Origin of the sequence: Streptomyces sp. NPDC021224 (assembly GCF_044332905.1) — a bacterium.
GTDB lineage: Bacteria > Actinomycetota > Actinomycetes > Streptomycetales > Streptomycetaceae > Actinacidiphila.
Genome location: NZ_JBIRPW010000005.1, coordinates 1 through 57,671, shown reverse-complemented (window position 1 = coordinate 57,671; position 57,671 = coordinate 1). Strand labels below are relative to the sequence as shown.

General features: G+C 73.7%; 38 protein-coding genes, 1 rRNA gene and 1 pseudogene (1 of these 40 running past the window's edge). 19 read left to right on the top strand and 21 right to left on the bottom strand.

The annotated features are described in order from the left end of the window. The 3 genes from ACH4PY_RS14515 to ftsE all read right to left on the bottom strand — a co-directional run. A protein-coding gene (locus ACH4PY_RS14515) for a S41 family peptidase (protein ID WP_398181008.1) crosses the window boundary here: on the bottom strand, window positions 1–267 show its beginning. 1,005 nt of this gene lie to the left of the window's left edge; only the first 267 of its 1,272 coding nucleotides appear in the window; the start codon lies at window positions 265–267; the stop codon falls past the left edge of the window. Between the two features lie 99 nt (window positions 268–366). Continuing rightward, window positions 367–1,284, bottom strand: a complete 918-nt coding sequence (gene ftsX, locus ACH4PY_RS14510; protein ID WP_398181005.1) for a permease-like cell division protein FtsX — start codon at window positions 1,282–1,284, stop codon at window positions 367–369. A gap of 117 nt (window positions 1,285–1,401) precedes the next feature. Continuing rightward, window positions 1,402–2,091, bottom strand: a complete 690-nt coding sequence (gene ftsE, locus ACH4PY_RS14505; protein ID WP_031525191.1) for a cell division ATP-binding protein FtsE — start codon at window positions 2,089–2,091, stop codon at window positions 1,402–1,404. Between the two features lie 332 nt (window positions 2,092–2,423). On the opposite strand from ftsE, the gene ACH4PY_RS14500 reads away from it, so the two are divergent. After that, window positions 2,424–2,615, top strand: coding sequence for a hypothetical protein (locus ACH4PY_RS14500; protein ID WP_073493555.1), 192 nt, complete (start codon window positions 2,424–2,426; stop codon window positions 2,613–2,615). Between the two features lie 133 nt (window positions 2,616–2,748). Here ACH4PY_RS14500 and ACH4PY_RS14495 read toward each other — a convergent pair whose 3' ends face one another. The 4 genes and pseudogenes from ACH4PY_RS14495 to ACH4PY_RS14480 all read right to left on the bottom strand — a co-directional run bounded on the left by ACH4PY_RS14495 (window position 2,749) and on the right by ACH4PY_RS14480 (window position 8,186). Continuing rightward, window positions 2,749–3,456, bottom strand: coding sequence for a hypothetical protein (locus ACH4PY_RS14495; protein WP_398180999.1), 708 nt, complete (start codon window positions 3,454–3,456; stop codon window positions 2,749–2,751). Window positions 3,457–3,694: 238 nt separating this feature from the next. Next, complete coding sequence (gene prfB / locus ACH4PY_RS14490) at window positions 3,695–4,813, bottom strand: peptide chain release factor 2 (protein ID WP_398180996.1); 1,119 nt, start codon at window positions 4,811–4,813, stop codon at window positions 3,695–3,697. Window positions 4,814–5,844: 1,031 nt separating this feature from the next. Then, window positions 5,845–7,128 (bottom strand): annotated as a pseudogene (locus ACH4PY_RS14485) (serine/threonine-protein kinase); the annotation flags it as partial. 167 nt (window positions 7,129–7,295) lie between these two features. Continuing rightward, a complete protein-coding gene (locus ACH4PY_RS14480; protein WP_398180994.1) occupies window positions 7,296–8,186 on the bottom strand; it encodes a LysR family transcriptional regulator in 891 nt (296 codons plus the stop codon). 104 nt (window positions 8,187–8,290) lie between these two features. On the opposite strand from ACH4PY_RS14480, the gene ACH4PY_RS14475 reads away from it, so the two are divergent. Next, entirely contained in the window at window positions 8,291–8,854 is a 564-nt protein-coding gene (locus ACH4PY_RS14475) for an NADPH-dependent FMN reductase (protein ID WP_398180991.1), read from the top strand. Here the strand turns inward: ACH4PY_RS14475 and ACH4PY_RS14470 are convergent. Further along, complete coding sequence (locus tag ACH4PY_RS14470) at window positions 8,841–10,676, bottom strand: serine/threonine-protein kinase (RefSeq protein WP_398180989.1); 1,836 nt, start codon at window positions 10,674–10,676, stop codon at window positions 8,841–8,843. The genes ACH4PY_RS14475 and ACH4PY_RS14470 overlap by 14 nt on opposite strands. Before the next feature lie 956 nt (window positions 10,677–11,632). On the opposite strand from ACH4PY_RS14470, the gene ACH4PY_RS14465 reads away from it, so the two are divergent. The 6 genes from ACH4PY_RS14465 (at window position 11,633) to ACH4PY_RS14440 (ending at window position 22,073) form a co-directional block, all read left to right on the top strand. Then, a complete protein-coding gene (locus tag ACH4PY_RS14465; protein WP_398180986.1) occupies window positions 11,633–14,641 on the top strand; it encodes an FtsK/SpoIIIE domain-containing protein in 3,009 nt (1,002 codons plus the stop codon). Window positions 14,642–14,936: 295 nt separating this feature from the next. Then, window positions 14,937–16,349, top strand: coding sequence for an ABC transporter substrate-binding protein (locus ACH4PY_RS14460; RefSeq protein ID WP_398180983.1), 1,413 nt, complete (start codon window positions 14,937–14,939; stop codon window positions 16,347–16,349). A gap of 107 nt (window positions 16,350–16,456) precedes the next feature. Further along, complete coding sequence (locus ACH4PY_RS14455) at window positions 16,457–17,737, top strand: carbohydrate ABC transporter permease (RefSeq protein ID WP_398182097.1); 1,281 nt, start codon at window positions 16,457–16,459, stop codon at window positions 17,735–17,737. Continuing rightward, window positions 17,734–18,663: a carbohydrate ABC transporter permease gene (locus tag ACH4PY_RS14450; RefSeq protein ID WP_398180980.1), complete on the top strand. Its 930-nt coding sequence runs from the start codon at window positions 17,734–17,736 to the stop codon at window positions 18,661–18,663. Before ACH4PY_RS14455 ends, ACH4PY_RS14450 begins: the two co-directional genes overlap by 4 nt. 111 nt (window positions 18,664–18,774) lie before the next feature. Continuing rightward, window positions 18,775–19,725, top strand: coding sequence for a class I SAM-dependent methyltransferase (locus tag ACH4PY_RS14445; RefSeq protein WP_398180977.1), 951 nt, complete (start codon window positions 18,775–18,777; stop codon window positions 19,723–19,725). A 107-nt stretch (window positions 19,726–19,832) separates the two neighbouring features. Continuing rightward, entirely contained in the window at window positions 19,833–22,073 is a 2,241-nt protein-coding gene (locus ACH4PY_RS14440; protein WP_398180974.1) for a CDP-glycerol glycerophosphotransferase family protein, read from the top strand. Between the two features lie 243 nt (window positions 22,074–22,316). Here the strand turns inward: ACH4PY_RS14440 and ACH4PY_RS14435 are convergent, their stop codons facing one another. Further along, window positions 22,317–24,563: a CDP-glycerol glycerophosphotransferase family protein gene (locus tag ACH4PY_RS14435; protein WP_398180971.1), complete on the bottom strand. Its 2,247-nt coding sequence runs from the start codon at window positions 24,561–24,563 to the stop codon at window positions 22,317–22,319. Between the two features lie 187 nt (window positions 24,564–24,750). Here ACH4PY_RS14435 and ACH4PY_RS14430 point away from each other — a divergent pair, with 187 nt between their 5' ends. From ACH4PY_RS14430 to ACH4PY_RS14400, 7 genes are all read left to right on the top strand, one after another. Then, entirely contained in the window at window positions 24,751–28,707 is a 3,957-nt protein-coding gene (locus ACH4PY_RS14430) for a CDP-glycerol glycerophosphotransferase family protein (protein WP_398180969.1), read from the top strand. Between the two features lie 127 nt (window positions 28,708–28,834). Beyond that, on the top strand, window positions 28,835–29,236 hold the full coding sequence (locus tag ACH4PY_RS14425; protein WP_398180966.1) for a DUF2304 domain-containing protein: 402 nt from the start codon (window positions 28,835–28,837) through the stop codon (window positions 29,234–29,236). Then, window positions 29,233–30,147 (top strand): glycosyltransferase family 2 protein, encoded by a 915-nt coding sequence (locus ACH4PY_RS14420; RefSeq protein WP_398180963.1) that lies wholly within the window; start codon window positions 29,233–29,235, stop codon window positions 30,145–30,147. Before ACH4PY_RS14425 ends, ACH4PY_RS14420 begins: the two co-directional genes overlap by 4 nt. Next, window positions 30,144–31,211: a glycosyltransferase family 2 protein gene (locus ACH4PY_RS14415; protein WP_398180960.1), complete on the top strand. Its 1,068-nt coding sequence runs from the start codon at window positions 30,144–30,146 to the stop codon at window positions 31,209–31,211. The genes ACH4PY_RS14420 and ACH4PY_RS14415 overlap by 4 nt, the downstream gene beginning before the upstream one ends. A 24-nt stretch (window positions 31,212–31,235) precedes the next feature. Further along, the gene (locus ACH4PY_RS14410) at window positions 31,236–31,838 is read left to right on the top strand and encodes a class I SAM-dependent methyltransferase (RefSeq protein ID WP_398180957.1); all 603 of its coding nucleotides are present in this window, start codon (window positions 31,236–31,238) and stop codon (window positions 31,836–31,838) included. Further along, complete coding sequence (locus ACH4PY_RS14405) at window positions 31,835–33,370, top strand: hypothetical protein (RefSeq protein WP_398180954.1); 1,536 nt, start codon at window positions 31,835–31,837, stop codon at window positions 33,368–33,370. The genes ACH4PY_RS14410 and ACH4PY_RS14405 overlap by 4 nt, the downstream gene beginning before the upstream one ends. A gap of 129 nt (window positions 33,371–33,499) precedes the next feature. Next, entirely contained in the window at window positions 33,500–35,002 is a 1,503-nt protein-coding gene (locus ACH4PY_RS14400; protein WP_398180951.1) for a hypothetical protein, read from the top strand. A 66-nt stretch (window positions 35,003–35,068) separates the two neighbouring features. Here ACH4PY_RS14400 and ACH4PY_RS14395 read toward each other — a convergent pair whose 3' ends face one another. From ACH4PY_RS14395 to ACH4PY_RS14385, 3 genes are all read right to left on the bottom strand, one after another. After that, on the bottom strand, window positions 35,069–40,039 hold the full coding sequence (locus ACH4PY_RS14395) for an NAD-glutamate dehydrogenase (RefSeq protein ID WP_398180948.1): 4,971 nt from the start codon (window positions 40,037–40,039) through the stop codon (window positions 35,069–35,071). 285 nt (window positions 40,040–40,324) lie between these two features. Continuing rightward, window positions 40,325–40,978, bottom strand: a complete 654-nt coding sequence (locus tag ACH4PY_RS14390; protein WP_398180944.1) for an HAD family hydrolase — start codon at window positions 40,976–40,978, stop codon at window positions 40,325–40,327. A gap of 146 nt (window positions 40,979–41,124) precedes the next feature. Continuing rightward, complete coding sequence (locus ACH4PY_RS14385) at window positions 41,125–41,631, bottom strand: DUF6912 family protein (RefSeq protein ID WP_398180941.1); 507 nt, start codon at window positions 41,629–41,631, stop codon at window positions 41,125–41,127. 138 nt (window positions 41,632–41,769) lie between these two features. Here ACH4PY_RS14385 and ACH4PY_RS14380 point away from each other — a divergent pair, with 138 nt between their 5' ends. Next, the gene (locus ACH4PY_RS14380) at window positions 41,770–42,285 is read left to right on the top strand and encodes an Rv3235 family protein (RefSeq protein WP_398180939.1); all 516 of its coding nucleotides are present in this window, start codon (window positions 41,770–41,772) and stop codon (window positions 42,283–42,285) included. Between the two features lie 145 nt (window positions 42,286–42,430). Here the strand turns inward: ACH4PY_RS14380 and secA are convergent, their stop codons facing one another. Continuing rightward, window positions 42,431–45,238 carry a preprotein translocase subunit SecA gene (gene secA, locus ACH4PY_RS14375; RefSeq protein ID WP_398180935.1) on the bottom strand — a complete coding sequence of 936 codons (2,808 nt, stop codon included), beginning with the start codon at window positions 45,236–45,238 and terminating at the stop codon, window positions 42,431–42,433. Between the two features lie 269 nt (window positions 45,239–45,507). On the opposite strand from secA, the gene ACH4PY_RS14370 reads away from it, so the two are divergent. After that, window positions 45,508–46,110: a GNAT family N-acetyltransferase gene (locus tag ACH4PY_RS14370; RefSeq protein WP_398180932.1), complete on the top strand. Its 603-nt coding sequence runs from the start codon at window positions 45,508–45,510 to the stop codon at window positions 46,108–46,110. A gap of 94 nt (window positions 46,111–46,204) precedes the next feature. Next, the gene (locus tag ACH4PY_RS14365) at window positions 46,205–47,392 is read left to right on the top strand and encodes a winged helix-turn-helix domain-containing protein (protein WP_398180929.1); all 1,188 of its coding nucleotides are present in this window, start codon (window positions 46,205–46,207) and stop codon (window positions 47,390–47,392) included. A 45-nt stretch (window positions 47,393–47,437) separates the two neighbouring features. Here ACH4PY_RS14365 and ACH4PY_RS14360 read toward each other — a convergent pair whose 3' ends face one another. The 7 genes from ACH4PY_RS14360 to mtnA all read right to left on the bottom strand — a co-directional run bounded on the left by ACH4PY_RS14360 (window position 47,438) and on the right by mtnA (window position 55,823). Continuing rightward, window positions 47,438–48,169 (bottom strand): response regulator, encoded by a 732-nt coding sequence (locus ACH4PY_RS14360; RefSeq protein ID WP_398180926.1) that lies wholly within the window; start codon window positions 48,167–48,169, stop codon window positions 47,438–47,440. A 147-nt stretch (window positions 48,170–48,316) separates the two neighbouring features. Beyond that, window positions 48,317–49,003, bottom strand: a complete 687-nt coding sequence (gene hpf / locus ACH4PY_RS14355; RefSeq protein WP_398180923.1) for a ribosome hibernation-promoting factor, HPF/YfiA family — start codon at window positions 49,001–49,003, stop codon at window positions 48,317–48,319. 307 nt (window positions 49,004–49,310) lie between these two features. Then, a complete protein-coding gene (locus ACH4PY_RS14350; protein ID WP_398180920.1) occupies window positions 49,311–49,988 on the bottom strand; it encodes a ComF family protein in 678 nt (225 codons plus the stop codon). 168 nt (window positions 49,989–50,156) lie between these two features. Further along, window positions 50,157–51,989 carry an LpqB family beta-propeller domain-containing protein gene (locus ACH4PY_RS14345; RefSeq protein ID WP_398180916.1) on the bottom strand — a complete coding sequence of 611 codons (1,833 nt, stop codon included), beginning with the start codon at window positions 51,987–51,989 and terminating at the stop codon, window positions 50,157–50,159. Continuing rightward, on the bottom strand, window positions 51,989–53,920 hold the full coding sequence (mtrB, locus tag ACH4PY_RS14340; RefSeq protein WP_398180912.1) for an MtrAB system histidine kinase MtrB: 1,932 nt from the start codon (window positions 53,918–53,920) through the stop codon (window positions 51,989–51,991). Before mtrB ends, ACH4PY_RS14345 begins: the two co-directional genes overlap by 1 nt. A 1-nt stretch (window position 53,921) precedes the next feature. Next, the gene (gene mtrA / locus ACH4PY_RS14335) at window positions 53,922–54,611 is read right to left on the bottom strand and encodes an MtrAB system response regulator MtrA (RefSeq protein ID WP_106966605.1); all 690 of its coding nucleotides are present in this window, start codon (window positions 54,609–54,611) and stop codon (window positions 53,922–53,924) included. 147 nt (window positions 54,612–54,758) lie between these two features. Next, the gene (gene mtnA, locus ACH4PY_RS14330; RefSeq protein ID WP_398180909.1) at window positions 54,759–55,823 is read right to left on the bottom strand and encodes an S-methyl-5-thioribose-1-phosphate isomerase; all 1,065 of its coding nucleotides are present in this window, start codon (window positions 55,821–55,823) and stop codon (window positions 54,759–54,761) included. Window positions 55,824–55,934: 111 nt separating this feature from the next. Between mtnA and ACH4PY_RS14325 the strand changes: the two genes are divergently transcribed. After that, window positions 55,935–57,413 (top strand): hypothetical protein, encoded by a 1,479-nt coding sequence (locus ACH4PY_RS14325; RefSeq protein ID WP_398180906.1) that lies wholly within the window; start codon window positions 55,935–55,937, stop codon window positions 57,411–57,413. A gap of 171 nt (window positions 57,414–57,584) precedes the next feature. Here ACH4PY_RS14325 and rrf read toward each other — a convergent pair. Next, window positions 57,585–57,671, bottom strand: a 5S ribosomal RNA gene (gene rrf, locus ACH4PY_RS14320); the annotation flags it as partial.

Below are 57,671 nucleotides of genomic sequence, written 5' to 3'. Positions count from 1 at the left end.
CTCCCGGCCGGCCGCCGCGAAGCGGTCCTTGCCGCCGCCCGCGCCGTCGCCCGTCGTGCCGTCCGCCTGGGCGGAGTTGGCGCCGCCGAGGGCGGCGGGCGAGGGGGACGTGGCCGCGGCCACCCGGGTCCGCTCCCGGGGTTGCGGCTGCGGCTCGGCGAAGCTGCCCGCGGCGGCGCCGGTGGCGAGCATGGTGCCGAAGACCAACGTCAGGGTGGCCCCGCGGCGGATGCGGCGGGGCGTCCCGAAGAGCAACGGGCCGGACATGGCCGGAAGTCTAGGCGAGAAACGGGCGTCGTACGGAAAGATACGACGTCCGCCGGTAGGTGCTGTGGACACCGTCCGCGCGCCCCCCTCCGCCGTCCGTCATACCTTCAGATAGCGGCGCAGTGCGATGAACGCGGCGAGCGCGGGCATCAGTACGCCGATCAGCAGCACCAGCGGCAGCACCTTGACGACGGAGTCCCAGCCCAGGAAGGACACCAGCGGGATCTTCTCCTGGAGCTTCAGACCCGCGTCGATCATGAAGTACCGCCCGCCGAGCAGCATCACGCACGCCACGCCCGCGCCGACCAGCCCGGCGAAGGCCGCCTCCATGATGAACGGCATCTGGATGTAGAAGCTGGAGGCGCCGACCAGCCGCATGATGCCGGTCTCGCGGCGGCGGCTGAAGGCCGACACGCGCACGGTGTTGATGATCAGCAGCATCGCGACGGTGAGCATGAACGCCAGCGCCACGTACGCCGCCTTGGTCATACCGCCGAGCAGCGCGAAGAGGTTGCGCAGCGTGTCGCGCTGGTCCTCGACCGACTGGACGCCGGGCCGCTGGTTGAACGCGCTCGCGACGACGGCGAACTTCTTCGGGTCCTTGAGCTTGATCCGGTAGTTCTCCGGCATCTGGTCGGGCGTGATGGAGCTGGCCATCGGGGAGTTCTTGAACTGCTTCTCGTAGTTCTTGTAGGCGTTCTCGGAACTCTCGTAGTAGACCTTCTCCACCACCGGGAGCGCCTTGATGTCCTGGAGGATCTGGCTCTTCTGGTCGTCGGTGACCGCGCCCTTGGCGCAGCTCGGCGTGGTCGTCGCGTCGGCCTTGTTGCACAGGTAGACGGTGACCTGGACCTTGTCGTACCAGTAGCCCTTCATCGAGTCGACCTGCTTGTTGGCGAGCAGGGCGGCACCGGCGAGGGCGAGCGAGAGCGCCACGGAGATGATCACGGCGAAGGTCATCGTGAGGTTGCGCCGGAGGCCGACGCCGATCTCCGACAGGAAGAACTGGAGGCGCATGGGGGGTCGGGGTCCTTTCGGAAGAGGGCTGCTGTCGTACGGCCGCTCCGCCGGGCCGCGGCCCGTAGGGGCCTGCGAGGCTTCCGGCGGGGGCCAGCGGGGGCGCCGCCGCGGGCGCTAGTGCTGGTAGCCGTAGACACCGCGCGACTGGTCGCGCACCAGTCGCCCCTTTTCCAGTTCGATGACGCGCTTGCGCATCTGGTCGACGATGTTCTGGTCGTGCGTGGCCATCACCACGGTCGTGCCGGTCCGGTTGATGCGGTCGAGCAGCCGCATGATGCCGACGGACGTCTGCGGGTCCAGGTTTCCGGTCGGCTCGTCCGCGATCAGCAGCATCGGCCGGTTGACGAACGCGCGGGCGATGGCCACACGCTGCTGCTCACCACCGGAGAGCTCGCCGGGCATGCGGTCCTCCTTGCCGGCCAGGCCCACCAGGTCCAGCACCTCGGGCACGGTCTTGCGGATCGTGCCGCGCGGCTTGCCGATGACTTCGAGGGCGAAGGCGACGTTCTCGCCGACGGTCTTGTTCGGCAGCAGCCGGAAGTCCTGGAAGACGGTGCCGAGCTGGCGCCGCATGTGCGGGACCTTCCAGTTCGACAGCCGGTTGAGGTCCTTGCCGAGGACGTGCACCATGCCGGTGTCGGTCCGCTCCTCGCGCAGGATCAGCCGCAGGAAGGTCGACTTGCCCGACCCCGACGAGCCGACCAGGAAGACGAACTCACCCTTCTCGATCTCCAGCGATACATCGCGCAGGGCGGGACGGTTCTGCTTCGGGTAGGTCTTGGAGACGTTGTCGAATCGGATCACGTTCGCACCAATGGTTTGCGGGGTGAGCGGACTGGGGATGTAGGGCGACACTACGCGAGAGCGCAACTGCTGCGCAGTCGTCGCGGAGGGTTCGTGCGCCGTCCCACAGGGCATAACCGGGCAAGCTCTGGCATTCCCGTCCGGCGGCCGCGGCCTCGCGCCCGCGCGTTCTACCGCCCCCTTGCGCACACCGCCCGGGAACCTGGCACAGTGGAGACAGCGTGACCCCTTCGAGCACACGGTGAACGCACGGTGTCGCAGGACTGGAGCGCAGCCGCTCGGGAACGATTCCCCCACCGGCTGCGTTCACCGGACGGAGTGAGGAGATCACCATGACAGTCGACCGACTGGTGTGCGCGAACTGTTCCGGCCCGGTGGCCGAAGGCCGCTGCCCCGTGTGCCGCGCCAACCGCGCCCGCATGCAGCAGGAGCCCGGCTGGTCCTCGATATCCCCCGCGACCCTCATCGCCCTCCTGGTGGCCCTCCTCGCGGTCGTGCTGGTCGTGGAGCACGCCACGGCGTGAGCCGCCGCTCGTCACCCTCCGTGAGGAAAAGGCGCCGCTGAGAGCACTCACCGTACATCGGCACAGGCCGGGGCCCGGAACGCTTGTCGCGTTCCGGGCCCCGGTCTCGTGCGTGGGTGGCGTACGGCTGCCGTCAGGCCGCGGTGCCGCCGCCGCGACGGCCCGCCAGGCGCGGGGTCAGCGTGAAGCCGACGCCGCCGGCGATCAGGGTCGCCGCGCCGAGCAGCATGAACGTGGTGCCGCTGGAGCCGGTCTCGGCGAGCTGGCTCGTGGTGTTGCCCTGCGGGACCGGCGCCGTGTTGTCGGTGCTGGTGTTGTTGTTGCCGCAGTCGACGCTCTCGCCGGTCAGCGTGCAGGTGTTGTTGTTGCCGTCGGTGCCGGTGTTGCCGCCGTTGGCGTTCCCGCCGTTCTGGTTGCCACCGTTCTGGTTGCCACCGTTGGCGTTCCCGCCGTTCTGGTTACCGCCGTTCTGGTTGCCCTCGGTGGTACCGGTGCTCGGCGGCGCGCTGGTCGGCGGTTCCTCGGTCGGAGGCGCGCTCGTCGGCGGCTCCTCCGTGGGAGGCGCGCTCGTCGGCGGCTCCTCGGTCGGAGGCGCGCTCGTCGGCGGCTCCTCCGTGGGAGGCGCGCTCGTCGGCGGCTCCTCGGTGGGCGTGCCGGTCCCGCCCTGGGAGGCACCGGAGATCGTGCCGTCGGTGTCGCCCTCGCCGTCAAGAGCCTTGACGACCGTGTGGTTCGGGGAGACGGCCTGCGCCGCGCCCACCGCCGTCAGCGACGCGCCGCCGGCGACGACGACCGCCGCGGCTATGCGAGCCACACGCACCCGCGTGTTGCGCTTGCTCATGAGTCAATTACCCCCAGTAGATGTCTGCTTCGGGCTGCGCAGCATCGTGGTGGTGTTGTCACTGGAGGGCTTCGACGCTCTCCCCCGTGCGCTGACTCCTCCGCGCATGCGCATGCCGCGCATTACCCTTGCGGCTTTCCGGCGGACCGTCAAGGTCATTAAGCACACAATGCACCAATTGCCCTGACGTGCACGGCACTTCCGTACACGTCTGTGACATGGCGGGGCTGTCGGGGACTCAGGCGGCGGACTTCTCGCGGGACTTGCGCCAGCGGATGCCAGCCTCGATGAAGCCGTCGATGTCGCCGTCGAGGACGCCCTGGGGGTTGCCGACCTCGTGCTCGGTGCGCAGGTCCTTGACCATCTGGTAGGGGTGCAGGACGTACGAACGCATCTGGTTGCCCCAGGAGTTGCCGCCGTCGCTCTTGCCGAGGGAGTCCATCAGGGCCTGCTCCTCCTGGCGGCGGCGTTCGAGCAGCTTGGCCTGGAGGACGTTCATCGCGCTGGCCTTGTTCTGGATCTGGGAGCGCTCGTTCTGGCAGGAGACGACGATGCCGGTCGGCAGGTGGGTGATGCGGACGGCGGAGTCGGTGGTGTTGACGCCCTGGCCACCGGGACCGGAGGCGCGGTAGACGTCCACGCGCAGCTCGGACTCGTCGATCTCGACGTGGTCGCTCTGCTCCACGACCGGCAGCACCTCGACGCCCGCGAAGGACGTCTGGCGGCGGCCCTGGTTGTCGAAGGGCGAGATGCGCACCATGCGGTGGGTGCCCTGCTCGACGGAGAGGGTGCCGTAGGCGTAGGGGGCCTTGACGACGAAGGTGGTCGACTTGATGCCGGCCTCCTCGGCGAAGGACGTCTCGTAGACCTCCGTCGGGTAGCCGTGGCGCTCGGCCCAGCGCAGGTACATGCGCTGGAGCTGCTCGGCGAAGTCGGCCGCGTCGACACCGCCGGCCTCGGCGCGGATGTTGACCAGGGCCTCGCGGGCGTCGTACTCGCCCGACAGCAGGGTCCTGACCTCCATCTCGTCCAGCGCCTTGCGGACGTCGCCCAGCTCGGCCTCGGCCTCGGCGCGCGTGTCGGCGTCGTCCTCGGCCTCGGCCAGCTCGAAGAGGACCCCGAGGTCGTCGATCCGGCCGCGCAGCGCCTCGACCTTGCGCAGCTCGGCCTGGAGGTGGGAGAGCCGGCTGGTGATCTTCTGCGCGTTGTCCAGGTCGTCCCAGAGGGTCGGCGCCGCCGCCTGCTCCTCAAGCGCGGCGATGTCGTCCCGCATCCGGTCGAGGTCGAGGACGGCCTCGATCGACCCCATGGTCGAGGACAGGGATTTCAGTTCTTCGGATACATCGACGATTGCCACGGGTCCAGCCTACCGGCTGGCCGAATCAAGCCGACGCCGTCCGCCCGCCGCACCGCGGGGCCGGTGCCGCCCGCCGCGGCTCATACCGAGGCCGTCGCGCGGGTCAGGGTGCCGCCCGCGGTGCGGGTGAACAGCTCCAGGGTGTGCGGGGAGGCGGCGACCGTGCCGACCGCCCGGTCCGCGTCCGTGCCGGGCAGCGGGGCGGCGGACCAGTCCGTGTCGGGGGTGGCGGCGGCCTGGCTGCCCGCGGCGAAGGCGTAGAGGCGGCCGCCCGCGGCCACCGCGTCGGGCCGGGCGGTCGCGTCCAGGCCCTGGACGACGGCGGAGGGGCGCCACGCGCCGCCGGAGTAGGGGAGCTGGAGCACGGCCCCGTCGGCCTTGCGGACGACGAAGGCGTCCAGGGTGCCGCGGGCCCGCGAGACCAGCGCGGGGGCGGCGGTGACACGGCCTGCGGTGGGCACGACGGCCCAGGCGTTCCAGCGGTCGCCGACGAGCGAGGCGGTGACCAGGTCGCCGCCGACCCGTCCGACGAGGTCGACCCGGCCGGGTTCGGAGGACGCGGCGGCGGGAGCGGCGTCGAAGTGGGTGCGCTCGTCGACCTGCGACCAGGCGTTCCAGTCGCCGCCGGAGGTGGCGCCGGTCGCGCCGGTCATGGTGCGGCGGTAGAGCAGGCCGTCGGTGCCGAGCGCGAAGAGGTCGATCCGGCCGTCGCGGGCGGAGACCACCGCGGGGTCGTCGTCGACGTTTATGCCGGTGAGCTTGTGCCAGCGCCCGTACCCGCCGTGGCTGTCGCGGACGACGTACCAGACGTTCTTGTCCTTGCCCCGCGCGAAGACGTACGTGGCGCCGTGCACGGCGAGCGCGCGCGGGCCGCCGGTCAGCGGGACCCCGGCGGCGGGGACGCCCTGGAAGCCGGACCAGCGCGGCAGCGCGATGGGCTGCCCGGTGCGGCTCTGCGGGGCGTCGGCGGCGGCCGTGGGGGCGGCGGGGGTGGTCGCGTGCTTCGCTTGCGTCGCGGGCGGGTCGCTGGGCGGGGTGTCGCCGCGCGAGTCGCCGGAGCCGGACGAACCGGAGGACCCGGCCGCCGCGATGCCCCAGCCGCCGATCCCGGCGACGGCGAGCGCCGCGGCCGCCGCGGCGGCGAAGCGGATGCGGCGCTGCCGTATGGCGTCCGAGACGGAGCGGTGCCGCGGGCTCGCCGGGCGGCCGGGCGAGGACGCGCGCGCCTTGCCGCCCGCGCGGGAGGCGGCGCCGTAGCTCGCCAGTTCCTCGGGGGTGGGCAGCTTGATGCTGGTGTGGGTGTCCCGGCTGGAGTCCGGGGCCGAGCCGCGGACCAGCGGTACGGCGCCGCGCCGCCGGTCGCCGCCGTCGGCTCCGGCGGGGGGCGGGGGCGGCAGCGGGACGCCGGCATCCGTGCCGTCCTCGGCGTCGTACCCGGCGTCGCCGCCCTCGCCCTGGTCGCCGGGCGCGGCGACGTCGAGGGCGGGCAGGCCGGCCAGCCGCGGCAGCAGGTCGCGCAGCTTCGCACCCAGCTCGGCGGCGGTCAGCCGGGAGGCGGGCGCCTTGGCCAGGCATGCGGTGAGGACGCGGTCGAGCTCGGGGGGCAGGCCGGGCAGCGGCTGGACGGCCTCGGTGACGTGCCGCCGCAGCACCGCGCCGGGGTGGCCGCCGCCGAACGGGGTGAAGCCGCCGAGCAGCTCGTACAGCACGGTGGCCAGCGCGTAGATGTCGACCGAGGCGCGCGGCGGCAGGCCCTCGATGATCTCCGGGGCGAGGTAGTCGGGCGTGCCGATGATGCGGGTCGCGCGGGTGCGGCGCGGGGTGTCGACGAGCCGGGCGATACCGAAGTCGGTGAGCAGCGCGGGCGGCGCGCCGCCGGGGCCGGTCGGGGCGGCGGAGTCCAGCAGCACGTTCTCGGGTTTGACGTCGCGGTGCACGACGCCCGCGGCGTGCGCGGCGGCGAGCCCGTCGGCGACGTCGGCGGCGATGGCGACCGCCGCCTGCGGGGCGAGGCGCCGCTCGCGCTCCAGCCGGGAGCGCAGGTCGGTGCCGCGCACCAGGTCCATGACCAGGGCCAGGTCGCTGCCGTCGACGACGAGGTCGCGGATGCCGACGATGTGCGGGTGGTCGAGCGACAGCAGGGCGGTGCGCTCCTGCACGAAGCGCCCGACGAGGTCCTGGTCGGACGCGAGGTCCTCACGCAGCAGCTTGATGGCGACCGGTCCCTCGGGGCCGTCACCGAGCCACACCGTGCCCGCGGATCCCCGCCCGAGCACCTGGTGGGCGGTGTAGCGGCTGCCGATCTTCCTGGCCAAGGCTTGCTCCGACTCCTCCGACGGTCCGTCGCGTTGGCGACAAAGCTACGCGGATGAGGGGCGGTTCGGGATACGGGAGGTCGGTGAGGACGCTTTCCGCACGAGAAATCACCCTCCAGAAGTCGACAAATCCCCTCACTGGCCTTCCGTACGGGCGCCGCGGGCCGTCACGAGGCCGCCGTGGCGTGGATGTGGTCGATGAGCCGGGAGACGGCCGGATCGCGGCTGACGGCCCGCCAGGCGAGGCGCAGTTCGCTCGGCGGGAGGCCGCCGACCGCGACGGTACGGACGGCGCGCGCGGCGAAGCGGCGGACGACGCTCACCGGCAGGAAGGTGACGCCGCGCCCGAGCTCGACCAGCCGCAGCGCCTCGGCGAGGTCGCCGGCGTCGGGCGCCGGGACCGTCCGCGGCGGTTCGTCGCCGACGAGGCCCTGGTAGAAGCGGTCCAGCGGGCGCGGCAGCCGGGGCCACCGGACGACCGGTTCGCCGTCCAGCTCCGCCCGCTCCAGCCGGTCGCGCCCGGCGAACCGGTGCGCGGCGGGCAGGACGGCCAGCCGGGGCTCGCTCAGGACGAGGTCGTGGTCCAGGCCCGTCAGATCGACCGGGCCCGCGACCAGGCAGGCGTCGGCGCGGCCGGTCCGCACCGCGGGGGCCAGCTCGGGGGTCTCGGCCAGGACCAGGTCGACCCGGTCGCCGAGCAGCGCCTCCAGGCCCGGCAGCGCGGTGGCCAGCAGCCCGGCGTCCCCGTCGGGCTTGACGGCGACGGTCAGCCGCCCGGGTCCGCGCGCGGCCCGGCGCGCCAGCGTCACGGCGGCCGCCAGCTGGTCCAGGGCCTGCCGGGCCTCGCGCAGCAGGACCGTACCGGCGTCGGTGAGGCTCAGCCGCCGGGTCGTCCTGACCACCAGCGGCACGCCGACGGCCGCCTCCAGCCGCGCCACCGCCCGCGACACCGACGGCTGCGTGGTGCCCAGCTCCCGCGCGGCGGCGCTGAAACTGCCGCACGCGGCGACGGCGGTGAACACCCGCAGGTCGCGGACGTCCACGGCGTCGGTATTCATGCGCGCAGTGTATGAGTCCATGCGCAGGACCGGTCTTCTGCCGAGGTGCGGCCGTCCGCGACGGTGGTCACGACCCGCCCGCCGGACCCCTCCAGGAGCACCGCATGACCCTCACCCTCGGCTACCTCGTCGGCAGCCTCTCCCGGCACTCCGTGAACCGGCGCGTGGCCCGCGCGCTGACCCGGCTGGCACCCCCTGAGGTGACCATGAACGAGATCCCGATCGCCGGACTGCCGCTCTACAACCAGGACGACGACGCGGCCTTCCCCGAGGCGGCGCTCGCGCTGAAGAAGGCCGTCGAGACGGCCGACGGGGTGATCGTCGTCAGCCCCGAGCACAACCGGGGCGTCCCCGGGGTGCTGAAGAACGCCGTCGACTACGCCTCCCGCCCGTGGGGCGACAACTCCTGGACGGGCAAGCCGGTCGCGCTCGTCGGCGCGGCCCTCGGCTCCGCCGGTACGGCCGTCGCGCAGGCCCAGCTGCGGGCGGTGCTCGGCTACTGCGGCACGGTGGTGCTCGGCGCCCCCGAGACGTGCCTGCGGTGGACGCCGGACCTGATCGCGGCGGACGGGAGCACCTCGCCGGAGACCGAGGAGGTGCTGCGCGCCTTCCTCACCGCGACCGTCGCCCATGTCGCCCGGCACACCCCGCGGATCAGCCGCCGGTGAGCCCGTTGCCGAGGTCCTTCAGCCGGTCGCCGTCGATCCCGGGGGTGCCGTTGATGCCCGGCGTGGGCGTGCCCGTGCCGTTGCCGCCGCCGGAGTCGCCGGTGATGGACGAGATGGTGTGCCAGGCCGACTTGAGCCAGTCCGACGACGCGTCCCACAGGTTGCGCGTGGTGTTGAACCAGTCGGGCAGCGGCGTGGTGTACCAGACCAGCACGAACAGCGCGACGAGCACCAGGATCACCACGAGGCAGCCCTTCAGGCACCCCAGACCCGGGATCTTGACCGGGTTGGCGCCGCGCCGCCGCGGTTCGCGCTCCGGCGCCTGCGGGCGCTGCTGCTGCGGCGGCTCGTACCGCTGCGGCTGCTGCTCGTAGCGCCGCTGGTCGTACGCCTGCTGCTGCGGGGGCTGCTGGTAGCGCGGCTGCTGTTGCTGGGGCTGGTGCTGCTGCGGGTAGCCGTAGCCCTGCCCCTGCCCGCCCTGCTGCTGCTGCTGCTGCGGATAGCCGTACCCCTGGCCCTGGTTCTGGCCCTGTCCCTGGCCCTGTGCGGGGCGGGCGGGCTGGCGGCGCGGGCGGCGGAAGAGCGGGTCCATCTCGGGCGGCAGGTAGTGCGCCTCGGTCTGGTCGTTGCGCTGCCGGGCCGCGTTGAGCTGCGACTCCCACGGATGCGGGCCCTGCGGCTGCGGCGGACCCGCGTCCGGGACGGGCGGCAGCACGCGGGTGCCGTCGCCGGTCGGCGGGAGGACGCTGGTGGCGGCCGACGGGTCGTACTGCTGCCCGCCGCCCGACCCCGACGGCAGCACCTGCGTCGGATCGGCGTCCGGACCGGCCGCCCCCGCCGCGGCCGCGAGGTTGGCGCCGCGCGGCAGCGTCGGCGCCTCGTCGGGTACGAGCATGGCCCCCACACCCAGCGCGGCCTCCGCGGCGGCGGGCGTCGCGTGCACACCCACACCCGCCGCGACGACCCGCAGCGCGCGGGCCAGCGTCTCCGCGCTCGGCCGCTGCGCGGGCTCCTTGCGCATGCAGCGCTCGATGACCGTCCACAGCGGCTCGGGAATGTTGCCGGGCCGCTGCGGCTGCTGCCGCAGATGCGCTTGGAGCACCTCGATCGCGCTCTCGCCCTGGAAGGGCGCCCGACCCGTGACCAGCTCGTACAGCAGGATGCCCGCGCCGTAGACGTCCACCGCCGACGTCTGCGGACGGCCCTGCGCCGACTCGGGCGCCACGTACGCGGGCGTGCCCACGAACTCGTGCGTCCGGGTCACCCCCGGGGAGTCGGCCAGCCGCGCGATGCCGAAGTCCGTCAGCATCGGGTGCATGCGCTCGTTGCCGTCCCTGTCGACGAGGGTGGCAAGCAGCACGTTCGCGGGCTTCAGATCGCGGTGGACGATGCCGTCCGCGTGGCTCGCGGCGAGCGCGTCCGCGACCGCCGCGGTGAGCAGCGAGGCCGCGACCGGCGTGAAGGGACCGTTCTCCCGCAGGTAGCGGTGCAGATCCGGGCCGTCCACGAGATCCATCACCAGGGCGAGCAGATCACCCTCGACGACGAGATCACGGACCCGCACGATGTGCGGGTGCCGCAGCCGCAGCAGGACGCTGCGCTCGCGCAGGAAACGCATCACCACGTCGGGATCGCCGGCCAGCTCCTCCTTGAGGACCTTCACCGCCACCGTCGCCCCGGGCGCGAGCCCCTCCGCCGCGGGCGGCGCGTCCGAGCCGTCCCCGCCCTCCGCGGCGCCGCGCACCCGGGCACGCCACACGGTGCCCGTGGCTCCGCGCCCGAGCGGCTCCTCCAGGAGGTATTTGCTGCCTACCGGCCGCACGTCATGCGCTCCCTGCTGCGTAGTGACCGGGCGCTTCCTCCCGGTGCCCGATGCCCGGTTCCGGCCAAGCGTAGTGCCGTGCGGCGCGGGGTGGGGTGGGCGGCAACGCCGAATCCCCGGGTAGGACGCCCCCAACCCCCCACCGGTTGCGCCCCTCCCCCGCCGGGGGTCCCCCGCGCCCCTTTGCGCCCCGGGCTGCCTGCTGCGGCGGGCGTCGCGACCTCCCCGCCGTCGTGGCTGGTCGCGCAGTTCCCCGCGCCCCTGAAAAACGGGTGCCCACCTGGGCACCCGTGCCCGGCGCCTCCGCGCCCCCGAAAAACGGGTGCCGTCACCCCGCGCGCATCACCCCCACCGGCAGGTGGCCGCCAGACCGGCCTGGAGGGGGACGGTGCGGGGTGCCCCCGCAGGAATGCGCTGGGAGGGGCTCAGCGGCTACGGGGGAGGGTGAAGGCGCATTCCGAGGAGGTGCCCCGTGGCGGCACCCGACCCACCCACCGGACAAGACGCGCGATGCCCCGCCGGGCAACAACCAGGGGCGCGTGGGGGTACCTCCCAGGCGAAGCTCTGGGGGAGAACGGCGCGAGCAACCACCCACGGCGAGACGATCGCGCAAAGCAGCCCCGGGGGCACCCCGAAGCGCACAGGCCGCCCAGGGCACCGCCCGCCCACACGTATAGCCCAGCGCAGCCACGGGCAAGATCGCGAGTGCCGGTACCGGCGGCGCGATGTCCGCGGCGGGTGGGAGGATGCACCCGTACGGCCCGGCGGGGCAGGCGGGTCACGGCGCCCCGCCGTGCATGTGCCCGCGTTCCGCCGGGAGCCGCCCGTTCCGGTACGCGGTCGGTGCGGCTCCGTACCAGTGCAGTGCCAGTGCAACGCCAACGCGCCCGTGCGCGCGGCCGGGGGAGGGACGTCCGCCCCGCCGTACGCCCCGGGCAGAAGGGACCGCGGACGAGATGCAGATCCGGCTGACCGTCCTCGGGCCGCGCAGCGGCCGGGCAGCCCGCGGCAGCGACGTGCTCGTGACGGCGCCCGCGGGCACCGTGCTGGGCTCGGTCGCGGGCGCGCTCGCCTCCGCGGCGGGGTCCGGGCAGCCGGGCCGCTCCGCCGGGTCCTCGGTGGCCCTCTTCGCGGGGCAGGAGCGCGTACCGCCGACCGCGGTGCTGGGCGTGCCGCCCCTCGTGGACGGCGCGGTCCTGGCCCTGCACGCGCCCGCGGGCCCGCACGACCCGGGGCCGTACGGCAGCTTCGGGGAGTACGGGAGCCCCGCGGCCGGTGCGGCGCGGCTGCTGGTGGTCGGCGGCCCGGACGCGGGCGGTGTGCATCTGCTGCCGGGCGGGCGGGCGACGATCGGCCGGTCCGCGGAGGCGGACGTCCCGCTGGACGACCCGGACGTCTCGCGGCTGCACTGCGAGGTGGCTTTCGGCCCGGACGGCACGCCGGTCGTCGCCGATCTGGGCTCCACGAACGGCACGACGCTGGACGGGCGGCCCGTCGGCCCGCAGCCGGTGCCGCTGCCGCCGGGCGCGCTGCTGCAGCTCGGCGAGTCCACGCTGCGCCTCGACCCGCCGGGTGCCCCGGCCCCGCACCCGCTGCCGGCCGCCCCGGACGGCGAGGGCCACCTGCGGGTGAGCCGGCGGGACGCGGGACCGGAGCCGAAGCCGGAGGCGGAGCCCGCGGCGTACGTCCCCGGGCCGACCGCGTACGGCCACGGCACGCTCCAGCCGGCCGCCGCGCCCCCGCCGCCCGCCGGCCCCCCGGCGTACGGTGCTCCTCCGCGCGCCCGGCCCGCGGGCGCGGAAGAAGCGGAAGAAGCCGCGGGGTACGGGCGCCGGGACACCGGCCAGGCCCGGCGGCCCGGGGTGGGCACCGGGCGCGGCGGGGTCGTCGGCTCGATAGGCGCGTGGGCCCGGCGCAGACTCCAGGGCGCGGGGCGCGCGGAGGGCGCCGAGGCGTACGCCGGGGCGGAGGCGGCGGCGCTGCGGGAGCGGTGGCCGGATCCGGCGGCGGTGCTGCTGACGGCCCTCGGGCCGGGCCGCCGTCTGTGGGAGCGCGGCCCCGGCCATCCGGACGCGCTGGCCGTACGGCTCGGCACGACCGGTTACGGCCCGCGGCAGCCCGCGGGCGTCCCCTTCGCCGTGAGCTTGCGCGAACCGCGGTCCGCCGCGCTGACCCTCGCCGGTCCGCGCCCGCGGCTGTCCGGGCTGGCCCGCGCGGTGCTCGCCCAGCTGTGCGCCCTGCACGCCCCCGGCACGCTGGAGATCGTGCTGCTCAGCGCCGACCGCGCCCGCCCCGCCGACCAGCGGGCGGAGGAGTGGGCGTGGCTGAACTGGCTCCCCCATGTGCGCCCGGCCCACGGCCAGGACTGCCGGCTGCTGCTCGCCTTCGACCGCGAGCAGGCCCAGGCGCGGACGGCGGAGCTGGTCCGCAGGCTCGAAGCGGGCGCTGCGGGCGCTGCGGCCCCCGCGGGCCCGGCGGACGCGACGGACACCCCCGGCGGTACGGGCAGCGGCACCGGGACGTACACGCTGCTGGTCGTCGACGGCGACCCCGGCTCGGCCGCGCTGCGCGAGACGGTCGCCCGTATCGCGGTCGCCGGGCCCGCGGCCGGGGTGCACGTGCTGTGCCTGGCCGAGCCGGGCGAGCGGCCCGCGGTGGACACCGGTGTGGTCGCCCGGCTGTCCGGGGACGTCGCGACGACGCTGCGGGTCGAGCCCGCGGGCGGCGGCGGCCCGGCGGACGCCGACGGCACGGAAGACGAGGCCGACGAGATCGTGCTGGACGCGGTGTCCGCCGCCTGGGCCGAGCACTTCGCCCGCGCGCTGGCCCCGCTGCGGGAGGCCGACGCGGAGTCGTACGGCGCCGGGTCGCGGCACGCGCTGCCCGCGGCCGTACGACTGCTGGACGAGCTGGACCTCGCGCTCGCCACCCCCGCGAAGATCGCCGCGCGCTGGGCGGCCGCGCACCCCGCCGTACCGGCCGCGAGCGCGGTCCTCGGCGCGGGCGGCGGGGCCGGGGCGGGCGGCGGCCGGGTCGCCGTCGACCTCGTGGCGGAGGGACCGCACCTGCTCGTCGGAGGCGCGCCCGGCGCGGGCAAGACGGAGCTGCTGCGGTCGGTCGCGGCCGCGCTCGCCGCGGGCGAGCGGCCCGAACGGCTGGCGCTCGTCCTGCTGGACGGCGGCGGCCAGGAACGCGGCGAGGGCCTCGCCGCGTGCGCGGACCTGCCGCACGTCACCGAGCACCTGGTGGCGACCGACCCGGTGCGGATGCGGGAGTTCGCGCAGGCGCTGGGCGCGGAGCTGAAGCGGCGGGCCGCGGTGCTCGGGGAGCAGACGTTCGCGGCGTGGCACGCCGAGCAGGTCGTCACCGCGAGCGTCCCGCACCAGGGCGGGCGGCCCGCGGACGCGGAGCAGCCGCCCGAGGCGCCGTCGATGCCGCGGATCGTCCTGCTCGTCGACGACCTGGACGCGCTGGTCGCGCCCGCGCTCGGCAGCCCCGGGCGGCCCGCGGCGGGCAGCGTCGTGCGCGCGGTCGAGGCGGTGGCCCGGGAGGGCGAACGGCTCGGCGTCCACCTCGTCGCCGCGACCGGGCGGCCCGAGCGGACCGCGGGCACGGACGCGGACGAGCGGGCGCCGCTGCGGATCGCGCTGCGGAGCGCGGATCCGGAGTCCGCGGCGCTCCTGGTGGGCGTCGAGGACGCGGCGGGGCTCGACGAGGCGGTGCCCGGGCGGGGCTATCTCCGCCGTCCGGGCGGGGCGGTGACGGCCTTCCAGGCCGGGCGGGTCAGCGGGCGCATTCCCCGGACGGCGACGCTGCGGCCCACGGTGGTGACGGTCGAGTGGGAGCGGATGGGGGATCCGCCGGCGCGGCGGCAGGTCCGCGAGCTGGGGAACGGGCCCACGGACCTCGCGCTCCTCGCCAGCGCGTTGCAGCGCGCCTCGGAGGCCGCCCCGCTCTCCTCCTGACCTCCACGCGGTCTTTCGCGCCCCCGTGCACTCCGGGCTGCCTCTTGCGGCACGCGTCGTGCGGGCCGGCCCGTGGCGGAGGGAGCGCGGGGAACTGCGCGACCAGCCACCCACCGGCGGAAGATCGCGCGACGCACCGCGCGGGGCAGACGGGAGCGTCAACCCCCGTAACCCCCAACGTGTTTGCGCCAAGATCACGGAGTGGTCACAGCACCGCGGGCGCGGCGTTCGCGGCCTTGCCGGGGGAAGTTCACCGGGCGTAGGACAGGACGCCACGGGACTGAGGGGATGCGAGATGCACACGTTAAAGGGCAAGCCGCAGAGAACCGCTTTCCGGCGCGCTACGCGCATAGCGGTGGCGACAGCGGTGGCGTCCGCCCTCGCGCTGACGGCCGCGGCGTGCGGCGGCAGCAAGAAGGACGACGGGGACAAGAAGAACGCGCCCAGCTCCGGCGCGAGTTCGAGCAGCGCCGCGGGCGACGCGCTGCAACTGCCGGATCTGCACGGCCAGAAGCTGGAGGTGGCCGCGGTCTGGACGGGTCCGGAGCAGAAGAACTTCCAGAAGGTGCTGGACGAGTTCGACAAGCGCACCGGCGCGAAGAGCACGTTCGTGCCGACGGGTGACAGCCAGTCGACCTTCCTGGGCGCGAAGATCCAGGGCGGTGCCCCGCCGGACGTCGCGTTCCTCGCGCAGAACGGCGTGCTGCACCAGTTCGCCGACAAGGGCTGGCTCAAGCCGCTGGGCGCGCAGGCCAAGGCCGAGCTGCAGAAGAACTTCTCCCAGGGCTGGCAGGATCTCGGCGCCTGGAAGGGCACCCAGTACGGCATTTACGCCAAGGTGTCCAACAAGTCGATGATCTGGTACAACACCTCCGCCTTCAGCAACGCGGGTGCGACGGAGCCGAAGACCTGGGCCGACTTCCTGAAGACGGCGGAGACGGTCTTCGACTCGGGCACCGCGCCGGTGTCGATCGGCGGTGCGGACGGCTGGACGCTCACCGACTGGTTCGAGAACGTCTATCTGTCGCAGGCCGGTCCGGACAAGTACGACCAGCTGGCCGCGCACAAGATCAAGTGGACGGACCCGTCCGTCAAGGACGCGCTGACCACACTGGCGCAGCTGTTCGGCAAGAAGGACCTGATCGCGGGCGGCACGAAGGGCGCGCTGGCGACGGACTTCCCGAAGTCGGTGACGCAGACCTTCACCGGCAACCCGCCGGCCGCCGCGATGGTCTACGAGGCGGACTTCGTCTCGGCGTTCATCTCGGGCAACACCAAGGCGAAGGTCGGCACGGACGCCAAGGAGTTCGCCTTCCCGGCGGTCGGCAGCGGCAAGGCGCCGGTCGTCAGCGGCGGTGACGTGGCGGTGGCGCTGAAGGACACCCCGGCGGCGCAGGCGCTGCTGACCTTCATCGCCTCGCCGGACGCGGCCAAGATCTGGGCGCAGGGCGGCGGTTACCTGTCGCCGAACAAGAACCTGGACATGGCGGCGTACCCGGACGACGTGCAGCGCAACATCGCCACCTCGCTGATCGGCGCGGGCGACGACTTCCGCTTCGACATGTCGGACCAGGCGCCGGCGGCCTTCGGCGGCACGAAGGGCCAGGGCGAGTGGAAGGACCTCCAGGACTTCCTCGCCAACCCGTCGGACATCGCGGGCGCGCAGGCCAAGCTGGAGGCGGACGCCGCCAAGGCCTACGGGGGCTGAGGGTGGCCCCGGCATCGGTGGCGGACGCCACCGCGGGGGCGGGCGGCGGCGGTGCCGCCGCCGTCCCGCCCCCGCCGGGGCCCGCCAAGGGGCCCCGGCGCAGTGTGATGACGACCCGGCCGTGGGTGGCGGCGCTCTTCCTGCTGCCCGCGCTGGTGCTGCTGGGTGCGCTGGTGGCGTACCCGATCGTCTACACGGTCAAGCGCAGCCTGTACGACGCGGACGACAGCGCCTTCGTGGGGCTGAAGAACTTCGGCACGGTCTTCAGCGACCACGGCATCCTCACGGCGGTGCGCAACAACGTCGTGTGGGTGCTGGTCGCGCCGACCGTGGCGACCGCGCTCGGGCTGGTCTTCGCGGTGCTGACGGAGAAGGTGAGCTGGGGCACGGCGTTCAAGCTCGTCGTCTTCATGCCGATGGCGATCTCGATGCTGGCCGCGGGGATCATCTTCCGGCTGGTGTACGAGCAGGACCCGCACCAGGGTGTGGCCAACGCGGTGGTGGTGGCGGTCCACGACACCTTCAGCGACTCGGCGGCCTACCCGGGCGCGAGACCGCGGCCGAACAGCGACCTGAAGCCGTCCGCGGGCGGCTCGTTCACGTCGCAGGCGAAGGCGGCCGCAGGCGCCCCGGCGGATCTGCCGCTCGTCGGCATCCCGCAGAACAAGGTGCCCTCGGGCGCGCGGGACGCCAGGCCCGCGGCGGCGAAGCAGGGCGCGGTCACCGGCACGGTGTGGCTGGACTTCCGGCCCGGCGGCACGGGCACCCCGGGGAAGATCGACCCGGGTGAGAAGGCGCTGTCGGGCGTGAAGGTGCAGGCGGTCAAGGACGGCAAGGTCGTCGCGTCGGCGAAGACCGGCAAGGACGGGACGTACGAGCTGCCCGCGGACGCGGTCGGCGCGCAGTTGCGGCTGCCCGGGTCGAACTTCTCCGGCAAGTACGAGGGCATCAACTGGCTCGGCCCGAGCCTGGTGACACCGTCGATCATCGCGTCGTACATCTGGATGTGGGCCGGTTTCGCGATGGTGCTCATCGCGGCGGGTCTGGCCGGGATGCCGCGCGAGCTGCTGGAGCAGGCCCGGGTGGACGGCGCCAACGAGTGGCAGGTCTTCCGCCGGATCACGGTGCCGCTGCTGGCGCCGGTGCTGGTGGTCGTCACCGTGACGCTGATGATCAACGTCCTGAAGATCTTCGACCTCGTCTACATCATCGCGCCCGGCGACAGCCAGCAGGACGCCAACGTGCTCGCCCTCCAGCTGTACCTGTCGTCCTTCGGCGGCGGCAACAACCAGGGCGTGGGCAGCGCGATCGGCGTGATCCTGCTGCTGCTGGTGCTGCCGGTGATGATCTTCAACATCCGGCGGCTGCGGAAGGAGGGGCGCCGATGAGCGCGGACCAGGCCGCGGGATCCGCGGGAGCCGCGGTGGAACCGGCCCGCGCGGCGCGGCCCGCCGAGAAGCCGGGCCGACGGCTCGGGGCGCGGCTGGCGGAGCTGGCGAGCGGCGGACTGACGCGGATCGTGCTGCTGGTGGTGGGCCTGTTCTGGCTGCTGCCGACGGTGGGCCTGCTGCTGTCCAGCCTGCGCACCCCGACCGACATCGCGGCGAGCGGCTGGTGGAAGGTCTTCACCTCCCCCTCGCAGCTGACGGTGACCAACTACCGCACACTGCTGGACAACCACGCCGTCACCGACTCGCTGGTGAACACCGCGCTGATCACCGTCCCGGCCACGCTGCTGGTCGTGGTGATCGGCGCGCTGGCCGGCTACGCCTTCGCCTGGATGGACTTCCCCGGCCGCGACTGGTGGTTCATCGCGGTGGTGGCGATGCTCGTGGTGCCGGTGCAGGTGGCGCTCATCCCGGTGGCGAAGCTGTTCGGCGACATCGGGATCTTCGGCGACATCTCCGGGGTGGTGCTCTTCCACACCGCCTTCGGGCTGCCGTTCGCGATCTTCCTGCTGCGGAACTTCTTCGCGGAGATCCCGCGTGAGCTGCTGGAGGCCGCACGGCTGGACGGCGCGGGCGAACTGCGGCTCTTCCTGCGGGTGGTGCTGCCGCTGGGCGGCCCGGCCATCGCGTCGCTGGGCATCTTCCAGTTCCTGTGGGTGTGGAACGACATGCTGGTCGCGCTGATCTTCGCGGACAGCGACTCGCAGCCCATCACGGTGGCGCTGCAGCAGCAGGTGCGGCAGTTCGGCAACAACATCGACATCCTGGCGCCCGGCGCCTTCGTGTCGATGGTCATCCCGCTGGCGGTCTTCTTCGCCTTCCAGCGGCAGTTCGTCAACGGGGTCATGGCCGGCGCCGTGAAGTGAGCCGGCCGGGAACGACCGGGCATTCCGGGCAGCGGGGGACGTCTACACTGACGCCCCCCGCAGCCCGGAGCAGCCCCCGCCGGGGGCCGCCGCCCGTTCGAACGGATCGTCATGACGCTCTCCCCCGCCGCCGCCGGACCGGCCGGCGAGCAGCTGCCCGCGCCCACCTCGCTGGACGAGGTCAAGGGCTGGTTCTTCCCCGCCGACCAGGTGCTCTTCGACTGGTTCCTGACCCGGCAGCAGGAGCTGACCGAACCCGGCGACCTGCTGGAGATCGGCGCCTACATGGGCAAGAGCGCGATCTTCCTGGGCGGTTACCTGCGCGACGGCGAGACCTTCACCGTCTGCGACCTGTTCGATTCCCCGGCGCAGGACGACGCCAACTCCGCGGAGATGCGGTACTCCTACGCGACGCTCACCCGTCGCTCGTTCGAGGCAAATTACCTGTCCTTCCACGACGCCCTGCCGACCGTCGTCCAGGGCCTGTCCTCGCTCGTGCCCGACCGGGTGGCCGCGGCCAGCTGCCGCTTCGCGCACATCGACGGCTCGCACCTGTACGAGCACGTGCGCGGCGACATCGACAGCGCCCGCGCCCTGCTGCACCCGCACGGCGTCGTGGCCCTCGACGACTACCGCTCCGAGCACTGCCCGGGGGTGGCCGCCGCGGTCTGGGAGGCGGTCGCCACCGGCGGCCTCAACCCGGTGTGCGTGACCGGCACCAAGCTCTACGGCACCTGGGGCGACCCGGCACCGGTGCGCGAGGCGCTGCTGGCCTTCCTGGCCGGCCGTGACGACCTGTGGCACGGCAGCGAGACGGTGGGCGGCGGGACGCTGGTGCGGGTCAAGGGCGGCAAGGCCGTCGTACCGCCCGCGCACCCGGTCTCCCGGCACCGGCCGCCCGAGCCGCCCGCCGAGCCGGCCGTGGAGGTGCCGCAGCCGCCGGCCGCGCAGATGGCGGTACGGCGGCGGTCGCCGCTGCGGCGGTTCGCGCTCGCCGTGCTGCCGCCGTTCGTGTCCCAAGGCTTCGTAAGGCTTAGGGCGGCGCTGCGCCACCAGGCGTAACCACCGGGGCGGCCGCGCGTTCGCAGGATATATAGCGTCACACGCCGCATTCCTCGCGTATGCGGCGTAAGCGTCCCTGCCCCCGTGCCGAACCTGGATGTGCTGCTGTGCCCCGCTTCAGCGTCATCGTGCCCGTCTACCACGTGCAGGCCTATCTGCACGCCTGCCTGGACTCCGTGCTCGGCCAGTCCTACGGCGACATCGAGGTCATCGTGGTGGACGACTGCTCGCCGGACGGCAGCGGAGAGATCGCCGACACCTACGCCGCGCGCGACCCCCGCGTCACCGTGCTGCACCTGCCGGAGAACGTCGGCCTCGGCCCCGCCCGCAACGCCGGTCTCGCCCGCGCCACCGGCGAGTACGTCCTCTTCCTCGACAGCGACGACACCTACGCGCCCGGCGCGCTCGCCGCCGTCGCCGCCCGTATCGACGCCACCGGCCACCCCGACCTGCTGGTCTTCGACTACGTGCGCACGTACTGGAACGGCCGGGCCGAGCGCAACCAGTTCGCGGCGCTGCTCGCACAGACCGACCCGCAGGTCTTCACCCTCGCCGAGCGCCCCGAACTGCTGCGGCTCATCATGGTCGCCTGGAACAAGGCCTACCGCCGCGACTTCCTCACCCGCACCGGCCTGCTCTTCCCCACCGGCTACTACGAGGACACCCCCTGGACGTACCCGGCGCTGATGACCGCGCGCAGCATCGCCCTGCTCGACCAGGTGTGCGTCCACTACCGGCAGCGCCGCCGCCGCGGCATCCTGCGCACCACCAGCCGCCGGCACTTCGAGATCTTCAAGCAGTACGACCTGCTCTTCGCCCTGATCGACGCCGACCTCGCGCTGGAGCAGTGGCGCGGGGTGCTCTTCCGCCGGATGCTCGACCACCTCTCGACCGTCTTCACCCTGCCCGACCGGCTGCCCCCCTCCTCCCGCCCGGAGTTCTTCCGCCGCTGCCGCGCCCAGTACCGCAAGCTGCGCCCGGAGGACTTCCGCATCGCCCCCGGCCGCCGCAGCGGGGTGCGCTACCTGCTCATCGCGCTCGGCGCCCGCCGCACCTTCTCCGCCCTCGGCGGGCTGCACCGGCTGCGGCTGCGCGCCGCCCGGCAGGCCGGTGTGCTGCGGCGGCGGGCCCGCGAGGCCGCCCTGCACGCGTACTACCGCTTCCAGCGGCGCCGCCCGCTCGACCCCGGCCTCGCCGTCTTCTCCGCCTACTGGGACCGCGGTTACGCCTGCAACCCCGCCGCGATCGAGGCCGCCGTACGCGAACTGGCCCCGCACATGCGGACGGCCTGGATCACCACCGAGGCCCACGCGCACACCCTCCCCCGCGGTGTCCAGCGCCTCGAACCCGGCTCGGCCGCCTGCTGGAAGGCCCTGGCCCGCGCGTCCTACCTGGTCAGCAACGTCAACCTGCACCGCCGCTACGCCAAGCGCCCCGGCCAGGTCAACGTCCAGACCCACCACGGCACCCCGCTCAAGCACATGGGCATCGACCTGATGGCGCACCCGGCCGCCGCCCGCGGCACGGACTTCGAACGCATGCTGCGGCACGTCGACCGCTGGGACTACAGCGTCTCCGCGAGCCGCCACTCCAGCCTGGTGTGGGAGCGCGCCTACCCCGCGGCCTTCACCTGTCTGGAGTACGGGCAGCCGCGCACCGACGTCTTCCACCGGGCCACCCCCGAGGACGTCCTCGCGCTGCGCGACCGCTTCGGCATCCCGCGCACCGCGACCGCCCTCCTCTACGCCCCCACCCACCGCGACTACGAACGCGGCTTCCGGCCCCTGCTCGACCTGCCCCGGCTCGCCGAGGAACTCGGCCCCTCCGTCGTCCTGCTGATGCGCGCGCACTACTTCCACACGCCGGACGCCGCCCCGCCCGCGGCCCACCCCCGCGTCATCGACGTCAGCGCGCACCCTTGCGCGGAGGAGGTGTGCCTCGCCTCCGACGGGCTCATCACCGACTACTCGTCCCTGATGTTCGACTACGCCGGGCTGGACCGGCCGATCGTGCTGCACGTCCCCGACTGGGAGACCTACCGGGCCACCCGGGGCGTGTACTTCGACGTCACCGCCACGCCGCCCGGGCCCGTCGCCCGCACCCAGGACGAGCTGACCGACATCCTCGCGACCGGCTCCTGGTCCGGCACCCGCGCGGCCGCCCTGCGGGCGGCCTTCCGGGCACGCTTCTGCCCCTACGACGACGGACACGCGGCCGAGCGCGTCGTCCGCCGCGTCTTCCTCTCCCAGGAGGGCGGCCTCCCCGCGGTCGTCCCCCTCCCCGACCGCACCCCTGTCCCGGGCCTGCCCCCGGCGCCGGCCCGCGGGGCCGTCCGCCCAGCCCCCTGAGCTCCGCTCCGGACCTTGCGGTCGGGCTTCGCCCGGGAGGTGGCCCCACGCGCCCCTGGGTGATTGCCACTTGGCGTGGCATGTCGCCTTCCCCCGGTGGGGGCTGAGCGCGCAGTTCCCCGCGCCCCCAAAAACGCTCACCCTGCGCAGCGAGGGCACCCACCAGGGGCGTGGGAAACTGCGCGACCAGCCCACCACCGGGGGGAAGGTCGCGCGGACCACCGCACGGGGCAGCCCGGAGCGTCAGGGCGCCGGCACCGCAGGGGCCGAGGTCTCCTCGGGAGCGGGCGCGAGCACGGGCGCCGGCGCCGGACGCCGGTCCCCCAGCGGCCGGTAGGGAAGCAGCCCTTCCTCGGAGAGGAACACGCGGCGGACGACGCGCTCCGCCGCGAGCCCGTCGTCGTACGCGCAGAAGCGCGTACGGAACGCCGCCCGCAGAGCAGCCGCGGCCTCCCCGCGGTACGCCCCGGAGCGGAAAGCTTCCGCGAGCGATGCCTCGTCCCGCGCGACAGCGCCCGGCGTCTCGCCGGGCCTGCCGGACAGCAGGTCGAAGTAGACGCCCCGCGCGGCCCGGTACGCCTCCCAGTCGGCCGCGTGGACGACGATCGGCCGGTCCAGGTTCGCGTAGTCGAACATCAGCGAGGAGAAGTCGGTGACGAGCGCGTCGGAGGCGAGGCACAGCTCCTCCACGCTGGGGTGGGCGGAGACGTCCACGATCGCCCCGGCCGCGTGCAGCGCCTCCAGTTCGGGGCTCTCGCCGTAGAAGTAGTGGGCGCGCACCAGCAGCGTGTGGCCGGGGCCGAGTTCGCGGGCGAGCCGTCCGAGGTCGAGCGGCAGCACGAAGTCGCGCTGGTAGTCGCGGTGGGTGGGCGCGTAGAGGATCGCGACCGTGCCGTCGGCGATGCCGAGGGCCTGCCGCGCGGCCCGTACCTGCTCGGCGCCCGCCGCGTAGAAGACGTCGTTGCGCGGGTATCCGCTGGGCAGCGTGGTGTAGCCGCTGGGGTAGACGCGGTCGAAGACCTCCGCGGAGTGCTGGTTGGCGACGAGCGAGTAGTCCCACTGGTCGGCGTGGTCGAGCAGCCGCCCAAAGCTCATGCCCTTGCCGACGGCGGGCCGGGCCCGCAGGTCCATGCCCATGTGCTTGAGCGGTGTGCCGTGGTGGGTCTGGACGTACGTCTGGCCGGGGCGTTTGACGACGGTCCCGGTGAAGTTCGCGTTGTTGACGAGGTAGCGGGCGCGCGCGAGGACGTCCCAGTAGCGGCGGGTGTTGACGACGACGTGGTCGGTGCCGGGCGGCAGCGCGTCCCGGTCGCGCTTGGTGACGACCCACACGGCGCGCAGGTGCGGGGCGATCTCCGCGGCCTTGCGGGCGATGGCGGCGGGGTTGCAGGCGACACCGCGGTTCCAGTAGGCGGCGTAGACGACCAGGTTCGGGTCGATCGGGCGGCGCAGCCGCATCCGGTAGTAGCGCTGGTAGGCCGCGCGGGCCAGGCCGTGCCGCTGGGCGCGCAGCCGCCGGACGGCGCCTGCGGCGAGGGTGCGCAGAGCCATGGCGGCGCGGTAGCGCGGGTAGGAGCCGCTGCCGGCGGCCCGTACCCAGCGGGCCTCGGCGGGTTCGGGCGCGGTCCATCCGGCGGGGCGGTGCGCGGTGAGCAGCCGCCCGGCGCGGCGGACGAAGTCGGGTGTGGCGTCGGGGGTGAGCCGGTCCTCGCCGACGGCCATGAGCTGCGCGGCCATCTGCCCGTAGAGCGCGGCGCGCTGCGGCCCGTCGGTGATCTCGGCGAACAGTTCGTCGTAGCGGTCGAGTACGGCCAGGTGGTGGGGGCCGCGGGTGGTGGTGAGGCTGCCGGAGCGGCGCTTGCGCCACCGGACGCACACCCGGTCCAGGCACGCGATCTTTTCGGCGGCGGTCAGCACGCGGGCGGCGACGGCGATGTCGGCGTAGGGGGCGTCGCCGAACGCGAAGCCGTGCGCCGTCCAGTGGTCGCGGCGCACCGCGCGGTTCCAGGCGGCGGGGTGGCAGCCGAGGCAGCCGGGGCGTTCGGCGGCGGTGAAGACGCGCTCCCCGGCGGCGGCCAGGAAGTCGCCGTCGCCGCTCTCCTGGACGTTCTCCCACACGGTGAAGCGCTCGTGGTCGAAGAGCAGCACGTCGGGGTTGCCGGTGCGGGTCAGGCGGGCGTCGAGGGCGGCGAGGGTGCCGGGGGTCATGACGTCGTCGGCGTCGAGGAAGAGCAGGTAGTCGCCGGTGGCGTGGGCGGCTCCGGCGTCCCGGGCGAGCCCCGTGCCGCGGTGGACGTCGAGCCGGACCGGGCGGACCCGCGGGTCGGCGGCCGCGAGGTCGGCGGCGACCGCGCCGGACGCGTCGGGCGAGGCGTCGTCGACGGCGACCAGTTCGAGGTCGCCGTAGGACTGGCCGAGCACGGACTCGGCGCAGACGCGCAGGAAGCCCTGCGCTCGGTGGGCGGGGACGACGACGCTGAAGCGTGGCATGACCATCCTGGACAGATCGGCGGTTTCCGGCACGGGGTAGCTTCCGAGGGTAATCACACGGACACCGTGTGTCGATCCGCGGGGTCGTGTCGCTCGTTCGGCCTACCTACGGTGACCGCTCAGGGCGCGGCGAGTTGAACCACACGGCATGGTCTGCCGCCGCCACTGAAAGGAGCGTTGCCGTCCCATGACGCCCCGCCTGACCGTCGTCGTGCCCGTCTACAACGTCGAGCAGTACCTGGAGGAGTGCCTGCGGTCGATCGCCGCGCAGTCGCTGGCCGCCCTCGACGTGGTGATGGTCGACGACGGGTCCACGGACGCCAGTGCGGACATCGCCCGCGCGTTCGCCGCGGGCGACTCCCGCTTCCGCCTGGTCTCCCAGGCCAACGGCGGGCTCGGCCACGCCCGCAACACCGGCGCCCGGCACGCCCACCCGGACACCGAGTACCTGACCTTCGCCGACAGCGACGACGTCCTCCCGCCGTACGCGTACGACCGGCTCACCGCGCTGCTGGACCGCTCCGGCTCGGACTTCGCGACCGGCAACGTCTACCGGCTCACCGCCGCCGGGCGCAGCCAGGCCTGGCAGCACCGCGGCATGACGAAGACCGTCAGCCGCACCCACATCACCCGCGACCTGGGCCTGCTGTCGGACCGCGTGGCCTGGAACAAGGTCTTCCGCCGCGACTTCTGGAACCGGCACCAGCTCGCCTTCCCCGAGGGCGTCCTCTACGAGGACACACCCGTGACGATCCCCGCGCACTTCCTCGCCGAGGCCGTCGACGTCTCCCACGAGCACGTGTACTACTGGCGCATCCGGGAGGGCTCGATCACCCGGCGGCGCACCGACGTCAAGGGCGTCACCGACCGCATCGCCGCCGTCGACGGCGTCTCGCGCTTCCTCGCCGACCCCGCCAACACCCGCTGGAGCAGGTACAAGCGCGACTACGACCGCTCCGTCCTCACCGACGACCTGCTCTACTTCATCGAGGCGCTGCCGATGGCGGGCCCCGACTACCGCCGGGTCTTCATGGACCGCGCGGCCGACTACCTCAGCCGGGTCGACCCCGGCCTCTTCCCCGGTCTGCCCGTCGAACTGCGGCTGCGCTGGGAGCTGATCCGCGAGGGCCGGCTCGACGACCTGCTCGACGTCCTCGCCCACGAACAGCACGGCGGCCGCACCGTCTTCGACCTCGCGGGCCCGCCGCTGCGCAAGCGCGCCGCCTTGCCGCGACCGGACGGCACACCCGTGCCGCTGTCCCGCGCCGCGACCGCCGTCGGCCGCTCCGACCTGCCCGTCGTCGCCCGGCTGCGCGACCTGCGGTGGCGCGACGGCAAACTGGTGCTCAGCGGCTACGCCTACGTCCGCAACGCCGACGCCCGCGGCCGCCACACCCAGTTCACCACCGCGGTGGCCACCTGCGGGCGGCGCCGCCTGCTGCTGCCGCTGCGCACGGTCCGGACGCAGGACGTCACCGACGAGCAGCGTCAGGAACGCCACTGCTACGACTGGTCCGGCTTCGAGATCACCGTCGACCCCGCGCGGCTGCGCGACCAGGGGCAGTGGAAGGCCGGGCAGTGGCGGATCGGCGTGGTGCTCGCGGGCGCCGCGGGCGTGCGCCCCGCCGCGCTGCGCGCCGCCGAGACCGGCGCCGGATCCTCCCCCGTGCCCTTCCCGCTCACCGACGACATCCGCCTCGTGCCCTGGTACAAGGACGGCCGGCTGCACCTGTCCGTCGAACCCGTCACCCGCCGCCTCACCGGCCACCGGGAGAGCCCCGACGGCACGGCGCTGCGGCTCGCGCTCGACGTCCGCGACGGCACCCTGCCGGTCTCGCTGCGGCTCGCCCAGCAGGCCGCCGGCTCCGTGCTCGACGTCCGGCTGGCGCCGGGCGAGGCGTCGGGCGGCTGGACACCGCTGACCGCCGAGGTGCCGCTCGCCCGGCTGGGCCGCGCGCGGCCCGACCTCACCGGGCTGCCCAAGGAGGTCGCGCCGGAGACGACCGCGACCTGGACCGCCGACCTCGTCTTCCCCGACGGCGGCACCGCCCGCGTCGCCCTCGACCGCCCCCTCCCCCCCGGCCACTATCCGCTGCCCGCCGACGACCGCGGCGCGGACGGCCCGGTGCCCCGCGAACTGACCGTGGAGGGCACGGCCGCCGGCAACCTCGTCCTGCGCGACCGCATCCCGCACGCCGTCGCGGACCACGTGACCCTGACCCCGGACGGCCACCTCCTGGTCGAGGGCGACCTCCCGTCCTCCCTGACCCCGCGGCGGCAGCCGGCCCCGGTGGCCGAGGGCACGGGAACGGAGGCCGCCGAGCCCGGCCCGGCGGAAGAGGTCGCAGAGGCGGACGAGGCCGCGCAGGCGGACGGGGCCGCGCAGGCGGACGGGGCCGAACCCGGGCGTACGGACGCGGACGCCGGACCTGCCGAGGGTACGGAGCCCGCCGCCGAACCGGCCGGAGCAGCCGCGCCCGGCGCCGAACCCGGACACACGGACGAGGACGCCGCAGCAGCCGGACCCGGCCGTACCGGCGAGGCCGCCGCACCCGGCGAGCCCGCGGAACCCGTCGCCGAGCCCGGGGCCGTACCGCAGCCCGCCGCCGAACCGGCTGCCGTGGCCGGGACCGCCGCCGAACCGCGGGCCGCCGACCCCGCCGCGCAGTCGGCCGCGGAATCCGTGCGGCTCGTGCTGCGGCACGGCACGTACGGCGCCGAGACGGGTGTCGGCGTCAGGAGGGAGGAGGGCGGCGCCCGGTTCGCCGCGTCCGTGGACGTCGGCGCCCTTCCGCACGCCGGGCGCTGGTACCTGCACCTGCGCGCGGACGGCCGGGACACCCCCGTACGGATCGCGCCCGCCGCGATGCCCGCGCTGCCGCTGGCGCGACCGGAGGCCGAGGGCGCCCGCCCGGTGACCGTCGACCGGCGCTTCCACGACCACCTGTTCGTCGCCGCGGGCGACCCCGTACCGGCCGACGACCGGGGCCCGTACCGGCAGCGGATGCTGCGCGAGCGCCGCTACCCCGTGCTGCTGCGCCGCGAGCTGACCGAGACCGTCCTCTACAGCAGCTTCGACGGCCGCCGCTGCGACGACTCGCCGCGCGCCGTGCACGGCGAGCTGGTGCGCCGCGGGGTGGCGATGGAGCACGTGTGGGCGGTCGCCGACCGCGGTGTGCCCGTACCGGCGGCCGCGCGCGCGGTGGTGATCGGCAGTCACGACTGGTACGAGGCGCTGGCGCGCAGCCGCTGCGTCGTCACCAACACCCATCTGCCCGCCTTCTTCCGCCGCCGCGACGGGCAGCACGTCGTGCAGACCTGGCACGGCAGCCCGGTCAAGCGTTTCGGCCAGGACCTGGCCGGCACGCTGTGCGCGGACCTCACCCACATGTGGCCGCAGCCGCGGCGCGGCGACCAGTGGAGCCTGCTGCTCTCGCCGAACGCGCAGAGCACGCCCGTGCTGCGGCGCGCGCTGGACTTCCACGGCGAGACCGCCGAGACCGGGCTGCCGCGCACCGACCTGCTCAGCGGCGAGGACCGGGAGAAGGTCGCCGAGGAGGTGCGTGCCCGGCTCGCCCTGCCGCCGGGCCGCACGGTCGTGCTGTACGCGCCGACCGTCCGCGACGACGAGGCCTACGACGCCGGGCACCAGCGGCTGCACCTGGCCGCCGACCTCGCGGCGCTGGAGGCCGAACTCGGCGACACGCACGTGCTGCTGGTGCGCGCCCACCCGCGCGTCGCCGACACCGTGCCCGCCGCGCCGGACGGCACCGGCTTCGTCCGGGACGTGTCCGGCCACCAGGACCTGGCCGAGCTGCTGCTCGCCGCCGACGTGCTGGTCACCGACTACGCCTCGCTGCTCGCGGACTTCGCGGTGACCGGCCGCCCGGTCCTGCTGCTCGCCCCGGACCTCGCGCACGTCCGGGACACCCTGCGCGGCTTCACCTTCGACTTCGAGGCGCAGGCCCCCGGCCCGCTGCTGTCGGACACCGCGGAGCTGATCGCCGCGCTGCGCGACCCGGCCGCCGCGGTCGGGCCGTACGGGGCCGCGTACGACGCCTTCCGTGCCGCCTTCTGCCATCTGGACGACGGCGGCGCCGCCGCCCGCGTGGCGGACTTGATTCTGCGCGGGCCGCGGATCTGATGAGGCGGGGCGGAACGGCCCCGCCCCGCGGCCCGCGCCCCGCCGACCCCCCTCCCCTCCCTCACCCCCCCTGGTCTCTCATGCCCCACGCACCCCGGCACCCCTGCGATTCCTGGAGGCCGTCACCGTGCAGCTGTCCGTGATCACCTCGCTCACCGGACTGGCCCTGCTGGCCTGCATCCTGGAGCTGCTGCGCCGCCACCAGCTCAAGGAGAAGTACGCGGCCCTGTGGCTCGCGGTCGGCTCCGCGGTCGTCCCGCTCGGGCTCTTCCCGTGGATGCTGGACTCCGTCGCGGGCAGCGTCGGCATCAAGTCGGGCGTCAGCCTGGTGCTCTTCGCGGGCATCGTGCTGCTGCTCCTGGTCTGCCTGCACCTGAGCTGGGAGTCCAGCCGCCTGGAGGAGAAGACCAGGACGCTGGCCGAGGAGATCGCCCTGCTCAGGACGGAGATCGACGCCCCCGACCCGGGCCCGGCCCCCTCCCCCGCGCCCGCCCCCACGGCCGCGCAGCGCCCGGAGCGCTCCGGATGAGGTCGGGAGCGGGATTCGACGCGGGCGCCGGTCTCGGCGCCGGAACGGGCGGCGCCGCGCGCACGGACACGGCCTCGGGCACGGCGGACCCGGCGGCGGGCGCGGGGACGGCCACCGCGCCGGGCACCGCCCCGGCCGCCTCCCGCACACCGGGCGGGACGCGCCGGGTGCTGGTCATCGTGCCCGCGTGGAACGAGGCCGCGGGGCTCGCCGCCGTCCTCAAGGAGCTGCGGACCGCGGTGCCGTGGGCGGACGTCCTGGTCGTCGACGACGGCTCGACCGACCTCACCGCGGCCACCGCCCGCACCGCGGGCGCCATGGTGGCGCGGCTGCCGTACAACCTGGGCGTCGGCGGCGCGATGCGCACCGGCTACCGCTACGCCCTCGACCACGGCTACGACGCCGCCGTGCAGGTCGATGCCGACGGCCAGCACGACCCCGCGTACGTGCCCGCGCTGCTGGCCGCCCTGGACACCGCGGACCTCGCGGTCGGCGCGCGCTTCGCGGGCGTCGGCGACTACCAGGTGCGCGGGCCGCGGCGCTGGACGATGCGGCTGCTGTCGCTCGTGCTGTCCGCGCTCGCCGGCACCCGGCTGACCGACTCCACGTCCGGCTTCCGGGCCTGCAACGGCGACCTCATCGCCTTCTTCGCCCGCTGGTACCCGGCCGAATACCTGGGCGACACCGTCGAGAGCATGGTGGGGGCGCTGCGCCGCGGCTACCACGTGTGCCAGGTGCCGGTCGCGATGCGGCCGCGCGCGGCGGGCGCGCCCAGCCAGTCCGCGGGCCGCGCCCTGGTCTACCTCGCCCGCACCGGCCTGGTGCTGCTGCTCGCGCTGACCCGCCGGGTACCCGCCCCGACCCGCGCCGACCTGCCCCGTATGCCGCACACCCCGGGGGCCCACCGGTGAGCGGCGGCGGCGTGCGGTTCGACGTGACGATCCCGTACTACGGGGACGTCGCCCTGCTCCGGGCGGCGGTGCGCAGCGTGCAGGCGCAGGACGGGGACGACTGGCGGCTCACCGTCGTGGACGACGGGCGCGAGCCGGGCGTGCCGGAGTGGTTCGCCGGGCTCGACGACCCGCGCGTGCACTACCTGCGCAACCCCGAGAACCTCGGGGTGACCGGCAACTTCAACCGCTGCGTCGAACTGGCCCGCGCACCCTACGTCGTGCTCATGGGCTGCGACGACCTGATGCTGCCCGGCTACCTGCAGACCGTGCGGCGCGCGCTGCGCCGCTCCCCCGGCGCCGTCATGGTGCAGCCGGGCGTGCAGGTCGTGGACGCCGACGGACGGCCCTGCCGCACTCTCACCGACACCGCGAAGAAGCGGCTGTACGCGCCCGGCCGGGTGCGCCGGGCCCCCGCGCTGCTCGGCGGCGAGGACCTGGCGGTGTCGCTGCTGCGCGGCAACTGGCTCTACTTCCCCTCCGTGTGCTGGCGCACCGACGCGCTGCGCCGCCACCCCTTCCGTGCCGACCTGGGCGTGATCCAGGACCTGGCCGTCGTCCTCGACCTGCTGCTGGACGGCGGGCGGCTGGCCACCGACCCGGAGATCTGCTTCCGCTACCGGCGGCACGCGCAGAGCGCGTCCGCCGCGCAGGCCGCGACCGGCGCCCGCTTCGACGAGGCCCGCGACTTCTTCCTCGGCGCCTGCGCGCGGCTGCTCGCCCACGGGTGGCCGCGCGCCGCCCGCGCGGCCCGCCGCCACTGGTCCTCCCGGCTGCACGCCCTGACGCTGCTGCCCGCCGCCGTGTCCTCCCGCCCGGCGGCGCAGGCCCTGCTGCGGCACGCCTTCGCCCCGCGCCGGGCCCCGTGGCCGGGGGCCCCGCCGGTCCGTGCGCCGGGGGCACCCGGCGCGGACCCCGGCGGGACCGGGCCCGTACCGGAGGCGGCCCAGGCGGCCCGGCCCGGTGGGCGGGACGCCGACGGGCCGCCGGACTCCCCTCGGCCATCCCGGCCGTACCAGCTGTGACGTGAAAGGCGTGAAAGACCCGCGATGTCCGACACCACCACCCCCGACTACACCGCCCGCCTGCTGGGACGGCGGCTGCTGCCCACCCAGGCGCCCTACCGCTGGAACCTGCGCCGGCTGCGGCTGGGCAGAACACTGGACGTCGGCTGCGGGGTGGGCCGCAACCTCCAGCACTGCCCGCCGGGCAGCGTCGGCGTCGACCACAACCCGTACTCGGTCGCCGCGGCCCGCGAACGCGGCCTGACCGCGTACACCCCCGACGAGTTCACCGCCGCGGGCTTCGTCCCCGGCGCCTTCGACGCCCTGCTGTGCGCGCACGTCCTGGAGCATCTCGACGGCGACACGGCCACCGCGCTGCTGGACGCCTACCTGCCGTACGTACGGCCCGGCGGGCGCGTCGTGCTGATCACCCCGCAGGAGGCGGGCTTCGCGAGCGACGCCACGCATGTGCGCTACGTGGGCTTCGAGGAGCTGGCCAAGGAGGCCGCGACCGCCGGGCTCGCGGTCCGCCGGACGTACTCCTTCCCGCTGCCGCGGCGGGCCGGACGGATCTTCAAGTACAACGAGTTCGTGATGGTCTGCGCGGTGCCCGCAGCCCCCTCGGCGGACCGCCGGACCGCCAGGTGAGCGTCGACGCACCGCCGTCCGGGGCCCGCCGCCTGCCGCTGCCGCCGGCCGCGCTGCGGCGGGCCGCCGACCGCGTCCCGCCGCACGCCCGGCTGCCCCTCGCGGTCGCCGCGGCCTGCGAGTTCGTGCTGCTGCTGTGGTGGCTGGCCTTCTACCCGGGACTGATGAGCTTCGACACGGTCACCTACGTCTGGCAGGTGACGACCGGTCACTGGCGCAGCGACCACTCCGTCGCCTACGACGTGCTGGTGTGGCTGTCGCTCCAGATCACCGGCGGCCTCGGCGCGCTGACCTTCCTCCAGACGGTGGTGCTGGCCGCCGGACTCGGCTACGCCTGCCACGGCCTGCGCGCCCTCGGCGTGCGCGGCCGGTGGGCGGCCCTCGCCCCGCTGGTGGTCGTGTTGATCCCGTCCACCGGCACGTTCGGCATCTTCGTGTGGAAGGACAGCGCCTACGCCATCGCCGCCGTGCTGGCCTTCGGCGCGTGCGCGCACCTGGCCGTGCGGCAGCGGCCCACGGCGCACTGGTGGATGCTGGCCGCGGCCATGACCGGCCTGTCGCTCTTCCGCAACAACGCCTACCCCGCGGTCGTCGTCGCGGGCCTGGTGCTGCTCGCCGCGATCCCGCGCTGGTGGCGCCGGATCGCCGCGGTCACGCTGATCCCGACCGCGGTCGCGCTCGGCCTGAACTTCGCCGTCTACCCGGCGATCGGCATCCAGTCGCCGCGCACCAGCTCGTACTACGCCTTCAACTACGCCGACATCGCCGTCGCCTACCACCGCGCCCCGCAGTCCTTCCGCGGCTCCGACCTCGCGGTGATGCGGCAGGTCGCGCCGCTCGCGCACTGGTCGGGCGGCGGCGCCAACTGCGCCTGGGTCGATCCGCTCATGGCCGTGCCGTTCGACCGGCCCGCCGCCGAGCGCCTCAACGGCCGGCTGATGGGCGTGTGGAAGCATGTGCTCGCCAAGCGGCCCGACCTGGTGATCTCCGCGCACCTGTGCCGCGGGCGCATCGCCTGGGCGCTGCCCCGCAGCGACACCGACATCTACGTCCAGCCGCCGGTGATCCCCGCCGACCGCTTCGGCTACGCCCTCCCCGGCCACCCCATGGCCGGCAGCCGCTGGCTGCCGGCGCTGCGCACCGGCGCGCCCTCCGTGACCCTGCACCGCGCGGGCAAGTGGGCCTACACCGCCGCCCGCGCACCCGAACTGGCCTGGCCGCTGTGGACCGGCTCCCTGTGGTGCTGGGCGACGTACCTGATCGTGGCCCGGGTGATGCGGCGGCGCCCGCTGCGCGCCGCCCTCGCACTCGCCGCCACCACCGCCGGACTGCAGATCGCGGTGCTGGTCGCGACACCCGCGGGGCTCTTCCGCTACATGGCGGCGCCCGTGCTGCTGGGCTTCCTGTCGGTGCCGCTGCTCGCCGCGGCGCACCCCGCCGACCGGCCGCCCACGGAACCGGTCCCGGCCTGGCGCCGCCCCTTCCGCGGCCGGTCGGCTCCCCGGCGCCCGGAGGAGGAGGCGGCGGCGTGAGGACGCGGGGGCCCGCGGCTGCGGGGCGGGGGGAAGGGACCGGGTGAGGCCGGTGGGACCGATGGTGACGGGGACGGTGCGGGACGGGACCGGGTGGGGAGCAGCGGTGGCGGGCGCGGGGTGGTGCCGGTGGTGACGGGGACGGCGCGGGTCGCGGTCGCACCGCGCGTGCGGGCGTGGCGGCCGTCGCCGTACGCGGTGGCCGGGGGCGCGTTCTGGCTGCTGATCGCCGTGGTGGCCTGGCACACCCCGGTGATGTCGGACTTCGGACAGCACGCCTCCGCCGTCCAGCGCGTCCGGGACGACCCGTGGCACCCGGCGAACCCGCTGCTGGACGAATCCGGCGCCGGGAGCCCGTACTACTCGCCGTACATCGTCGCGCTGGGGCTGGCCGCACGGCTGACCGGGGCCGCCGGGTGGGAGGCCGTGCGCTGGGCCGGGCCGCTCAACCTCGCGGTGCTCGTCACGGGGGTCGGCGCCTACGCCCGCACGCTGAGCACGCGCCGCCTCGCACCGGTGTACGCGCTGCTGGCCTTCACGCTGCTGTGGGGGGTGCAGGGCAAGGAGTGGAGCGGCTTCTGCGGGGTGTGGTCGCTGACCCGCGGGGCCTCGTACCCGAGCACCTTCGCCGTCGGGGTGACCCTCCTGCTGTGGGCCTGGACCGACCGGCTGGCCCGGCGCGGAGGCTCGTGGTGGCAGCACGCGGGGCTCGGGGCGGCGGGCGGGGCGCTGCTGCTGATCCACCCGATCACCGCGCTGGGCGCCGCCGTCGGCATCGCGGCGACGGTGGCGGGGCGGCAGCGCGGGCGGTCCCGCGCGGTGTGGCTGCGCTGGGCCCTCACCGCGGCGGCGGGCGTCGCGGCAGCGGCGGCCTGGCCGTACTTCGACGTCTTCGCGCTGGCCGGTGACACCACCGTGGACGCGGTGCACCGCCGCCTCTACACCCACCCCTGGCAGTGGTACGGCCTCGCCCTGGCCGGGCTCCCGGCGCTGGCCCTGCGGGCGCGGCGGCGGCCGCGCGACCCGCTGGTGCTGATGTTCGCCGCCGACGCCCTCCTCGCCGGATACGGGTGGGCGAGCGGGCACTACACCTACGGGCGGGTCATCGGGCTGCTGCTCGTGCCGCCGCAGTTCGCGCTCGCGGTGGAGCTGACAGCCGTACCGCCGTGGACCCGGCTGCGCGCGGTGCTCGCGCCGCTTGCCGCGGTGGCGCTGGGCTTCGCGCTCTTCGCGCAGGTCGGCGCGGTGGTGCCGCAGCGCTGGCTGCCCGCCGCGACCCCGCACCCGGCGCGCTGGCCGGACTACCGCTGGGTCGCGGACCGGGTACCGGCGGGCGGCACCGTCCTGACGGACGACAACGTGCCGCTGCACGTGCTGCCCGCCTACGGCCTCTTCCTGGCCGCCCCGACGTGGCCGGACCCGTCGACCCCGGCCGCCGAGCGCGCCCGCCGCTGGGCCGACGTCCGGACGTACTTCGCCCGCGGCACCTCACCCGCGCGCCGCTCGGCCATCGCCCGCCGCTACGGCGCGCGGTGGCTGCTGCTGCCCGCGGACCGCCCGTCCCCGCGCGGCGTCACCCTGGTCGCCGTCTCCCCGCACACGGGCGAGCGTCTCTTCCGCCTCGGACCGTAGGGCCGGTGGCCCGGCGGGGGCCGTGGGGGCGCCGGGCCGTACCGGCGCCCCCACGGCCCGACCGGCTCAGTGGTGCGTGCGCAGCAGCGTCCGGAAGGTGCGCATCGCCACCGACAGGCTCGCCAGGTCGAACTCCTCGGCGCCCTGGATCTCCTCCAGCGTCGTCCGCGCCCTGCCGATCAGACCGGAGTTCCGGTCCTCCCACGCCTGGTAGCGCTGCTCGGGCGTCGCCACGTCGTCCCCGGCGGACAGCACGTCGGCGGTCAGCGCCGCGTGCGCCGCGAAGAGGTCCTCGCGGATGGCGGCGCGGGCCATCGACTGCCAGCGGTCGGACCGGGGCAGCAGGATGATCCGGTCGAGCAGCTGGGTGATCTGCAACCGGTCGGCGAGGTCGAAGTAGACCTCCGCGACGTCCAGCGGCTCCTTGCCGCTGCGGTGCGCGACCTCCACGATGTCCAGCGCCGGGAAGGCCGAGGAGAGCCCGGCGACCCGGGTGGCCAGGTCCTCCGGCACCCCGCTGCCGGTCATCTCGCCGTGCACGGTGTCGAACCACTCCAGGTCGGCGCCGCGCAGCAGCTTCGGCAGCTGCGACCAGACCGCGGCCACCCCGTCCTCGAAGTGGTCGATGGTCTCGGCGATCTGCAGGGGCTGCAGCCGGTTGTTGAGCAGCCAGCGGGTGGCGCGTTCGACCAGCCGCCGCGAGTGCAGCCGGATCCGGGTCTGCACGGCGGCGGTCACCTGGTTGTCCAGCGCCTCGACGTCGTCCCAGATCGCGCCGAGACCGAAGATCGTCCGGGCCGCGGTGTGCGCCCGCACGATCTCCTCGGTGGTCGCGCCGATCTCCTCCCGGAAGCGGTGCAGGAAGGTCGTACCGGCGGTGTTGATCGTGTCGTTGACCAGCAGCGTGGTGATGATCTCGCGGTGCAGCGCGTGCGCGTCGATCTGCGCGGCGAAGCGTTCGCGCAGCGGCACGGGGAAGTACGCGTGCAGCAGCCCGCGCAGATACGGGTCGTCGGGCAGGCCCGTGCCGATCAGCTCGTCGGCCGTGGTGATCTTGGCGTAGGCGAGGACCACCGCCATCTCCGGCTCGCTCAGGCCCTGTCCGGCGCCCGCCCGCTCGCGGATCTGCCGGTCGGTGGGCAGGAACTCCAGCGCCCGGTCCAGGTGGCCGTCGCGCACCAGCCGCCGGATGAACCGCTGGTGCGCCTGGAGCAGGCTGCCGGCCTGCGCCATGCTGTTGGCGAGCGCGACGTTCTGCGCGTAGTTGTTGCGCAGCACCAGGTTGCCGACCTCGTGCGTCATCTCCGCCAGCAGCGTGTTGCGCTGCTTGACCGTCAGATCGCCGTCGGTGACCAGACCGTTGAGCAGGATCTTGATGTTGACCTCGTGGTCGGAGGCGTCCACGCCGGCGCTGTTGTCGATCGCGTCGGTGTCGATCCGCCCGCCGGTGCCCTCCGGGCCGCCGGAGCGGGCGAACTCGATCCGGCCCAGCTGGGTGAAGCCCAGGTTGCCGCCCTCGCCGACCACCTTGACGCGCAGATCCGTGCCGTCGATGCGGATCGCGTCGTTGGCCTTGTCGCCGACGTCGAGCTGACTCTCGGTGGAGGCCTTGACGTACGTGCCGATGCCGCCGTTCCACAGCAGGTCCACGGGGGCCTGGAGGATCGCCTTCATCAGCTCGGCCGGGGTGAGCTTGGCCGGGCCCGGTCCCTTCTCGATCCCGAGGGCCGCCCGCACCGCCGCGCTGACCGGGATGGACTTGGCCGTGCGGGGGTAGACGCCGCCGCCGGTCGAGATGACCGAGGTGTCGTAGTCGGCCCAGCTGGAGCGGGGCAGCTCGAACAGCCGGCGCCGCTCGGCGTAGGAGGTGGCGGCGTCCGGGTCGGGGTCCAGGAAGATGTGCCGGTGGTCGAAGGCGGCGACCAGCCGGATGTGCTCCGACAGCAGCATGCCGTTGCCGAACACGTCACCGGACATGTCGCCGATGCCGACGACCGTGAAGTCCTCCTCCTGGGTGTTGACGCCCATCTCCCGGAAGTGCCGCTTGACCGACTCCCAGGCGCCGGAGGAGGTGATGGCCATCTTCTTGTGGTCGTAGCCGACCGAGCCGCCGGAGGCGAAGGCGTCGCCGAGCCAGAAGCCGTAGGAGATCGCGACCTCGTTGGCGATGTCGGAGAACGACGCGGTGCCCTTGTCGGCGGCCACCACCAGGTAGGTGTCGTCGCCGTCGTGCCGCACCACGTTCTGCGGGGGGACGACCTCGCCGGCCACCAGGTTGTCGGTGATGTCGAGCAGGCCGGAGATGAAGGTCTTGTAGCAGTCGATGCCCTCGGCGAGCCATGCGTCGCGGTCGGCGGCCGGGTCGGGCAGCCGCTTGCCGACGAAACCGCCCTTGGCGCCGACCGGCACAATGACCGTGTTCTTCACCATCTGCGCCTTGACCAGGCCCAGCACCTCGGTGCGGAAGTCCTCCCGGCGGTCGGACCAGCGCAGACCGCCGCGCGCGACCTTGCCGAAGCGCAGGTGCACGCCCTCCACCCGCGGGGAGTACACCCAGATCTCGTACGCGGGCCGAGGCGCGGGCAGTTCGGGGATGGCCTGCGGGTCGAACTTCATCGACAGGTAGCGGTGCGGCTGCCCGTCCTCGCCGCGCTGGAAGTAGTTGGTGCGCAGCGTCGCCTTGATCAGGCTGAGGAAGGAGCGCAGGATGCGGTCCTCGTCGAGGCTCGCGACCTGGTCGAGCGCGCCGTCCAGCTCCTCCAGGATGCCGTCGGTGAGTTCACTGCCGGCCCGCTGGTGGTCGGGTGACAGCCGCGCCTGGAAGAGGTTGACCAGCAGCCGGGTGGTGTGGACGTTGGTGCGGAGGGTGTCCTCCATGTAGTCCTGGCTGAAGGTGGACCCGGCCTGCCGCAGGTACTTGGCGTAGGCGCGCAGCACCATCGCCTGCCGCCAGTCCAGACCCGCGCGCAGCACCAGGGAGTTGAAGCCGTCGTTCTCCGCGCGGTCGGTCCAGGCCGCGGCGAAGGCCTCCTGGAAACGCTCGCGGGCGTCCTCCCCGAGGTCGCCGAGCGCGGGGTCGAGCCGCAGCCCGAAGTCGTAGACCCACACCCGGGAGCCGTCGGAGCGGCGCAGCGCGTAAGGGCGTTCGTCGACGACCTCGACGCCGAGCCGCTGGAGGACCGGCAGCACCGCGGACAGCGACACCGGCGCCCCGGTGCGGTAGATCTTGAAGCGGCGCTCCTCGGGAGCGGCGCCCACCGGCTCGTACAGGCTGAGGGTGAAGTCGTCCTCGCCGAGGTGCTCGAAGTGCTGGAGGTCGGCGACGGCCACCCGCGGCGGGAAGTCGGCGCGGTAGCCGTCCGGGAAGGCCTGCCCGTAGCGGCGCAGCAGTTCGGCCGCCCGCTCCTCGCCGCACTCGGCCGTCAGCGCCTCGGCGAAGCCGTCGGACCACGACCGGGTGGCCTCCGACAGCCGGTTCTCGATGTGCTCGACGTCGGAGTCGGTCAGCTCGCGCAGCGAGCCGCCGGGGTCGATACGGATCACGAAGTGCAGCCGGGAGAGCACCGATTCGGTGTTCCAGGCGGTGAAGTCGACGCTGTGGCCGCCCAGTTCCTCCTGGAGGATGTTCGTCAGCCGCAGCCGCACCGCGGTGGTGTAGCGGTCCCGCGGCAGGTAGACCAGCGCGGAGAAGTAGCGGCCGTACTCGTCCTGCCGCAGGAACAGCCGGAGTTTGCGGCGTTCCTGGAGGTAGAGCACGCTGGTGGCGATGGACTGGAGCGTCTCGGCGGGGGTCTGGAACAGTTCGTCGCGCGGGTAGGTCTCCAGGATCTGGAGCAGGTCGCGGCCGTCGTGGCTGTCGGCGGAGAAGCCGGCGCCCGCGAGCACCTCCTCGACCTTGCGGCGGACCACCGGCACCCGCCGTACCGACTCGGTGTAGGCGGCCGACGAGAAGAGCCCCAGGAAGCGCCGCTCGCCGATGACGTTGCCCTCGGCGTCGAACTTCTTCACGCCGACGTAGTCCAGGTAGGACGGGCGGTGCACCGTGGAGCGGCTGTTGGCCTTGGTCAGGATGAGCAGCTTGTGCTCCCTGGCCTTGGCCCGGGCGTCGGCCGGCAGCCTGCTGAACGAGGGCGAGTTGGGGTGCCCCGGGTGGCCGGGGTGGGTGCTGTCGGCCCGCGGGTGCTGCGGGTCGGAGCGCAGGATGCCCAGGCCCGTCCCCGGCACGGCGACCAGCACGTCCTCGCTGCCGCCGTCCTCGCCGGATTCGGTGATCAGCTCGTACTCGCGGAAGCCGAGGTAGGTGAAGTGGTCGCCGTCGAGCCAGCGCAGCAGCTCCAGGGCGTCGCCGATCTCCCGCTGCGGCAGCGGCGGCGGGCTCGCCGCCAGCTCGTCGGCGATGGACTGCGCGGCCTGCCGCATCTTGGCCCAGTCCTCGACGGACTCCCGCACGTCGGACAGCACCCGGCGCAGGTCGGCGGTGATCTCCTGGAGGTCGGCCCGGTCGGTCTCACGGTCGATCTCGACATGGATCCAGGACTCGACCAGCGCGTCGTGCGGCAGCGCCCCGCTGTCCGGCTCCGTGCCGGCGGGCAGGATCTCCAGCAGCTTGCCCGTCAGGTCCCGGCGGACGGTGAACTGCGGGTGGACCACCACGTGGATCGCCCGGTTGGCCTGCGTCAGCGCGTTGGTCACCGAGTCCACGAGGAAGGGCATGTCGTCGGTGACGACCTCGACGACGGTGTGGCTGCACTGCCACCCGTTCTCCTCCACCGTGGGGGTGTGCACCCGGACGTTCGCAGTGCCCTGCGGGCGTACCTCGGCGAGCCGGTAGTGCGACAGCGCCGCCCCGAAGATGTCGTCCGGATCGCGGTCGACCAGGTCTTCCGGTGCGCTGTGCAGGTAGTACCGCTGGAGGAACGCGCTCAGGGCCTCCGCGTCGAGTCCCTGGCCGGGCAGCCTCCCCTGCTGGCTGTGCTCACCGACCTGCGCCGCCTGCGCCAGCCGTTCGGCCTTGGTTTCGTCCAGCTTGCTCTGCATGTCCTCTGACTCCTGTCGCGCGCCATTGCGTGACGTCGGTTGATGGCACGACGTACCGGTACGCGGGGTTTCCGCTACGGGACGACGCTATGCCGGGAAAGGGGTCAGTCGTGCGCGTCGGCACGAACCCGCCCCTGGAGAACGGATCACCAGTGATCACGGCGTCCAGGCTATCGCTCCGCCCGGGAGGGCTGTCAGGCGACGTCTTCGTACAAATGCACCGGCCACCTTTGGCCCCGATGGACAGAATGCCGCCGCGATCGGGCCCCGACCTGCGGCGATCCGTCAGGACGCTATTCGCTCGGCCTGCTCGACCGCCTCGGCCAGGCTGTCCACCACCGGCACCCCGGCCGCTTCCAGAGCCGCTCTGCTGTGCGAACCCCCGGTGTAGAGCACGGCGCGCACTCCGGCATGCGCGGCGGCGGCCGCGTCGTCCAGGGCGTCGCCGATGACCACGACCCGGCGCGGGTCGATGTCGCCGAGCGAGCTGATGTGGCGGACCATCTGCTCGGACTTTCCGGCCGTCGAGGCGTCCTTGCGTCCGTCGACCCGCACGAAGCGCTCGGTGATGCCGTGCGAGGCCACGAACGGGACCAGTTCGGCGTGCGGCGCGAGAGAGCACAGCGACTGCGTCAGCCCCGCCGCCTGCCGCGCGGCGAGCAGGTCGGCGGCACCTTCGGCGAGGCCGCAGGACTCCGCCAGCCGCCAGTAGTGCCGGTGGAAGGTGCTGTCCATGACCTCCCACTCGGCGTCCGAGGGCAGCCGGCCGGTCAGCCGCTCGTAGAACCGGGGCACGGGCACGCAGTACAGCTCGCGGTAGCGGTCGAGGGTGATCGGGGGCAGTCCGATCTCGGCGAAGGAGGCGTTGGTGGCCTCGATCACCGCGTCGATGTCGTGGAGGAGGGTCCCGTTCCAGTCCCATACGAGATGCGTGCTCATGGAAGGAACCGTACTCGCGTGAGCCCCCACCGGGTCTCACGGCCTGTGGATAACTCCACCCGCAGTGCGACATTCCGAACACCCGACAGGCGCACGGTCGGACCGTACGCACATACGGGTGATCGGCCGACCGGTGGACCCGCGGTTCACCCGATCAGGTTGGGGATTTCCTGCGTCGCGTACCAGAGCAGCTCGTGGTCCTCGGCGCCGTCCACCGTGAACTGCGCGTCGTCGTCCCCCGCGTCGGCGGCGCCCAGCGCGGCCGCGGCCGCGGACACGTCGCCCTCGGCCTCGTCGGAGTCCAGGTGGACGGCGGCCGCGTCGGACAGCGGCACCGGGCGGCTCAGCCGCACCTCGCCCAGCGCGGACGGGTCCAGCCCCCGGTCGGGGTCGAAGCGCACGGCGGCGTCAGGCACGTCCACGGCGACGACCGTGCGGCGTCGTGGCAGGTCGGGATGGACGGCCAGCAGCCGCAGGGACGCCTGGGCGGCCCGGGACAGCGCCGCGTACTCCAGTTCCTCTATGTCGTCGGAGACGTACCACTCGCGCAGACTCGGCGTCACGGCGAAGGCGTCGATCGGCGCGGGCCCCACCTCGCCCGCCTTGTACGCCTCGGCAAGTCCCGCAATGGTCGTCGGAATATAGACGCGCATGGCGTGAAGCATACGTGCGCAACCAGCCTCACAGGTGAATTCCGCGGCGGCCTCGCACAGCGCCCGACGCGTTTGCCCATCCGCCGGGGCGCCCCCTAGAACCGGACTACCAGCCAGTAACGATCTTGGGGAGCCACCGTGCCGCAGCCACCGCACCAGCCCGCCGCCTCCGCCCCGCTTCCCGCCGCAGGCGCGCCGCCCCGCAGGCCGCGGGGCGCGGGCGCGGCCCCGCCCGGCCGCCGGGACCCGCGCCGTCCCGGCGGGCGGCCGCCCGCGGGCCGGGTGCCGGGCGGGGTGCTGCGCCCGCAGTCGCCGCACGACTGGTTCGCCGGCCGGCTGCTGGACGTCCTGACCGGGCGGCAGCCGCTGACGATGCTGGCCGGGAAGGTGCGCGACGAGGCGTACCAGCGGCTGTGGGAGCTGCACGCCCGGCGCGCGGACTGGCGCCCGCGCGGGGCCCGCGGCCGTACCCCCTTCGTGTACCGCTGCCACCCCTTCCGCACGGCCGGCGGGGCGCTGGAGGTCTGCGCGGTGGTGTGCCTGGGCCAGGACGTCTTCCGCGCGCTGGCCTTCCGGCTGGAGGCCGGCGGCCCGGACGCCGCCACCGGCTACGGGCCCGAGCGCTGGCGCTGCACCGCCGTGGAGGCGGCCTGACGCGGCCCGGGGCCGGGGCGCCCTGGACACGCGGACAGGGCACGCGGACGAGGCGCACGGACGGGGCGGCGGCGTACGGCACGACGCGGCCGGGGGCCGGGCCCCTCCCGGGACCCGGCCCCCGGCCGGTGATCGGTGCGCGCTGCTACTTCTTGCGGCGCCGCCCGCCCTTGGCGGCCTTGCGGCGCTCGGCGCGCGTCGAGCCGTCCTCGCCGCCCTGCGCGGCGTCCGCGGGGGCACCGGCGAACTCGCCCTCGACGACACCGCCCTCGCCGTCCACGGACGGTGCGGAGAAGTGCAGCCGGTCGGCGCGCTTGGGCGTCTCCAGGCCCTTGGCGCGGATCTCCGGGCGCTCCTTGGTCAGCGACGGCACCTCGTCCTGGACGTCGGCTGACGCGTCGGCCGGCACCGGCACCTCCTCGACCTGCTGCTCGACCTGGACCTCCAGGTTGAACAGGTAGCCGACGGACTCCTCCTTGATGCCGTCCATCATGGCCGTGAACATGTCGAAGCCCTCGCGCTGGTACTCCACCAGCGGGTCGCGCTGCGCCATGGCGCGCAGCCCGATGCCCTCCTGGAGGTAGTCCATCTCGTAGAGGTGCTCACGCCACTTGCGGTCCAGCACCGAGAGCACCACACGGCGCTCCAGCTCGCGCATGATTTCCTCGCCGAGCGACTTCTCGCGCTCGCCGTACTGCGCGTGGATGTCGTCCTTGACGGCCTCGGCGATGAACTCGGCGGTGATCCCGGCGCGGTCGCCGGCCTCCTCCTCCAGCTCGTCGATGGTGACCTTGGCCGGGTAGAGCTGCTTGAAGGCGCCCCACAGCCGGTCGAGGTCCCAGTCCTCGGCGAAGCCCTCGCTGGTCTCGGCGTCGATGTACGCGTCGATCGTGTCGTCCATGAAGTGCTGCACCTGGTCCTGGAGGTCCTCGCCCTCCAGGACGCGGCGGCGCTCGCCGTAGATGACCTCGCGCTGCCGGTTGAGCACCTCGTCGTACTTCAGGACGTTCTTGCGGATCTCGAAGTTCTGCTGCTCGACCTGCGACTGGGCCGAGGCGATGGCGCGGGTGACCATCTTGTTCTCGATCGGCACGTCGTCGGGCACGTTCGCCATCGACATCACGCGCTCGACCATCTGCGCCTTGAACAGCCGCATCAGGTCGTCGCCCAGCGACAGGTAGAAGCGGGACTCGCCCGGGTCGCCCTGACGGCCGGAACGTCCGCGCAGCTGGTTGTCGATGCGCCGCGACTCGTGCCGCTCGGTGCCCAGCACGTACAGCCCGCCGAGCTCGACGACCTCCTCGTGCTCGGCCTTGACGGCCTCCTCCGCGCGCTCCAGCGCCGCCGGGAGGGCCGCGGCCCACTCCTCGACGTGCTCGACCGGGTCCAGGCCGCGCTGGCGCAGCTCGGCCTCGGCCAGGTCGTCGGGGTTGCCGCCGAGCTTGATGTCGGTACCGCGGCCGGCCATGTTGGTGGCGACGGTGACCGCGCCCTTGCGGCCGGCCTGCGCGACGATCGACGCCTCACGGTCGTGCTGCTTGGCGTTCAGCACCTCGTGCGGCACGCCGCGCTTGGACAGCTGCGCGGACAGGTACTCGGACTTCTCGACGGACACGGTGCCGACCAGCACCGGCTGGCCCTTCTCGTGCTTCTCGACGATGTCCTCGACCACGGCGGCGAACTTCGCCTCTTCCGTGCGGTAGATCAGGTCGGGGCGGTCGATGCGCGCCACCGCGCGGTGCGTCGGGATCGGCACCACGCCCAGCTTGTAGATCTGGTGGAACTCGGCGGCCTCGGTCATGGCCGTACCGGTCATGCCCGACAGCGTGCTGTAGAGGCGGAAGAAGTTCTGCAGGGTGATCGTGGCGAGCGTCTGGTTCTCGTCCTTGATGTCCACCCCTTCCTTCGCCTCGATCGCCTGGTGCATGCCCTCGTTGTAGCGGCGGCCGGCGAGGATACGGCCGGTGTGCTCGTCGACGATCATGACTTCGCCGTCCATGACGACGTAGTCCTTGTCGTTCTTGTAGAGCTCCTTGGCCTTGATGGCGTTGTTCAGATAACCGACGAGCGGGGTGTTGACCGACTCGTAGAGGTTGTCGATGCCCAGCCAGTCCTCGACCTTGGAGACGCCGGACTCGTGGATGGCGACGGTGCGCTTCTTCTCGTCGACGTCGTAGTCGCCGGTCTCCTCCTTGCCGATGCCGCCGGCCTCGCCGCGGTTCAGCCGGCGCACCAGGCGCGCGAAGTCGCTGTACCACTTGGTGGCCTGGTCGGCGGGGCCGGAGATGATCAGCGGCGTACGGGCCTCGTCGACGAGGATCGAGTCGACCTCGTCGACGATCGCGAAGTTGTGGCCGCGCTGGACGAGTTCGTCCTTCGACCACGCCATGTTGTCGCGCAGGTAGTCGAAGCCGAACTCGTTGTTCGTGCCGTAGGTGATGTCGCACGCGTACATCTCGCGGCGCTCGGCAGGCGACTGGTTGGCGAGGATGCAGCCCACCGTGAGGCCGAGGAAGCGGTGCACCCGGCCCATCCACTCCGAGTCGCGCTCGGCGAGGTAGTCGTTGACGGTGATCAGGTGCACGCCCTTGCCGGACAGCGCGTTCAGGTACGCGGGCAGGGTGCCGACGAGCGTCTTGCCCTCGCCGGTGCGCATCTCGGCGACATATCCCATGTGCAGGGCCGCGCCGCCCATCAACTGCACGTCGTAGTGCCGCTGGCCCAGCACGCGCCGCGCGGCCTCGCGCACCGTGGCGAACGCCTCGGGCATCAGGTCGTCGAGGCTCTCGCCGCCCTCGTACCGCTCCTTGTACTCGTCGGTGAGGGCCCGCAGCTCGGCATCGGAAAGGCTCTCGAAGTCCTCTTCGATGGAATTGACCTGGTCCGCGATGCGGTGCAGTTTGCGCAGGATCTTGCCTTCGCCTGCACGCATGATCTTGGTGATGACGGACACGTAGGCTGGCTCCTTGCCGGTCGGGCCTGGCGCGGTTGCCGCGCGGGGCACAGCAGGGGTTTTGTCTGCCGGGGCCCTGCTGCAACGGCCATCGTAAGCGAGGAGAGCATCGGGCCGGGAGGCCCGGCAGCGGCAAAACGGTTTTCCGTCGCTCCCGGGGCCAGCGATACTCGGCCGCGGGGCCGCCCGCACGGCCCGGTTCACGGCATCTTCCCGCGGGACCGTGCCCGGTGGCCACCCCGCCCCCGACAGAAAGGTGCGCGCCGACCATGCAGTCCGTGACGCTGACCACCGACCGTCTGCACCTGCGCGAGCTGGAGCCCGGCGACATCGACGCGGTGCACGCCGCGTGCCAGGACCCGGAGATCCCGCGCTGGACGAACGTGCCGTCGCCGTACACCCGCGAGCACGCCGAGGAGTTCGTCGGGCAGATCAGCCCGCAGGGCTGGCGGGACGACACCCTCTACAACTTCGGCGTCTTCACCCGCGAAGGCGGCGCCCTGGTCAGCTCCATGGGCCTGGTCAGGCTCGGGCAGCTGGCCGCGCCGGTGCGCCAGGCGGAGCTCGGCTACTGGACGGCGAAGGAGCAGCGCGGCAAGGGCTACACGGTCGAGGCGGGGCGCGCGGTGTGCCGGTGGGCCTTCGAGAGCCTGGGCGTGGAGCGGCTGGAGTGGTACGCCGACGCCGGCAACGAGGGCTCCCGCGCGGTGGCGCTGCGGCTCGGCTTCGTCATGGAGGGCACCCAGCGGGCGAAGATCTCGGTGCGCGGCATCCGCCGGGACGCCTGGACCGGCTCCCTGCTCCCCTCGGACCTGGGCCTCGCCTCGGCGACCCCGTACCTGCCCTACGACCCGGCGCGCCCGGTGGACTGAGCCCGGCACGCTCCTCCGTCGGCTGCCGGCTGCCGGGGAGGGCGTCGGCGCAGGTCGGGGACGCTTGTCAGTGGGTCCCCCTAGCCTGGCCCCCATGACCGTGCTGCCGCCTCCCCAGCTCTCCCTGTCCGCCGACGAGGCCCGCAGGATCGCCCTGCGCGCCCAGGGCCTCCTCGGCGCCCCCGACCGGCGGGCCGGCACCCGCGGGGTGCTGCGCTCGCTCGGTGCCGTGCAGCTGGACACGATCTCGGTACTGGCCCGCTCGCACGAGCTGGTCCCCTACGCCCGGCTGGGCGCGGTCGGCCGGCAGGCGGTGGAGCAGGCCTACTGGTCCGACGACCACGCCTTCGAGTACTGGTCGCACGCCGCGTGCATCCTGCCCATCGAGGAGTGGCCGCACTTCGCCTTCCGCCGCCGGGCCCGGCGGGCGCGCGGCCACCGCTGGCACGTGCTGGCGGATGCCGAGCGCTCCTGCGCCGCCGTCCTGGACCGGCTCAGGGCCGACGGCCCGCTGACGTCGACGGAGCTGGGCGGCGCCAAGAACGGCGGCCCGTGGTGGGACTGGTCGGAGACGAAGATCGCCGTCGAGTGGCTCCTGGACACCGGCGAGGTGGTCTGCACCCGGCGCCGCGGCTGGAAGCGCGTGTACGACCTGGCGGAGCGGGCCGTCCCCGCCGAACTGCTGCACGACGAACTGGACGACGACGCGTGCATGCGGCGGCTGGTCGCGCAGGCCGGTGCCGCCATGGGCGTGGCCACCCGCGCGGATCTCGCCGACTACCACCGCCTCAAGGGCGAGCAGGTCGCTGCGGTCATCGACGACACGGGCCTGGTGCCGGTCGAGGTCGAGGGCTGGGGCAAGCCCGCGTGGGCCGATCCCGCGGCGCTCGCGGCCGAACCGCGCGGCAGGCACCGTACGACGCTGCTGTCGCCCTTCGACTCGCTGATCTGGGACCGGCCGCGGACGGAGCGGATCTTCGGCTTCACCCACCGCCTGGAGGCCTACACCCCCAAGCCGAAGCGCGTGCACGGATACTTCGCGATGCCGCTGCTGGCGGGTGGGCGGCTCGTGGGCCGGGTCGACCCGGCACGCGAGGGCAGCACGCTGATCGCCCGGCAGGTGACGCTGGACGGCCCGAAGGCGGTGCAGCCCGCCGCGGACGCCATCGCCGAGGCGGCGGGCTGGGTGGGCTGCGTGGAGGCCCGGGTGGAGCGGGTGCTGCCGGAGACACTGCGCGAGCCGCTGACCGCCGCCGTCAAGCTCACCCACGACCGCCGCTGAGCGGACCGCCCGGCCTGTGGGCCCGCCCGCGGGCGGGCCCACAGGTCAGCGGATCTCCAGGATCTTCTCCCGCATCGCGTAGACCACTGCTTCCATCCGGGAGTGCAGCTGGAGCTTCTCCAGGATGTTGCGGACGTGGTTCTTCACGGTGTTCTCGCTGATGTACAGCTCCTTGGCGATGTCGCGGTTGTTCAGCCCCGTCGCCACCAGCTTGAGCACCTCCAGCTCCCGGTCGGTGAGCCGGGGCGCGGGCAGCAGCCGCCGCTCGTCGGTGCGCTGGATCATCGACTTGAACTCGGTCAGCAGCTTGGACGCCATCGACGGGCTGATCTGCGACTGCCCGTCCGCCACCGCACGGATCGCGGTGGCCACCTCGTCGGTGGAGATCTCCTTGAGCAGGTAGCCGGTCGCGCCGGCCTTGATCGCCTCGTAGAGGTCGGCTTCCTCGTCGCTTATCGTCAGCATGATGATCTTCGCGCTCGGGGCCACCTCCTTGATGGAGGTGCAGGCCTCGATGCCGCCGCGGCGCGGCATCCGCACGTCCATCAGCACGATGTCGGGCAGCAGGTCCGCGGCCTTCTCCACCGCCTCCGCGCCGTCCCCGGCCTCGCCGACGACCTGGATGTCCTCCTCCTGCGCGAGCACGATCTCCAGACCCCGCCGGAAGAGCGCGTGGTCGTCGACCACCAGGACCCGGATCGGCTCGGCGGGCGCCGGGCCTTCCGCATCGGGGTCGGGGTCGCCACCGCCGGCAGCCCGGTGCGCGAATTCCGGCATCAAGTCCTCCCCGTCAGACCGCAGTTGCCCCACTGCTGGTCCAGCATTTCACGTCCTGGCGCGGCGGTGCCCCCAGGGCGAACCCGGGGGGCACCGCCACGCCATACTGGACGGTTGCCCGTCAGCGGCGGGCGCCGTGCTCCGCCGTCAGCGGCGCAGCGCACCGCCCGCGCCGCCGGGGGCCTGCGACATCGCCTCGTCGGAGTTGAGATGGATGACGCCGTAGTCGTAGCCGTGCCGCCGGTAGACCACGCTCGGCTGCTTGGTGTCGGCGTCCACGAACAGATAGAAGTCGTGCCCGACCAGCTCCATCTCGTACAGCGCCTGGTCGAGCGCCATCGGGGTGGCCGCGTGCGTCTTCTCCCGGACCACCAGCGGCCCTTCGCCACGCACCTCCAGCGACGCCATCCGCCTGGTCGGGACGCCCTCCTCCTCGTCCGGGCCGGGCACCGGCTCCCCGTCCCCGTTGAGGTATGCCGCGTCGGAGACCACGGAGGCCACGTCCGCGGCGGGGGTCCGGCCCGCTCCGCGGCGCGTGTGGCGCTTGCTCGCGGCCTTGCGCAGCCGCGCCTCCAGCTTGGTCACCGCGACGTCCAGCGCGGCGTACGGGTCGGCTGCTGCGGCCTCCGCCCTGATCACCGGCCCGCGCGAGTTGAGCGTGATCTCCACGCGGTCGGCGCGCTCCGCCTGCCGCGGGTTGAGCTCCTTGGACACCTCGACGTCGAGGCTGATCACCTTGCCGTCGAGCTTCTGGATCTTGTCCAGCTTCTCGGTCACGTGCTTCCGGAACCGCTCCGGCACCTCGGTCTTGCGGCCCTTGACGACGATGTCCACGCAGAACTCCGTTCCCGGACCCCGCCGTCTCACCGGCGGCGGTCCCTTTCGCTGAGGCCGGCCCGGGAACCAGTCCCGCCCGGCACTGCGTCGGCAGCCGCTCCGCCTCCCGGTCGGCCGGGAACCGCGGAGCTGCGGCTTTCACCTCCTCCTGCCCCACGAGGAAGATCATCACCCCGTGGTGCTGTCTTCCCTCTACCCCGAACATAGTCCCGGAGTGCAGAAGTCGGCATCCGCAACGTCCGCCCTCCTCCGTTCGGGTGAACCACCAGGTCCGCCACCTGCACAAACGCGCATCGGAGTGGATTCAGCAAAGGTCAACGTCCGCCACCACCGCCGCCCCCGCGACCCTGCCACCCGCCACCGAGACCGCCCGAGCGGCCACGCTGAGTGACGTCCCGGTCGTCACCAGGTCGTCCACCAGCACCACCGGGAGGGCCGCCAGCAGCCCAGCCGCGCCCCCGGCCGTCCCGACCGCACCGGACAGGTTCGCCAGCCGCCCGGCCGCGTCGAGCTCGGACTGGTCGGCGACCAGCCTGCGGTGCCGCAGCACCGGTGCCGCCCGCGCGGGCGTGCCCTGCCCGCGCAGCACCGCCGCGGCCGCCCGCGCCATCCGCGCGGTCGCGTCGTGGCCGCGCCGCGCCACCGCCTGCCGCGCGGAGGGCACCGGCACCAGCAGCACCGCCCCGGCGACGCCCAGCCCCGCCACCGCCGCGGCCAGCGCCCCGCCCAGCGGACGCGCCAGGCCCAGCGCACCCCGCTCCTTGTGCGCCAGCAGCACGGCCCGTACCTCGTCGCCGTACCGCGCGGCCGCGCACACCGGCGGCAGACCCGGCACCTCGGGCACCGGACGCACCCGCCGCACCGAGGCCGCTCCGCCCAGCAGCCCCTGGCAGCGCTCGCACAGCTGCGTACGCGGGAGGCCGCAGCCCGCGCAGTCCACCGGGAGCACCAGCCCGGCGATCTCCTGCCACCAGCCCCGCATGACTCCACTGTGAGGCCCCGCGGGGGTGGCCTGCCAGTCACCCGTTCGAGGGCTGTGGAAAACTCCGGCCGAGACGGCCGCACGGGCTCCCGCCCCGGGGCGGACCGCCGGGCCGGGGCAGACCACCGGGCCGGGGCCGTCAAGCCCGGGCTGCCCCGGCCGGAGCCGTCAGCCCGGGTAGACCGGGCCGGAGCCGGCCGGGGTGACCTTCTTCCAGTTCAGGTCCGGGGACTGCCAGTAGACGCTGCCGTGGGAGGCGGCGACCAGAGACCCGGTGGCCTGGTCCGGGGGAGCCTCCGACGCCGCCACCGAGTCGGCCTCGCCGATGGTGTCCGACGCGGGCGACACCGAGCCGTCGGTGCTGACCCACTGGATCTGCTGCCCGCTGCCGGCCGGGTCGCTGCCGAGCACCACCAGCCGGCTGCCACCGGCCCAGGACACCGACAGGACGCTCTCGTCGACCGGGGTGATGTCACGGAGGTCCTGCACGGTGAACTGCGGCTGCGCGACCGTTCCACCGCGGTCGACCCGGCCGAGCATCAGCCGGTCCCGCCCGCCCTCGGACACCACCAGGGCGATCCGCAACCCGTCGGAGGCCACCCGCAGCGACTCGACGCGCCCCGCGAGCTCCGGGACGTCGACCGTGACGGGCTGCCCCGTACCGTCCGGGAGGACGTACAGCCGCGAGACGGCCGGATTCCGGTCGGCCACCCACAGGTCGTCGAAGCCGTCCCAGCTCGGCGCACTCAGCCCGTTCTTCGGGTCCTTGGCGGCGCTGGTGACCGGGGCCGTCCGGACGGTGGCGCCGTCGGCGAGCTGGGCGACGACCAGCTGGCGCCCGTCGGTCCTGACCGCGGCCGCCGCGTCCCCGTCCCGGCGCACCGCGACCGACCGCAGGTCGGCCTTGTCGGCGCCGAGCGGCCCGCGGACCGGGAAACCGGTCGTGTTCCCCGACGGCGTCATCAGCAGATTGTGCTTCTCGGTGCCGATGTAGAACTGCTCGTTCGCCGTGCCGACGAGCGTGCCCGGCCCGTACTCCAGGGCCTCGTCCCTGGTCGCCGCGCAGGCCTCGCTCCCGTCGGCGCGCTGCACCTGCGCCGAGGAGAGCGGCACCGACGACTGGCCCTGCACGGTGGCGAAGAGCTGGGCGGCGAGCCGCCGGCACGCCTCCCCGCGCACCTTGTCCGCCTTGTCCAGGCGCACCTGGAGCCGCTGCGAGTCGTCCAGCGACACGCTCGCGGTGTCGCCGCCGTGCAGCCGGGCACCGGCCGGAACAGCCGTGGTGACCACCGGCGCGAGCCATTTGCTCGGTCCGCCGAGCAGCGCGGTGACGGTGGCGGCGAGCGTGTCGGGCTGCTGCCTGCGCAGGTACACCGGGTCGGCGATCAGCGTCTGCCTGCCGCCCGGACCGTCACCCGATCCCCGGACGGCGAAGTAGAACATGTTCACCGAGTGGTATATGCGCTGGAAGTCGGCGGCGGAGAGAAGCAGTCCGTTGTCCAGGACGCTGATCCGCCACTCGCCGTTCTCCTTGACCAGCTGGACGTCCTCGTGGAAGGAGGCCGTGGAGAGCCGGTAGGCGTTCCCCGCGTCCACCGTCGCGGTCTCCCTGCTCGTCAGGACCACCGTCTCCTGCGTCGCCTTCGTGTCCGGGTCGGACTGCGGGGCCCGCGGCACGGAGGAGAGCACGGTGATACCGGCGAGCGGGTTCCAGTGCTTCTTCAGATCCGCCGACAGATACTGCTTGGCGGTGGCGAAATCGGTCTCACCGCTGGTGGTGGCCTCCAGGAAGCCGTTGACGATCGACGAGGGCGACTCGTGCGGCTGGGGCGGGACGCCGAACACCCGCACCTGGGTGTCGCCCTCGGCCTGCTGGCTGTCGTCGACCTTGCTGACCTCGCCGCCGCTGGGCATCGACGCGCACCCCGCCAGCAGCAGTGCCGCGGACAGCGGCAGCACCACCTTGGCCACCCGGCCCGCGCGGCCCCCCAGCAGTGCCATCAGATCTCGTCCTTCCGAACGGCTTCCCGGTGCCCGACGACCCGTGCCCCGTTTCCCGGCAGCGCCGCCGGGTCGGCCGTCGGCGGACGCGCGGGCCCGGCGGACGGCATCGGCGGGATGAGCGGCGGCCGCGCCGGGCCCATCTCCCTGCGGTGCCCCTGCCCGGCAGCGCCGCGTGGCTCCGGCACGCTCGGCGTGCCCGCGGCCGCCGCCGAGGACGTCAGGCCGCGGTTGCGGCGCGAGTCGTCCGGCTCCAGCGGTATCGGCGAGCTGCGCAGGTTGTCCCCCGCGGTGCGCGGCAGCGTCATACGGAACTGCGAACCGCCGCCGGGTTCGCCCCAGGCGTGCAGCCAGCCGCCGTGCAGACGCGCGTCCTCCACCGCGATCGACAGGCCCAGGCCCGTACCGCCCGTGGTCCGCGCCCTCGCCGGGTCGGCCCGCCAGAAGCGGTTGAACACCCGGGACGCCTCGCCGGGCTTGAGCCCGACGCCGTAGTCGCGCACCGCGACCGCGACCGCGCCGTCGGCCGTCGCGAGCCGTACGACGACGTCACGGCCCTCACCGTGCTCGATCGCGTTGACCACCAGGTTGCGCAGCACGCGCTCGACCCGGCGCGGATCGGCCTCGGCCACCACCGGCTGCGCGTCGCCGCGTATCAGCACCGTGCTGCCCTTGCGCTCGGCCAGCGGCTCGGCGGCGTCCACCACCTGCCGTACGACCTCGCGCAGATCTATCGGCTCCGCGGACAGCTCCGCGGCGCCCGCGTCGAACCGGCTGATCTCCAGCAGGTCGGACAGCAGCGACTCGAAGCGGTCCAGCTGGTTCTGCAGCAGCTCCGCGGAGCGCGCCGTCACCGGGTCGAAGTCCGAGCGCGCGTCATGGATGACGTCGGCGGCCATCCGCACGGTCGTCAGCGGGGTCCGCAGCTCGTGCGAGACGTCGGAGACGAACCGGCGCTGCATCCGCGACAGGTCCTCCATCTGCTGGATCTTGACCTGGAGGTTCTGCGCCATCTTGTTGAAGGACTCGCCAAGTCTCGCGATGTCGTCCTCGCCCGAGACCTGCATCCGCTCCTGGAGCCGCCCGGCGGCGAGCCGCTCGGCGATCCCGGCGGCCATCCGCACCGGGGTGACCACCTGCCGGGTCACCAGCCAGGCGATCGCGCCGAGCAGCACCACGACGAAGATCCCGGCCGTCGCCAGCGTGCCCTTGACCAGGCCGAGCGTCTTCTGCTCCTGGTCGAAGGCGAAGAGGTAGTAGAGCTGGACCTCGTCGCCGCTCGGATCCTTGATGCGCTTGCCGACCGCGAGCGCCGACCGCGGCGGATTGCCGTCGTCGGTGTAGACCTTGGTGTACTGCTTGACGGCCCCCGAGGTGCGGTCGACGGCCGCCCTGAGCTCCTTGGAGACGCTCGTCGGCAGGGCGTTGTCCGACGTGCGCGCCCCGCGCGGTGTGCCACCGGCGGACTGGATGCCGGACTCACCGCCGGGGCTGAGCACGACGATCCAGTACACGCCCTTGCCGCCGCTGGAGAACTGCGAGGTCAGATCGGTCGCCCAGGTGCCCGAATCGCTCTGCTTGGCCGTCACGCCGGAGCCCGTGCTGTCGGGCTCCTGGCCTGCCTGCGTCGCCATGTTCTGCGCCAGGGAGAAGCCGCTCATGGCCTGCTTGACCGAGGCCTTCTCCTTGGCGTCGAGCAGGCCGTTGCGCACCTGGCCGATCACGACGAAGCCGAGCAGCAGCACGACACCGACGGACATCAGCAGCGTGAAGGCGACGACCCGCAGCTGGAGATTGCGCCGCCACAGCCGGGACGCCGGCTGCATCGGCCGCCGTGCCCAGCGCACGCACGAGCGGATGACCGGCAGCAGACCACGCATCGGGTCCGCGAGCCGGCCCTCCAGCAGCTCACGCTCGTACGGTTTGCGCATGTCAGCCCGGTCCCGCCTTGTAGCCGACCCCTCGGACGGTCACGACGATCTCCGGGCGCTCCGGGTCCTGCTCGACCTTGGAGCGCAGCCGCTGCACATGCACGTTGACCAGGCGGGTGTCCGCCGCGTGGCGATACCCCCACACCTGCTCCAGCAGCACCTCACGGGTGAAGACCTGCCACGGCTTGCGCGCGAGCGCGACCAGCAGGTCGAACTCCAGCGGGGTCAGCGCGATCGGCTGCCCGTCGCGCTTGACCGAGTGGCCGGCCACGTCGATCACCAGATCGCCGATGGTCAGCTGCTCGGGCGTGGGCTCCTCGGCCCTGCGCAGGCGCGCGCGGACGCGCGCCACCAGTTCCTTCGGCTTGAACGGCTTGATGACGTAGTCATCCGCGCCGGACTCCAGCCCGACGACCACGTCGACGGTGTCGCTCTTCGCCGTCAGCATCACGATCGGGACACCCGACTCCGCCCTGATCTGCCGGCAGACGTCGATTCCGTCCCGCCCCGGCAGCATCAGGTCGAGCAGCACCAGATCCGGCTTGGCCTCCCGGAAAGCGGCAAGCGCCTTGTCACCGTCAGCACAGAACGACGGCTCGAAACCTTCTCCACGCAGCACGATGCCGAGCATCTCCGACAGCGCGGTGTCGTCATCGACGACCAGGACACGTCCCTTCATACCGACCATCATCCCATTTGCATATCGATACTGGTGACCTTTGGTGATCAAGGTCACGCTATGCGACCATTGTTCCTGCTTGTGCGGTCTTGCGCTGCCCCCCATGTGCAGCCTGTGGATAACGGACGGAACACCCCGCGTCCAACGGTCCACGGAACGTCACCGAGCGGTCTGCTGTGCACCCACCGACACGAGACTCGCGGCGGTCACGGGTGACGCCACACCGTTCTCGGTGACGATCGCAGTGATCAGCTCCGGCGGGGTGACGTCGAAAGCCGGATTATAGGCCTGCGCGCCCAGCGGTGACGCCGCGAGGTCGGTCACCTCGCTCCCGGGGCGCTGCTCCACCTCGATCGACGCGCCGTCCGCCGTCGCCGGATCGACCGTCGTCGACGGCGCCACCACGATGAACGGCACCCGGTGGTACCGGGCGAGCACCGCCAGCGGATAACTCCCCACCTTGTTCGCCGTCGAACCGTCCGCCGCGATCCGGTCCGCCCCGATCAGCACCGCGTCCACCTCCCCCGCCGCGAAGAGCGACCCGGCGGCGTTGTCCGCGAGCAGCGTGTACGGCATCCCGGCCCGCGCCGCCTCGTACGCCGTCAACCGCGCGCCCTGGAGCAGCGGACGCGTCTCGTCCACCCACAGCCGCCGCAGCCGACCCGCGCGGTGCGCCGCCAGGACCACGCCCAGCGCCGTTCCCTGCCCGCCCGACACCAGCGCCCCGGTGTTGCAGTGGGTCAGGATCCGGTAGCTCCCACCGGGCGACAGCTCCTCCAGCAGGCCCAGCCCGCGCGCCGCCATCTCCGTGCTCGCCGCCGCGTCCTCCGCGTGCAGCGCGCGCGCCTCGGCCAGCGCCGCGGCCGCCGCCCGCTCCGGGCCGGCCGCACGGTAGGCCGCCAGCGCCCGCCGCACGCCGTAGCCCAGGTTCACCGCCGTCGGCCGCGCGTGCGCCAGCTGGTCGGCCGCCTCCTCCACGTCGAAGCCGCGGGCCGCGGCGAGCGCGACCCCGTACGCCCCGGCAAGGCCCAGCAGCGGCGCCCCGCGCACGGCCAGGCACCGTATCGCCGCCACCAGCGCCGGCACGTCCGTACACGCCAGCTCGACCTCCTCCCGGGGCAGCCGGGTCTGGTCCAGCAGCACCACGACCGGGCCCTCCGGCGGCTCCTCCCACCGCAGCGCGGGGACCGGTCCGGAAGCGGAATCCACCAGGTGATCATCCATCCGTCCAGTCTGCCCTGCCAGGTCCGTCGGGCGGCAGCCCGTGACACGATGGCGCACGTACGGACACGCGTACCAGCAGCACACACAGCACGTACGAAAGGGCAGCCTCCGATGACCAACACTCCGGGCTGGACCTCGCCCGGATCGTCCGGATCCCCGGAACCGAGCACCGGCGACAGCCCCGACGACGCGCCGCCCGCGGCGCAGCCGGACACCGGCGGCACGGTCCCCGACCCGGCCGACAGCGCATCCGGCGCCTCCGACGCCGCCCCCGCTACGCCGGAGGCCGCGAACGCGCCGAGCGCGCCGGAGACCGCCGACTCCGGGGCGAACACACCCCCGGCGGCCAACTGGTCGCGGCAGCAGCCCCCGGCCGGCCCATGGCAGGCCTCTGCCTCCTCCGAAGCCCCCACGCCCCCCGCCGAGCAGCCCGCGCCCCCCGTGGCACCGGTGCCCCCGCAGGCGGGCCCCGGTTCTGGCGGCTGGGGCGGGCAGTGGAATCCCCCACCGCCGCCCGGCCCCGACCACGGCGGCCCCCGCTGGGGACCGAACGTGCCCTCCTACGGTGCCCCGCCGAACGGCTGGGGCACCCCCGTTCCGGCGGCACCGCAGCCCGGGGTCGTCCCGCTGCGCCCGCTCGACACCGGCGAGATCGTCAACGGCGCCTTCGCCACCTTCCGCGCGCACTGGCGCACGGCGACGGTCCTGGTCTTCGGCGTCGCCGTCCTGACCGAGAGCGTCAACGCGGTGGTCAGCAAGTACCTCGTCGACGACAGCAGCCTCGACGACCTCAAGGACACGTCCGACCCCACGGCGAGCGACATCATGCACGCGCTCGGCGGCAGCCTCGGCGGAACCTGCCTGGTCATGCTCACCAGCATCATCGGCGTCCTCATCACCTCGGGCCTGCTCACCGTCGTCGTCAGCCGCGCCGTGCTGGGCCGCCCGGTGTCCCTGCGCGAGGCCCGGCAGGACATTCGCCCCCGGCTGTCGCAGCTCCTCCAACTCGCGGTGCTGCTGCCGCTCGCACTCATCGCGATCATCGCGGTGGTCCTCCTCCCCGGCACCCTGGTCGCCCTGGCCGGATCGGGGAACGGCGGCGCGGCACTCGCCTCCCTCGGACTTGTGGCGGCCACCGTCGTCTGCCTGTGGCAGTGGAACATCTGGAGCCTCGCCGCCCCCGCTCTCGTCCTGGAGAAGCAGGGCATCAGGGCCGCGATCAAGCGCTCGGCGAAACTCGTCAACGGCTCCTGGTGGCGGGTCCTCGGCGTGCAACTGCTCGCCGTGTTCATCACGGGGATCGCGTCCCTGATCATCGAGCTCCCGTTCACCGCCATCGCCGATGCCGTGGGCAACGGAACCGGCGGCCTGTTCTCCACGGACGGCCCGGGCGACTGGCCGACCGTCATCATCACGGCCGTCGGCAGCATCATCGCCACCACCCTGACGCTGCCGATCAGCGCGAGCGCCGTCTCCCTGCTGTACGTCGACCAGCGCATCCGCCGCGAAGCCCTGGACATCGACCTCGCCCGCGCGGCGAACATCCCCGGCTACGCGGCTCCCGCCACGGCGTCGGACATCCGCGGCTGAGGTAAAGAAGGGGGCTGATGACGTGAAGGGGCCGTCCTCCTGCGGGAGGACGGCCCCTTTCGTGCGTCCTGTTCCGTACGCCTGGCTGTACGGCCTGGCCGACACTGTCCGGGCAACGCAAAAAGCCCCGCTCCCGGAATCAGATCCGGGAGCGGGGCTCCTGCAATATTTGTTCGGCGGTGTCCTACTCTCCCACAGGGTCCCCCCTGCAGTACCATCGGCGCTGAAAGGCTTAGCTTCCGGGTTCGGAATGTAACC

Bases quoted from the DNA above. Each gene is read 5' to 3' on its own strand.
- ftsX (WP_398181005.1), bottom strand. From the start codon at position 1,284: ATGCGCCTCCAGTTCTTCCTGTCGGAGATCGGCGTCGGCCTCCGGCGC.
- ACH4PY_RS14500 (WP_073493555.1), top strand. From the start codon at position 2,424: ATGACAGTCGACCGACTGGTGTGCGCGAACTGTTCCGGCCCGGTGGCC.
- ACH4PY_RS14495 (WP_398180999.1), bottom strand. From the start codon at position 3,456: ATGAGCAAGCGCAACACGCGGGTGCGTGTGGCTCGCATAGCCGCGGCG.
- ACH4PY_RS14480 (WP_398180994.1), bottom strand. From the start codon at position 8,186: ATGAATACCGACGCCGTGGACGTCCGCGACCTGCGGGTGTTCACCGCC.
- ACH4PY_RS14475 (WP_398180991.1), top strand. From the start codon at position 8,291: ATGACCCTCACCCTCGGCTACCTCGTCGGCAGCCTCTCCCGGCACTCC.
- ACH4PY_RS14465 (WP_398180986.1), top strand. From the start codon at position 11,633: ATGCAGATCCGGCTGACCGTCCTCGGGCCGCGCAGCGGCCGGGCAGCC.
- ACH4PY_RS14460 (WP_398180983.1), top strand. From the start codon at position 14,937: ATGCACACGTTAAAGGGCAAGCCGCAGAGAACCGCTTTCCGGCGCGCT.
- ACH4PY_RS14455 (WP_398182097.1), top strand. From the start codon at position 16,457: ATGACGACCCGGCCGTGGGTGGCGGCGCTCTTCCTGCTGCCCGCGCTG.
- ACH4PY_RS14450 (WP_398180980.1), top strand. From the start codon at position 17,734: ATGAGCGCGGACCAGGCCGCGGGATCCGCGGGAGCCGCGGTGGAACCG.
- ACH4PY_RS14445 (WP_398180977.1), top strand. From the start codon at position 18,775: ATGACGCTCTCCCCCGCCGCCGCCGGACCGGCCGGCGAGCAGCTGCCC.
- ACH4PY_RS14435 (WP_398180971.1), bottom strand. From the start codon at position 24,563: ATGCCACGCTTCAGCGTCGTCGTCCCCGCCCACCGAGCGCAGGGCTTC.
- ACH4PY_RS14430 (WP_398180969.1), top strand. From the start codon at position 24,751: ATGACGCCCCGCCTGACCGTCGTCGTGCCCGTCTACAACGTCGAGCAG.
- ACH4PY_RS14420 (WP_398180963.1), top strand. From the start codon at position 29,233: ATGAGGTCGGGAGCGGGATTCGACGCGGGCGCCGGTCTCGGCGCCGGA.
- ACH4PY_RS14410 (WP_398180957.1), top strand. From the start codon at position 31,236: ATGTCCGACACCACCACCCCCGACTACACCGCCCGCCTGCTGGGACGG.
- ACH4PY_RS14395 (WP_398180948.1), bottom strand. From the start codon at position 40,039: ATGCAGAGCAAGCTGGACGAAACCAAGGCCGAACGGCTGGCGCAGGCG.
- ACH4PY_RS14390 (WP_398180944.1), bottom strand. From the start codon at position 40,978: ATGAGCACGCATCTCGTATGGGACTGGAACGGGACCCTCCTCCACGAC.
- ACH4PY_RS14385 (WP_398180941.1), bottom strand. From the start codon at position 41,631: ATGCGCGTCTATATTCCGACGACCATTGCGGGACTTGCCGAGGCGTAC.
- ACH4PY_RS14370 (WP_398180932.1), top strand. From the start codon at position 45,508: ATGCAGTCCGTGACGCTGACCACCGACCGTCTGCACCTGCGCGAGCTG.
- ACH4PY_RS14365 (WP_398180929.1), top strand. From the start codon at position 46,205: ATGACCGTGCTGCCGCCTCCCCAGCTCTCCCTGTCCGCCGACGAGGCC.
- ACH4PY_RS14360 (WP_398180926.1), bottom strand. From the start codon at position 48,169: ATGCCGGAATTCGCGCACCGGGCTGCCGGCGGTGGCGACCCCGACCCC.
- ACH4PY_RS14350 (WP_398180920.1), bottom strand. From the start codon at position 49,988: ATGCGGGGCTGGTGGCAGGAGATCGCCGGGCTGGTGCTCCCGGTGGAC.
- ACH4PY_RS14345 (WP_398180916.1), bottom strand. From the start codon at position 51,989: ATGGCACTGCTGGGGGGCCGCGCGGGCCGGGTGGCCAAGGTGGTGCTG.
- mtrB (WP_398180912.1), bottom strand. From the start codon at position 53,920: ATGCGCAAACCGTACGAGCGTGAGCTGCTGGAGGGCCGGCTCGCGGAC.
- mtrA (WP_106966605.1), bottom strand. From the start codon at position 54,611: ATGATGGTCGGTATGAAGGGACGTGTCCTGGTCGTCGATGACGACACC.
- mtnA (WP_398180909.1), bottom strand. From the start codon at position 55,823: ATGGATGATCACCTGGTGGATTCCGCTTCCGGACCGGTCCCCGCGCTG.
- ACH4PY_RS14325 (WP_398180906.1), top strand. From the start codon at position 55,935: ATGACCAACACTCCGGGCTGGACCTCGCCCGGATCGTCCGGATCCCCG.